45 protein-coding genes (1 of these 45 running past the window's edge) are annotated in these 57,671 nt (G+C 58.9%); 13 read left to right on the forward strand and 32 right to left on the reverse strand.

What is annotated here, in order from left to right:
- The first annotated feature begins 231 nt into the window (after window positions 1–231).
- From ACYQ11_RS06325 to ACYQ11_RS06350, 6 genes are all read left to right on the forward strand, one after another.
- Window positions 232–1,014: a substrate-binding periplasmic protein gene (locus ACYQ11_RS06325; protein WP_459922918.1), complete on the forward strand. Its 783-nt coding sequence runs from the start codon at window positions 232–234 to the stop codon at window positions 1,012–1,014.
- A gap of 25 nt (window positions 1,015–1,039) precedes the next feature.
- Window positions 1,040–2,416, forward strand: coding sequence for a sigma-54 interaction domain-containing protein (locus ACYQ11_RS06330; RefSeq protein WP_459922919.1), 1,377 nt, complete (start codon window positions 1,040–1,042; stop codon window positions 2,414–2,416).
- A gap of 181 nt (window positions 2,417–2,597) precedes the next feature.
- Complete coding sequence (locus ACYQ11_RS06335; protein ID WP_459922920.1) at window positions 2,598–3,143, forward strand: NifB/NifX family molybdenum-iron cluster-binding protein; 546 nt, start codon at window positions 2,598–2,600, stop codon at window positions 3,141–3,143.
- An 80-nt stretch (window positions 3,144–3,223) separates the two neighbouring features.
- Window positions 3,224–3,571, forward strand: a complete 348-nt coding sequence (locus tag ACYQ11_RS06340) for a DUF5320 domain-containing protein (RefSeq protein ID WP_459922921.1) — start codon at window positions 3,224–3,226, stop codon at window positions 3,569–3,571.
- Between the two features lie 209 nt (window positions 3,572–3,780).
- The gene (locus ACYQ11_RS06345; protein WP_459922922.1) at window positions 3,781–4,698 is read left to right on the forward strand and encodes a P-loop NTPase; all 918 of its coding nucleotides are present in this window, start codon (window positions 3,781–3,783) and stop codon (window positions 4,696–4,698) included.
- Window positions 4,695–5,531, forward strand: a complete 837-nt coding sequence (locus ACYQ11_RS06350; protein WP_459922923.1) for an MBL fold metallo-hydrolase — start codon at window positions 4,695–4,697, stop codon at window positions 5,529–5,531. Before ACYQ11_RS06345 ends, ACYQ11_RS06350 begins: the two co-directional genes overlap by 4 nt.
- 13 nt (window positions 5,532–5,544) lie before the next feature.
- On the opposite strand, the gene ACYQ11_RS06355 is transcribed toward ACYQ11_RS06350, so the two are convergent.
- A complete protein-coding gene (locus tag ACYQ11_RS06355; RefSeq protein WP_459922924.1) occupies window positions 5,545–7,296 on the reverse strand; it encodes a PAS domain-containing hybrid sensor histidine kinase/response regulator in 1,752 nt (583 codons plus the stop codon).
- Window positions 7,297–7,654: 358 nt separating this feature from the next.
- Here ACYQ11_RS06355 and ACYQ11_RS06360 point away from each other — a divergent pair, with 358 nt between their 5' ends.
- From ACYQ11_RS06360 to ACYQ11_RS06380, 5 genes are all read left to right on the forward strand, one after another.
- Window positions 7,655–9,025, forward strand: a complete 1,371-nt coding sequence (locus ACYQ11_RS06360) for a hypothetical protein (protein ID WP_459922925.1) — start codon at window positions 7,655–7,657, stop codon at window positions 9,023–9,025.
- 22 nt (window positions 9,026–9,047) lie between these two features.
- The gene (locus ACYQ11_RS06365) at window positions 9,048–10,205 is read left to right on the forward strand and encodes a PilZ domain-containing protein (RefSeq protein ID WP_459922926.1); all 1,158 of its coding nucleotides are present in this window, start codon (window positions 9,048–9,050) and stop codon (window positions 10,203–10,205) included.
- A gap of 13 nt (window positions 10,206–10,218) precedes the next feature.
- Window positions 10,219–12,819, forward strand: coding sequence for a response regulator (locus ACYQ11_RS06370; protein WP_459922927.1), 2,601 nt, complete (start codon window positions 10,219–10,221; stop codon window positions 12,817–12,819).
- On the forward strand, window positions 12,816–13,967 hold the full coding sequence (locus ACYQ11_RS06375; protein WP_459922928.1) for a response regulator: 1,152 nt from the start codon (window positions 12,816–12,818) through the stop codon (window positions 13,965–13,967). The genes ACYQ11_RS06370 and ACYQ11_RS06375 overlap by 4 nt, the downstream gene beginning before the upstream one ends.
- A 92-nt stretch (window positions 13,968–14,059) precedes the next feature.
- Entirely contained in the window at window positions 14,060–16,705 is a 2,646-nt protein-coding gene (locus ACYQ11_RS06380) for a methyl-accepting chemotaxis protein (protein WP_459922929.1), read from the forward strand.
- 79 nt (window positions 16,706–16,784) lie between these two features.
- On the opposite strand, the gene ppdK is transcribed toward ACYQ11_RS06380, so the two are convergent.
- From ppdK to ACYQ11_RS06410, 6 genes are all read right to left on the reverse strand, one after another.
- A complete protein-coding gene (gene ppdK / locus ACYQ11_RS06385; RefSeq protein WP_459922930.1) occupies window positions 16,785–19,514 on the reverse strand; it encodes a pyruvate, phosphate dikinase in 2,730 nt (909 codons plus the stop codon).
- Between the two features lie 90 nt (window positions 19,515–19,604).
- Window positions 19,605–21,446 (reverse strand): methyl-accepting chemotaxis protein, encoded by a 1,842-nt coding sequence (locus ACYQ11_RS06390; RefSeq protein ID WP_459922931.1) that lies wholly within the window; start codon window positions 21,444–21,446, stop codon window positions 19,605–19,607.
- Window positions 21,447–21,511: 65 nt separating this feature from the next.
- Window positions 21,512–22,024, reverse strand: a complete 513-nt coding sequence (locus ACYQ11_RS06395) for a chemotaxis protein CheW (protein WP_459922932.1) — start codon at window positions 22,022–22,024, stop codon at window positions 21,512–21,514.
- A 115-nt stretch (window positions 22,025–22,139) separates the two neighbouring features.
- Window positions 22,140–24,107 carry a methyl-accepting chemotaxis protein gene (locus ACYQ11_RS06400; protein ID WP_459922933.1) on the reverse strand — a complete coding sequence of 656 codons (1,968 nt, stop codon included), beginning with the start codon at window positions 24,105–24,107 and terminating at the stop codon, window positions 22,140–22,142.
- Window positions 24,108–24,594: 487 nt separating this feature from the next.
- On the reverse strand, window positions 24,595–27,468 hold the full coding sequence (locus tag ACYQ11_RS06405) for a DEAD/DEAH box helicase (RefSeq protein WP_459922934.1): 2,874 nt from the start codon (window positions 27,466–27,468) through the stop codon (window positions 24,595–24,597).
- 38 nt (window positions 27,469–27,506) lie between these two features.
- Window positions 27,507–27,812 carry a J domain-containing protein gene (locus ACYQ11_RS06410; protein WP_459922935.1) on the reverse strand — a complete coding sequence of 102 codons (306 nt, stop codon included), beginning with the start codon at window positions 27,810–27,812 and terminating at the stop codon, window positions 27,507–27,509.
- Between the two features lie 473 nt (window positions 27,813–28,285).
- Between ACYQ11_RS06410 and ACYQ11_RS06415 the strand changes: the two genes are divergently transcribed.
- Window positions 28,286–29,584 (forward strand): OmpP1/FadL family transporter, encoded by a 1,299-nt coding sequence (locus ACYQ11_RS06415; RefSeq protein WP_459922936.1) that lies wholly within the window; start codon window positions 28,286–28,288, stop codon window positions 29,582–29,584.
- Window positions 29,585–29,668: 84 nt separating this feature from the next.
- Here ACYQ11_RS06415 and ACYQ11_RS06420 read toward each other — a convergent pair whose 3' ends face one another.
- The gene (locus ACYQ11_RS06420; protein ID WP_459922937.1) at window positions 29,669–30,007 is read right to left on the reverse strand and encodes a P-II family nitrogen regulator; all 339 of its coding nucleotides are present in this window, start codon (window positions 30,005–30,007) and stop codon (window positions 29,669–29,671) included.
- A 66-nt stretch (window positions 30,008–30,073) separates the two neighbouring features.
- Complete coding sequence (locus tag ACYQ11_RS06425) at window positions 30,074–31,336, reverse strand: ammonium transporter (protein ID WP_459922938.1); 1,263 nt, start codon at window positions 31,334–31,336, stop codon at window positions 30,074–30,076.
- Window positions 31,337–32,122: 786 nt separating this feature from the next.
- Between ACYQ11_RS06425 and ACYQ11_RS06430 the strand changes: the two genes are divergently transcribed.
- Window positions 32,123–34,447: an acetate/propionate family kinase gene (locus tag ACYQ11_RS06430; RefSeq protein WP_459922939.1), complete on the forward strand. Its 2,325-nt coding sequence runs from the start codon at window positions 32,123–32,125 to the stop codon at window positions 34,445–34,447.
- Between the two features lie 670 nt (window positions 34,448–35,117).
- Here the strand turns inward: ACYQ11_RS06430 and ACYQ11_RS06435 are convergent.
- From ACYQ11_RS06435 to ACYQ11_RS06545, 23 genes are all read right to left on the reverse strand, one after another.
- Window positions 35,118–35,882 carry an ABC transporter ATP-binding protein gene (locus ACYQ11_RS06435; protein ID WP_459922940.1) on the reverse strand — a complete coding sequence of 255 codons (765 nt, stop codon included), beginning with the start codon at window positions 35,880–35,882 and terminating at the stop codon, window positions 35,118–35,120.
- Window positions 35,872–36,714 (reverse strand): ABC transporter permease, encoded by an 843-nt coding sequence (locus ACYQ11_RS06440; protein WP_459922941.1) that lies wholly within the window; start codon window positions 36,712–36,714, stop codon window positions 35,872–35,874. The genes ACYQ11_RS06435 and ACYQ11_RS06440 overlap by 11 nt, the downstream gene beginning before the upstream one ends.
- 62 nt (window positions 36,715–36,776) lie before the next feature.
- Window positions 36,777–37,910 carry an ABC transporter substrate-binding protein gene (locus tag ACYQ11_RS06445; protein WP_459922942.1) on the reverse strand — a complete coding sequence of 378 codons (1,134 nt, stop codon included), beginning with the start codon at window positions 37,908–37,910 and terminating at the stop codon, window positions 36,777–36,779.
- Between the two features lie 309 nt (window positions 37,911–38,219).
- Window positions 38,220–39,002: a Smr/MutS family protein gene (locus ACYQ11_RS06450; protein WP_459922943.1), complete on the reverse strand. Its 783-nt coding sequence runs from the start codon at window positions 39,000–39,002 to the stop codon at window positions 38,220–38,222.
- A 210-nt stretch (window positions 39,003–39,212) separates the two neighbouring features.
- Window positions 39,213–40,703 carry an OmpA family protein gene (locus ACYQ11_RS06455; RefSeq protein ID WP_459922944.1) on the reverse strand — a complete coding sequence of 497 codons (1,491 nt, stop codon included), beginning with the start codon at window positions 40,701–40,703 and terminating at the stop codon, window positions 39,213–39,215.
- A 114-nt stretch (window positions 40,704–40,817) separates the two neighbouring features.
- The gene (locus ACYQ11_RS06460) at window positions 40,818–42,248 is read right to left on the reverse strand and encodes an NADH-quinone oxidoreductase subunit N (protein WP_459922945.1); all 1,431 of its coding nucleotides are present in this window, start codon (window positions 42,246–42,248) and stop codon (window positions 40,818–40,820) included.
- A 75-nt stretch (window positions 42,249–42,323) separates the two neighbouring features.
- On the reverse strand, window positions 42,324–43,949 hold the full coding sequence (locus ACYQ11_RS06465) for a complex I subunit 4 family protein (protein WP_459922946.1): 1,626 nt from the start codon (window positions 43,947–43,949) through the stop codon (window positions 42,324–42,326).
- 50 nt (window positions 43,950–43,999) lie between these two features.
- Window positions 44,000–45,802 carry a Na(+)/H(+) antiporter subunit D gene (locus ACYQ11_RS06470; protein ID WP_459922947.1) on the reverse strand — a complete coding sequence of 601 codons (1,803 nt, stop codon included), beginning with the start codon at window positions 45,800–45,802 and terminating at the stop codon, window positions 44,000–44,002.
- Window positions 45,792–46,040: a hypothetical protein gene (locus ACYQ11_RS06475; RefSeq protein ID WP_459922948.1), complete on the reverse strand. Its 249-nt coding sequence runs from the start codon at window positions 46,038–46,040 to the stop codon at window positions 45,792–45,794. The genes ACYQ11_RS06470 and ACYQ11_RS06475 overlap by 11 nt, the downstream gene beginning before the upstream one ends.
- Entirely contained in the window at window positions 46,037–47,569 is a 1,533-nt protein-coding gene (locus ACYQ11_RS06480) for a monovalent cation/H+ antiporter subunit D family protein (protein ID WP_459922949.1), read from the reverse strand. Before ACYQ11_RS06480 ends, ACYQ11_RS06475 begins: the two co-directional genes overlap by 4 nt.
- A gap of 53 nt (window positions 47,570–47,622) precedes the next feature.
- A complete protein-coding gene (nuoK, locus tag ACYQ11_RS06485) occupies window positions 47,623–47,940 on the reverse strand; it encodes an NADH-quinone oxidoreductase subunit NuoK (RefSeq protein WP_459922950.1) in 318 nt (105 codons plus the stop codon).
- Window positions 47,940–48,467: an NADH-quinone oxidoreductase subunit J family protein gene (locus tag ACYQ11_RS06490; protein ID WP_459922951.1), complete on the reverse strand. Its 528-nt coding sequence runs from the start codon at window positions 48,465–48,467 to the stop codon at window positions 47,940–47,942. Before ACYQ11_RS06490 ends, nuoK begins: the two co-directional genes overlap by 1 nt.
- The gene (locus ACYQ11_RS06495) at window positions 48,464–48,913 is read right to left on the reverse strand and encodes a NuoI/complex I 23 kDa subunit family protein (RefSeq protein WP_459922952.1); all 450 of its coding nucleotides are present in this window, start codon (window positions 48,911–48,913) and stop codon (window positions 48,464–48,466) included. Before ACYQ11_RS06495 ends, ACYQ11_RS06490 begins: the two co-directional genes overlap by 4 nt.
- Window positions 48,910–49,914, reverse strand: coding sequence for an NADH-quinone oxidoreductase subunit NuoH (nuoH, locus tag ACYQ11_RS06500; RefSeq protein WP_459922953.1), 1,005 nt, complete (start codon window positions 49,912–49,914; stop codon window positions 48,910–48,912). Before nuoH ends, ACYQ11_RS06495 begins: the two co-directional genes overlap by 4 nt.
- 5 nt (window positions 49,915–49,919) lie before the next feature.
- Window positions 49,920–51,038: an NADH-quinone oxidoreductase subunit D gene (locus ACYQ11_RS06505; RefSeq protein WP_459922954.1), complete on the reverse strand. Its 1,119-nt coding sequence runs from the start codon at window positions 51,036–51,038 to the stop codon at window positions 49,920–49,922.
- Between the two features lie 4 nt (window positions 51,039–51,042).
- A complete protein-coding gene (locus ACYQ11_RS06510; protein ID WP_459922955.1) occupies window positions 51,043–51,549 on the reverse strand; it encodes an NADH-quinone oxidoreductase subunit C in 507 nt (168 codons plus the stop codon).
- Window positions 51,546–52,142: an NADH-quinone oxidoreductase subunit B gene (locus ACYQ11_RS06515; protein WP_459922956.1), complete on the reverse strand. Its 597-nt coding sequence runs from the start codon at window positions 52,140–52,142 to the stop codon at window positions 51,546–51,548. The genes ACYQ11_RS06510 and ACYQ11_RS06515 overlap by 4 nt, the downstream gene beginning before the upstream one ends.
- Window positions 52,118–52,516, reverse strand: coding sequence for an NADH-quinone oxidoreductase subunit A (locus ACYQ11_RS06520; protein ID WP_459922957.1), 399 nt, complete (start codon window positions 52,514–52,516; stop codon window positions 52,118–52,120). Before ACYQ11_RS06520 ends, ACYQ11_RS06515 begins: the two co-directional genes overlap by 25 nt.
- A gap of 416 nt (window positions 52,517–52,932) precedes the next feature.
- Entirely contained in the window at window positions 52,933–53,925 is a 993-nt protein-coding gene (locus ACYQ11_RS06525; protein ID WP_459923058.1) for an RluA family pseudouridine synthase, read from the reverse strand.
- Between the two features lie 12 nt (window positions 53,926–53,937).
- The gene (locus tag ACYQ11_RS06530; protein ID WP_459922958.1) at window positions 53,938–54,471 is read right to left on the reverse strand and encodes a CarD family transcriptional regulator; all 534 of its coding nucleotides are present in this window, start codon (window positions 54,469–54,471) and stop codon (window positions 53,938–53,940) included.
- A 252-nt stretch (window positions 54,472–54,723) separates the two neighbouring features.
- Window positions 54,724–56,745: a sodium-translocating pyrophosphatase gene (locus ACYQ11_RS06535; protein WP_459922959.1), complete on the reverse strand. Its 2,022-nt coding sequence runs from the start codon at window positions 56,743–56,745 to the stop codon at window positions 54,724–54,726.
- 48 nt (window positions 56,746–56,793) lie between these two features.
- A complete protein-coding gene (gene pth, locus ACYQ11_RS06540) occupies window positions 56,794–57,375 on the reverse strand; it encodes an aminoacyl-tRNA hydrolase (protein WP_459922960.1) in 582 nt (193 codons plus the stop codon).
- Between the two features lie 76 nt (window positions 57,376–57,451).
- Window positions 57,452–57,671: the 3' end of a 50S ribosomal protein L25 gene (locus tag ACYQ11_RS06545; protein ID WP_459922961.1), read on the reverse strand. Its footprint extends 398 nt past the window's final position; the window shows 220 of its 618 coding nt (coding positions 399–618); the start codon falls outside the window, past its right edge; its stop codon occupies window positions 57,452–57,454.

Genomic DNA, 57,671 nt, shown 5'->3' on the forward strand with positions numbered 1-57,671 from the left:
CTCCAACTTTAGGGGAATGCATAACCAGATAATAGTTTATCCCATACATAATCATGTCAACGCCATTTTTGATGAACTCGTAAAAACTCGGTTTGTCTGTCCTTTTTGGAGGGGCTTGCCGGCGGGGAGGGAGGCGTGATAAGGTTGGGTTTATTTTTAAAGGAACAGGGACTGCCGCGTTTTTCGATGCCGCCAGGGGTCAGAAGTGCGCTGCATGGAGGAGAGCGTGTCATGAAATGCGGAAAAGAGCGTGTCGCAAAGGGGTTGGTGATGATGTGGGCCTGCCTGGTCCTGGGCCTCGCCGCGACAGCCCCGGCTGACACGATCACGATTGTCGCCGATGAATGGTCGCCCTATAACGGCAACCCCGCTTCGAACAAACCGGGCTACGGCATTGACATCGCCAAACGGGTGTTCGAAACCGAAGGACACACGGTTGTCTATACCGTCATTCCCTGGAGCCGGGCGATTCTGGACACCCGGGAAGGAAAATACAACGCCGTCATCGGCGCTCTCAGGGAGGATGCCCCCGATTTCATTTTTCCGGATGAGGCGTTCGGTCTTTACCGGAACGCCTTTTTCGTGAAAAAAGGGCATCCCTTTCGGTATCGCGGCCCCGAGTCCCTGCTGACGGTCAGGGTCGGCCTGATCAAGGATTATTCCTATGGCGAACCCCTCGATGCTTTTTTCTCGGCCAACAGGCACCTTGTCCAGTATTCCTATGGCGAGGACCCCCTTGAGATAAACATCAACAAGCTGCTCCTTGACCGCTTCGATGTGCTTGTCGAAGACATGAATGTCTTTCGTGAAAAAGCACGCGTCATGGGCGTCTCCGATCAGATCGTCACGGCGGGCATTGCCGGGAAAGGCCATTTTGTGTACATTGCCTTTTCTCCCCGTATCGAAAAATCGTCACGCTATGCCGGCATGCTCAGCGCCGGAATCAGGCGATTGAAGGCCTCAGGCGAACTGGACAGTATCCTTGGCGCATACGGCTTGTCTTATTGGAAGTAAAAAAACGGCAGACCTTAGGGCGATCATGGCCGACGACAACAAAAAGAATGACCGGCATCCCACCGAATCCATCCTCGAAAGTATTTCGGACGGGGTCTTTACCGTCGACGCCGAATGGCGCATCACCTCCTTCAACCGGGCCGCCGAAGAGATCACCGGAATCTGCCGCAGCGAGGCCATCGGCAGGCGCTGCTCGGACGTGTTCCGGTCAAGCATGTGCGGGGCCGATTGCGCATTGCAGCAAACCCTTGCAACCGGTCGGCCCATCATCGGCAAATCGGGTTTTTTCATCGACGCCGGGGGGAACCGGGTCCCGATCAGCGTCTCCACGGCGGTACTCAAAGACAGCGGAGGCCGGGTCATCGGCGGGGCCGAAACCTTTCGGGACCTCTCCGAGGTCGAGGCCCTGCGTTTGGAACTGGAAGGACGGGTCCGCCTGGGGGACCTGACCAGCCGAAGCCCCCTGATGCAGCGTCTGTTCGAGGTCCTTCCCGCCATTGCCGCCAGCCCGAGCACCGTCCTGATTTCCGGCGAAACCGGAACCGGCAAGGAACTGATGGCCCGGACCATCCACAGCCTCAGCCGGGTGAACAAAGGACCCTTCATTGCGGTCAACTGCGGTGCCCTGCCCGATTCCCTGCTTGAATCGGAACTGTTCGGCTACAAGGCAGGCGCCTTCACCGGGGCGACCAAAGACAAACCCGGACGTTTCGCCCTGGCCCGGGGCGGAACCCTTTTGCTCGACGAAATCGGAGAAATCAGCCCGGCTCTGCAGGTCAAACTGCTGCGGGTGCTTCAGGAGAAGGTCTACGACCCCCTGGGCGCGACCCGGCCGGAGACCGCCGACGCCCGGATCATCGTGGCCACCAACAAGGATCTGGCCGATCAGGTCCGCCGGGGCCTGTTCCGGGAAGACCTCTACTACCGGGTCAATGTGGTCCGGGTGGAACTGCCGCCCTTGAGGCGGCGCAAGGAGGATATTCCCCTCCTGGCCGAACAGTTCACGGCCCGTTTCAACCGCCTGCACGGCAAAGCCGTCGAAGGATTCGACGCCGAAGCCCTGTCCCTCCTGATGGCCCACCACTGGCCGGGCAACATCCGGGAGCTTGAAAACATCATCGAACGATCGTTCATCCTCTGCAACGCCGGCCTGATCGGCATCGCCCACCTTCCCGGCGAACTGACGGCCCATGGCGCTTCATCAAACGGCGGGTCCACCATGAAAAAGGCCCACGATATCCTGGATGCCCAGGCCATCCGATCGGCCCTTGATCGCAACCGCGGCAACCGCCTGGCCGCCGCCCGTGATCTGGGTATTCACAAGACCACCCTCTTTCGCCGCATGAAGAAGCTGGGCCTGCCCCTGCCCGACAAGGACGGCCGCAGCGCCCGAAGACAGTAGCATTTGTGAACCAGTGCGCCACCCATACAGTAGCGCATATGCAACTATTTGGCCATCAAACATCCTGTCGATAATTCATTTTATTCATCAATAACAATATCTTGAAATAAAATATCCCATCCGGGCCGCTCTGGCATCCCCCTTGCTCTATAAAAGGGTAACGCAAGGAAAGGACAGGGTCGTGAAAACAGCTTTCGCCTATTGGGACAACCGAATCGCACCGGTCTTCGATACCGCCCGTCAGATTCATATCGTCGAATCCGAGGGAAGGCGTGTTGTCCGCGAATCCCACAGCCCTCTGCCCGACGAATCGCCTTGGGCCAAGGTCGGCAAACTCGCTGAGCTGGGCGTTGACACCCTGGTCTGCGGAGCGATTTCACGATCCCTGGCCGAGTTGGTCGAGGCCAACGGCATCGCGATCGTTTCCTTCGTGACCGGAAGCCTGGATGCGGTCATCGGAGCCTCTCTCCGGGGGGGGCTCAGGCGCAAGATGTTTGCAATGCCGGGCTGTCCGGACCGGGGGCGTCGCACCCGGGGGGGACACCCTTTCCGGCAGACCTCGGAAAAAGCCGTGGGACGGCGGCAGGGCCGGGGCCGCCCCCCGGCATCGGGACCGTCGGGCCGATGCGTCTGCCCGACATGCGGGCATACCGAAACCCATATTCCGGGTATGCCCTGCGTGGAACGAACCTGCCCGGCATGCAAAGCGGTCATGCGACGGCAATGACCCTTAACGGATAGAAGCCCCCCCGTCGGAAAACGGGGGCCGTTTAAAATCAAACAAACAACACACAAGGAGGACATATCATGCCACGAGGAGATCGCACAGGACCCAACGGAATGGGATCCATGACAGGACGCGGTGCAGGTTACTGCGCCGGAACGGGCGCCCCCGGATTCGCAAACGGGGCTCCCGGACGGGGTCTGGGCCGGGGCGTTGGCGCCGCCGGTCGTAACGCCGGATACGGCCGACGCTACGGCGGTTTTGGGCCGGGCAGGGGACGGGGTTTCGGCGGGTTCACCGGCGGGGGCGTCCAGGCAAACCCGGCTGCGGACACGCTGAATCTGAAACAGCAGGCCCGGGAGTTGAAATCCAGGCTTCGCACCATTGAGCAGCAGCTGGCGGCCATGGGGACCGAACCGGATGAATCCTGACCCAACGTCGTGACGGCGTCGACCACACCGGCGCCGTCATCCCCCCGACCGGACACGACAACACCGTGAGCCGTTCAAACAGAGGAAACGATGCATCGCGCCATCGTTTTTTCTGTTTGAATGGAATCCCGGGGTCACGGGCCTTGAAAATCAAGGAACGCGCCCTGAGCAATCAGATGGACCGCAATTCACACGGAGGCACGACAACCATGAGTCAGGCGGATGTCACAAAAAACGAAAGCAAAAAGACCACCTGCCGCAGCTGCACCAGCAAAACCTGCCCGGCACAGACCCAGCGTCATGACGAAAGCGACGAGGAGTTCGCCGATCGGCAGAAACTCCAGTCCCGGCTTTGCCGCATCAAACACAAAATCGTCGTTCTCTCGGGAAAGGGCGGGGTCGGCAAAAGCACCGTGTCGGTCAACCTGGCCACGGCCCTTTCCATGGCGGGTTATCGGGTGGGCCTTCTGGACATCGATATTCACGGCCCCAGCATTCCGACCATGCTGGGCATCGCCTCCCGGTCCGTCGAAGCGGACCATGAAGGGCTTTTGCCCATCGAGGTCAACGGGCTCAAGGTCATGTCCATCGGTTTTCTGCTCGAAAACCAGGATGAGGCCGTGATCTGGAGGGGCCCCCGGAAAATGGGCGTGATCCGTCAGTTCCTGAGGGATGTGTCCTGGGGCGATCTGGACTATCTGATCGTGGACTCTCCCCCCGGCACCGGTGACGAGCCCCTGTCCATCTGCCAGATATTAGACACCCTGGACGGAGCGGTCATTGTGACCACCCCCCAGAAGGTCGCCTCGGTGGATGTCCGAAAATCCGTCACCTTCTGCAACACCCTTAACGTTCCGGTTCTGGGCGTGGTCGAAAACATGAGCGGGTTTGTCTGCCCCGCCTGCGGGACCGTCACCCATATCCTGCCGTCCGGGGGAGGACGGGCCCTGGCCGAAAGCATGCACGTGCCTTTTCTGGGCGCCATTCCCATGGATCCCGCTGTGGCCCTGAGCGGCGACACCGGTCAGGCCTTTGTCGCAGGCCATGCCGAAAGCCCCACGACGTCCGCCATGCAGGACATCGTCAGGCCCCTGATCGAGGCGGGCGGGCGGAAGGCGGCGTCATGACATCTGCCTCCGTCACCCTCACCCTCCTTGTCGACAACCACTCGGAAAACGGCTGCCGGGCCGAACACGGATTTTCCATGTGGATTGAAGCCGACGGCCGAAACATCCTGTTCGACACCGGCCAGACCCACGCCTTTTACGCCAACGCCAAACGCCTTGGGATCGATGCCGACCGCGCCGATCTGGTGGTGCTCAGCCACGGTCACTACGACCATACCGGCGGCCTGCCCCACGCCGTCCATCAGGATCATCCCGTCCATCTTTACGGCCATCCGGGCATCGTCCGGCCCCGGTACAGCATCAGGGAGGGCGTCGCCGCGCCCATTCACATGCCCCGCCCCTCCATGGTGACGATCGACCGGCTGCCCCGGGAATACCTTCACTGGGTCCACCGGCCCATGACCCTCACGGACCGTATCGGACTCACCGGCCCCATTCCCCGGCTCACCGGGTTCGAGGACACCGGCGGGCCCTTCTTTCTCGATCCCGCGGGCCACAGGCCGGACCCCATTGACGACGATCTGGCTTTGTGGATCAACACCGACCTGGGACTGGTGGTCTGTTGCGGATGCTGCCACAGCGGACTGATCAACACGCTGAACCGGGTGAGGGCGCTTACGGACGAGCCAAGGATCCGGGCGGTCATCGGCGGTTTTCACCTGGTGAACGCCGACGAAGGGCGTCTGGAACAGACCGCCGCCGCTCTGAACGATCCGGCCGTCGCCGCCGTCATCCCCTGTCACTGCACGGGAGATGCGGCGACAGCGTACCTTGAGAGGGCCCTGGGGCCCAAGGTCCTAACCGGCGGCGCGGGAAAGGTTTTCACGTTCTGAGACCGGCTGCCCCTTATTCGTGAGGTTCGCCTGTTCCGAGCAGCCGGGCCGCGGCGGCCAGAAGGGCGTGAAGATCAAGGGGTTTGCTCAGAAACGCCGAGGCTCCGGCGGCCTCGGCGGCCTCGCGGTCTGCGGCCATGGCCCGGGCGCTGATGACGATCACCGGAAGGCCCGACAGACGAGGATGTCCGCGAATCTGTCCAAGCACGGAAAGGCCGTCGCATTCGGGCATGGCGATGTCCAGAATCAGAAGGTCGACATGTCTCCGTTCGTCCAGGCGTTTGAGGCACTTCGCCCCGTCACCGGCCACGATGATCTCGGGGCCAAAGGGCTGGAGGTGCTGAATCAGGGCATACACGGTGCGCATGTCGTCATCGGCGAGGACCAGGACCTTTCCCCGGAGGAACCGTCCCGTATCCGCCGAGGGGACACCGGCCGGAACCCCGGGCGGTGCCGGCGCATCGACCGGCTGCTTTGAGGACTTGTCAAACGAATGATCGGGAAGGTAAAGCGTGAAGACGCTTCCCCGCCCCGGACTGCTTTCGACCAGGATATCCCCGCCCAGCAGCTGGGCCAGAACCCGGGACACCGGCAGGCCCAGCCCCGTCCCGCCGTACTGCGACGCGGTATGGGGTTCGGCCTGGCGGTACTGCTCAAAAATCATGCCCCATTTTGCCCGATCGATGCCGATACCGCTGTCTTCCACCACAAAGGCCAGGGTCTTTTCGTGCGCAAGTCCGGCCAGGCCGATCATCGACAGGTCCTCCGACGGATCGGGACGCCTGATGTGCAGACGCACATAGCCGCGGTGGGTGAACTTGACGGCATTGGCCACCAGGTTCCGCACAATCTGTTCGAGTTTCTGGATATCGGTCACAAAGGTTCCCGTCAGGCCCGTCTGGGGCCGGATATCGAAGGCGAGTCCCTTGACTTCGGCCATTTCACGAAAATACCCGCTGATTTTACGACAGAAATACTCGATGCTCACCCGGGTCAGGTGGACCTCCATGCGACCGGCTTCGAGCCGTGACAGATCGAGCAGATCGTTGATCAGTTCAAGAAGGTCCCGTCCGGCGTCCCGGATAACGGCCGCGTATTCCGCTTCCTTGTCCGACAGACGGCCGGAGCTGTTCCGGGCCAGAAGCTCGGACAGAAGGATGATGCTGTTCAGGGGCGTCCGGAGTTCGTGGCTCATGCCGGCGAGAAATTCGGATTTGTGCCGGCTGGACTCCTCGACCAGCCGGGCCTCCTGTTCGATGCGTTTCTTGGCCGCTTCGAGTTCCCGGCTTTTTTTCTCGATGATATCCTTCTGGCGCCCCTGTTCGGCATAGGCCGCCTGAAGGGCCTGTTCGGCCTGCTTGCGTTCGGTGAAGTCGCTGCCCACGGCCAGGACGCAAAGCTCATCGTCGATCATCAGGGCATCCATGGAAAACATCGCATAGCGCGTTTCCCCGGCCTTGTTCTTCACGATCAGTTCAACATTCTCGATGTGGCCGGTGTCGCGGATCAGGGTCTGGATTTTTTTCCGCTGGGACCTTTCGGGATACAGATCGAGGTCGATGATGGTGCTGCCGATCAGCTCATGGGCCCCATAGCCGGTCAGGCGGCAGGCCGATTCATTGGCATCGATGATGCGGCCCTCAAGCACGGTAAACAGCACCATGATCACCGAACTGGAATGGAAGGCCTTGTAGAATTTCTCCTCGGAATCGCGCAGCATGGGCTCTTCGCCGTCACGTCCGGGGTCGTCGGCAGATCGTTGCATGGGGCCTGAATCCTTTCCTTGTCGCGGGGTGTCTGTCCTTAACGGCACATCTTCTTCATGTTTAACAGGTCACGCCCCGTCCGTCAAACAAAAGGATCACGTTTAAGGGAACGAGAAGGCCCGCCTCACCGATTCCGCGTTCGTCCCCCGCCCGTCGTTCAAAATAGGGGTTTACATTTATCCGGCCCATTGATAATATATTCAAATATTTTCAGGCCATTCCATCCGTTTGACCCCAGGCGTCAAGGCGGGCCGCAGAAGGAGGCATGGGCCGGATGCCTCTCCCCGCCGCCTGTTTTTCGATGATTTTCCGGTGACAGCCCGGGCATCGTCTGTTCACCGTCGCAAGGAGCCCGATATGAGCATGCACCCCGACAATCGCCCCTCCCTGTCCCTGGCCGCCGTCCGGCCGTCGCGGCAGACCCTGTTTATCGCCAACAGTTTTTTCCTGATTGTTCTGGCCTTCGTGTCCGGTTACAACTTCAAGGGCTACACGATAAGACGGGACATGGAGGCGTCCATGGCCGAATCGGCACGGTATCTCGAACGTATCCGGGCCAATTACGAGGAAGCCAACGCCATTTTAAGCGATCTGGACCGGACCTACCGGACCCGATTCGAAACCCGGATCGACCCGGCCCTGATTCCCCCGCCGTCGGCGCCTGTCATGGCGATGCCGCAGGCGGCGGTCCCGGCGGACAGTCCGGCCCCGGGCCTTCCCGCAGCCGCCGGCGCGGATCAGGCGGAGAAAAAACCCGACGTCCTTGCCGTTTCTCCCCCTGCGGCCCCCGCGGCGCCTCCTGCCGTCATTCCCCAACAACCGGACCCCTCCCAGCCCCACGTCCACGTCCGCCACATGGTCATGCACGGCGATATGCTCTCGGCTCTGGTTCCCAAACGGGAGATGCCTTTTTTCCTCTATGAAAACCCGACGATCACCGATCCCGACCGGATCTTCCCCGGCCAGACCATCCTGCTCCGGGTGCCCGAGGTTCATGTCCGCCGGGGGACCTACATGAACCGGTATTTCATCCGACCCGCCGAGGGCGCCTCAGGGAAAAAGGATCTCCGCCTGGTCCGGCATCTGACGATTCCCGAGCATACCGGCGTCCTGGGCTTTCTGATCCGGGAAAACCCACAGACGGTCAGGCCGGACACGGTGCCCTTCATCGATCTGTCCCGCACCGCCCCCGTCCTGATGGACCGACGGCTTGGCGGCAACCGGGGTGCCGCCAATATTCTGTCCCGGGCAAGAAGGATCGGCGCCGACCACGGGCCCATGCTTTTCATAACCGACACCATCCCCCACACGGCATTGAAAAAAACCTACCGGGGCATCCGGGAATCGGGATGGACGGAGCCGGCCGCCCACGACCGGGCGATCCTTGAAATCCTGTCGGCGTATTACGAGGCGCAGACGAACCGTCCGCCCGACCGGGAGCCGATCCACTTTTTCATTTTCGGAGACACCGTGGTCCAGGCCGCCTGCCTGGTCCCCGAACATTTTGAAGACAGACCGGACAAACCCCGTATCCGGATCGCCGTGGCCTACGCCGGCGTCCGAACGCCCCGGGCCCTGTCCACCCTTCAGCAGGCCCTGGGCATCTGCCGGGTTCAGCCGGGAGAGATGACCCTGGTCCGGTCGGGAACCCTGTCCGGCTTTCTGCCGAAGGCCCGCGAATCTCAAAAAAAAGTCAAGCAAGGACCCGGATCAACCGATAAACCATAAAATGCAAATCAAGGCGGAATGGATGAACGACTTACGCGAAACGCCACGAATCGACGCCGGCCAGATGATTGTCATCCGTCCCGAAGGCAGCCTATCCGGCCCTCCCGTCCAGGCGATGGTTCTGAACATGAGTCTGGACGGTGCCCTGATCGAGACCCGTGACCCTGTCTCCTGGGACGCCATGGCCCTGACCAATGAGTACAAGCATCAGCGCATGACCGTCCGGGCCAAGGTGGTGCATCAGGACGATTTCAGCGGCGGGGCCTTTCTGTTCGGACCCCATCGCACCGGCCTGCGGTTTCTGGACGGCCATGACATGACCCGGGAATTCATTTTCTCCGTCGTCAAGTGTATGGAAAAAGCCGCCGGCGGATTCCAGGCCGACGGCAGCGATCTGCCGTCCGACTGGATGGATACCAACCAGATCAACGCCGAACTGTTTTCACTGGACGCCCCCGACGACGAGGAGATGCCCGCACCGTCGCGGGAAGCGGTCAGGGCTCCCACCATCCGGGAGCAGAAACCTGAGGCCCCGGCGCCCGTCGCCGATGCACCGGCCCCTGCCGCCGTGCAGCACCGGCAGGCGATAAGGCCGGTCGAGACACGGCCCAGGCCCGCCGAACCCAAACGGAGGAGGTTCCCGACGATCCCGGTTTTTCTGGGCCTCGCCCTTCTGGTCCTGGGGGCATCGTTGATGGTTTTTCGCCATCCCGCGCCCCAGACCTCAAGCGAGCCGACCTGGATGGAACGGCTGGGCCTGGACCTTCCCTTCGTCACGCATCGGTCTCCGTCGTCCGAAACGCCCCCGGCCGCTCCGCCTCCGGCCGCCCTGGTCCGTGAGACCATCTCGGGCACCGCGGTGACCGGTGACAGCCTGGGAACGATGTTCGTGATTCGCGGCATGCTGACGATACGAAAAGCCTATCCGCCCGAGGGAATCCGAATCCGGGCCGCCCTGCTCGATGCATCGCGCAAGCCCGTGGCCGACGTCGAGGTGATGCCCGGCCACCGGGCCGATGACCGGCAGGTCGCCCGATTCGGCAAGGGCGATCTTGATCGCATCGCGCAGGTGCTGCCCGAGGTCCGAACGGGGGACCCGGTCCCCTTTCTGGTTATTTTTCCAAACGTTTCAGGAAGCATCGAATCGTATACCGTCGAACTCACGTTCAAAGACCCATGACCCTGTGAGGCCCATGCACATCAGACGTTTTGCCGAAAAAATCATCGGCCTCCCGGCCGGCCTTCCCGACGACGATGCGTCGCTTCGTGACGAGGATCTTGCGGCCGTCAACCGGCTGCGGTCCGTGACGGTGCTGACGCTGTTTTTCTGTCTGTCCCAGCCGGTTTTCGTCCTCGTGTACCTGGTTTTGGGCAACCCTGTTCTCTCCGGATTTTCGGCCCTCTGCGGTGTGGCGGCCCTGGCCTGCCTGATCTTTCTCAAAACGACCCGGCGGTCCGTCGCGGCCGCCCACATGCTGGCCCTGGTGTTTACCGCATCGATCCTGGTCACGGCCGCCGGAACCGGGGGCGGAAAGAGCCCCGTCCTCATCTGGCTGATTCTTCTTCCGGTGGGGGCGGGCTTTGCCGTCCATGCCCGTGCCTGCCTGGTTTACGGCCTTTTGGCCGCACTGATCGTCTTTTTTTTTCATGGATTTCATCGTCCCGCCGACGCAGCGGCGCCGTTTTTCGACCACCGGTTCTTCGCCCTTCACCTGTTGTCCCTTCTGACCGTGACCGTGGGCCTGGTCTTTGCCTTCCAGAAACGCCAGACCGATCTTCTGGCCCGGGTGTCGGACTCGGAAAAAACCTTCCGTGACCTGTCGTTCAAGGCGGAGAAAGCCAGTGAATTCAAAAGCGAATTCCTGGCCAACATGAGCCACGAAATCCGGACCCCCATGAACGGAATCATCGGAATGATGCATCTGCTTCTGGAAACCCGCCTCGACCAAAACCAGGAGCACTACGCCCGCATCGTGTTCAACAGCGCCCAGGGCCTTCTGACCATTCTCAACGACATTCTGGATTTTTCCAAAATCGAGGCGGGCAAACTCGACCTCGAAATCCTCGATTTCGATCTTACCGTGGCCCTGTCGGACATGAACGCCATGTTCACCATACAGGCAGAGCAAAAGGGCATCGGTTACACTTTCACCGTGGAGGCCGGGACCCCGACCCTGCTCCGGGGCGATCCGGGGCGGGTGCGCCAGATCCTGACCAATCTCACGTCAAACGCCGTCAAATTCACCGATATCGGCACGGTGTCGGTGTCCGTGTCCTCCGTCTCCGATGATCCGGAGAAGCCGGTGCTCCGCTTCCGGGTGTCCGATACGGGCATCGGTATTCCCCCTGAAAAAATCGACGGGTTGTTCGACACCTTCACCCAGGCCGACACCTCCACCACCCGCATGTACGGCGGCACCGGCCTGGGGCTGTCCATCTGCCGCCTGCTGGTCCAGATGATGAACGGCTCTATCCGGGTCGAAAGCGAGGAATTTATCGGCAGCACCTTCGAGGTCACCCTGCCCTTTGAGCCCCGGCAGCCCGACAGCCGGGCCGATCTTTCCATCGGCGGCTCGCTGCGGGGGCGGCGCATTCTGATCGTCAGCGAAAACCGGACGGTGATCGAAAGCCTGACCCGTCAACTGGACGGCTTGGGGCTTTTTATCGAATCCGCCGACGCCCTGAACAAGGTGCCCGGAAGGCTCGAACAGGCGGCGGCCGAAAACCGGCCCTTCCACGCCGCCCTCCTGGACCTTCAGAAACAGGGAGCCTGTATCGAGCGCATGGGTCTGGCCGTCAAACAGCAGGCCGCCATCCGGGAAACCGACCTGGTACTGATCACCGCCAACGGGGAAAAAGGCGACGCCCGACGGTTCGAGGAGGCCGGTTTTTCCGCCTACCTGAGCAAACCCGTCCACGCCGCCCTGCTCATCGACTGCCTGAGGGCCCTGACCACCCGGAAGGACCGGGACGGGTCCGCCGCCTTCTCGCTGATCACCCGGCACAGTCTGGCGGAAAGCCGAAAACGGAATCTTTCCCTGCTGATCGTGGAAGACAACGACACCAACCTGATCGTGGCCCGGGAACTTCTGGCCCGCATGGGATACCGGGCGGACAGCGCCCGCAACGGCAGGGAGGCGGTCGAGGCCTGCGGGACCAGACCCTACGACCTGATCCTGATGGACTGCCAGATGCCCGTCATGGACGGGTTCGAAGCCACCCGGGCCATCCGGGCCGCCTCCGGATACGAAAACCGGCCCGTCATCGTCGCCATGACGGCCAACGCCCTGTCGGGGGTCCGGGATCAGTGCATCGAAGCGGGTATGGACGATTACATCACCAAGCCGGTCAACCCCGACGACCTGAGACGGGTGCTCAGCCGCCACACCCGGCCGGACCTGGCCGGCGCCGCCCGCGACACCGATGATATCCCTAACGAGCCGCCGAAAGAACCTGCGGCGGTCGGCGAGGCGGTCTTCGACAGAGACGCCATGCTCAGTCGCTTCGGCCAGGACCGGGAACTGGTTCGCGTGGTGCTCGAATCCTTTCTTGAGGAATCGAAGGGCCTGATGAACGGCATCGAAGACGCCGTCGAGGCCCGGGACACCGACGCCATGGAATCGTTGGCCCACGCCCTCAAAGGATCAGCGGCCAACGTCAACGCCGCGGCCCTGACCCGGACGGCCCGTCGCTTCGAAACGGCGGCACGGCAGAACGCCTTCGACATCCTGCCCTCCCTGCTTGAGGAGCTAAAGCGACACTACGCGCGATTTACAAAGGAGATCTCACCATGATGCAACTGGAATCCTTGTCGATTATGATCGTCGACGATATGGAAAGCATGCGGAAATCCATCCGGGGCATGCTCAAAATGCTCAACATCGGAAAAACCGTCCGCCTGGCCGAAAACGGACGGGAGGGCTGGCGATTGCTCAACGACGTTCCGGTGGACATGGCCATCATCGACTGGAACATGCCGGTCATGAAAGGCATCGAGCTTCTCGAACTCATCCGGGGCAGCAAGGAGCACCGGGACATGCCGGTGATCATGATCACGGCGGAGGCGGAAAAGGAAATCGTGGCCGAAGCCGCCGAATCCGATATCGACGGGTACCTTCTCAAGCCCTTGACCACCCAGTCCCTGGACGAAAAAATCCGGAGCGTCATCGCCCTGGCCAACCAGCCGGCCCCGGCCACGGTTCACATGCTCAAAGCCCGGGATTTCGAAGAAGCCGGGGACCTTTCTTCCGCCATCGCCGAGGCCAAGGAAGCTCTCAAGGGGCGACCGACCTCCTCGCGCATTTTACGGAAACTCGGCCAGCTGTATTCGGCCATGGGCAACGACGACGTGGCCGAAAAATGCCTTCAGAAAGCCGTCTCCGTCAACAGCCATGACGCCGTCAGCCGATATATTTTAGGTGAACTCTGCCTGAAAAAGAACGATCTGGCCGGAGCCATCAAATACTACGACCAGGCCATCACCATCAGTCCCCGGAACATCTCCAAGGGGGTGGACCTGGGCGAGGTCCTGCTCAAACAGGGCATGGGCACCGAGGCCATGGCAATCTTCGAAAAGGTGATCCGCTATTCGGGCAAAAGCCTGATGCAGACGGAAAAGGTCGTGGAATGCTGCATTGCGACAGGCGAATACCGCTACGCCATGGGTCTGATCGAAGGAATTCTCAAGGACAACCCCACCCGCTTCGATCTGCTGTTCACCCTGGCCGGCCTTCACGAACGCTGCGGCGACACCGCCTCGGCCCTGGCCTGCTACAAGGAAGTGGACGAGGGCTCGCCCGACCACGTGGGAGCCAAGCTGGCCATCGCCAAAATTTATTTCTACCAGAAAAAAACCTTCGTGGTCGAAGATTACCTCAAGCAGGTGCTCACCCTGGAGCCGGACAACGTCGAAGCCAGGACCCTGTTGAAAAACAACCTCTGAGCCGGTCGTTCATGGCCGGATGAATAAATAATGCGGCCGAAAAGACCCGCATACAAACGTTCTTCCTACCCGTACACAAGGAGACAAGCATCATGATCAAGAACCTGAGAATCGGCGTTCGTCTGTTTGTCGGTATCGGCTGCGTTTTAGCCGTCATGGTCGTCGCTCTGGGCCTTTATGCCCTGACCCTTTCCCGGACCGTGGACCGCTTCGATCACATGATGGCCACGGAAATCACCATCCGGCAGAAAGCGGGAGAGATTCAGCAGTTCATGCTCCAGGCCAGGCGGTCTGAAAAGGATTTCCTGCTGCGCAAAGACATCACATACAAAGCGGATGTGGAAAAAGAGATCGCCGCCCTGCTTGCCGCCAACCAGACCGTCATGGACACGGCCACATCCGCGGGCATTTCCGAAGCCCTTGCGCACGGAACGAAAATCCAGGGTTTCGCCAGGGAGTATCTCGAGCATTTCACGGACCTGACCGCCGCCCATGAAACCATGGGGCTCGATCACACGGCCGGTCTCCAGGGCCGTTTCAGAGCAGCCGTCCACGACCTCGAAGCCAGGCTCAAACACTACGAGGTCGAAACCCTTTTCGTGGACCTGCTCCAGATCCGGCGTTTCGAAAAAAATTACGTCATGAAACCCAATGCGGCGGATCTGAACCAATTGAGGCAGGCCCTTGACCGGTTCGTTCAGGAACTGCCGGCATCCGGCCTCGCGCCCGAGGTGAAGACGTCCTTTTCAGAGGCCCTCCGGACCTACACAAACGCCCTGGACCGTCTTGCGGGTGGCGCGGCCGCAGCCTATGGCGACATGCAGGCCGCCGCCCGGACCATCGAAACCGGCCTCAACGAATACTATGTTCCCGGCATCAGGGCGGACCTTCTGATGATCAGGCGTCATGAGAAAGACTACCTGCTGCGGGGTGAGAAAAAATACGTCGACCAGACCCGGGGCGCCGTCAAGGCCCTGGTCCAAAGCCTGAACGGCTCCGGCATAGCGGATGACAGTAAGGCGGACCTGGTCCGGCAGCTCGACCGGTACACCGAGGCCTTCGATGCCCTGGTCGCCGAACAGCAGACGGTCGACGCCCTGATGCAAACCATGCGCAGCGCCGTCCACAACATCGAGCCGGAAGTGGCCGAACTTGCCGCGGACGCCGCCCGGCGGGCCGAAAAAACCGCCGCGGAAGCAAAAGATGCCGTTGCCTTTGACGGCGCCCTGGCCAAAATTATCGGGGTCATCGCCGTCATCATCGGCATGCTGGTCGCATGGTTCATGACCCGAAGCATCTCGCTGCCGGTCCAAAAAATCGTGGGCATCGCCCGGGACATCGCCGGCGGCGATCTGACCAAATCCATCGACATCGACCAGAAGGACGAAATCGGCATGCTGGCCCTGGCCTTCCGGGACATGCAGGAAAAAATCAACACCCTGGCCTCTGAAATCAAAGACCTCACCGCCGGCATCCTGAACGGAAAGCTGGATACCCGGGCAGACGGGAAAGGGCTGGACAGAGGGTGGCTGGACCTGATCACCGGCCTCAACGGCCTCATCGAGGCCTTTGTCAAGCCCATGAACCTGTCCGTCCGTTACATGACCGATCTGTCCGTCGGCGTGATTCCCGATAGAATCACCGACGATTACAAGGGGGATTTCGACAAGATCAAGATGAGCATGAACCGCCTGATCGACTCCATGCATGAAATCACCCAGGTGGCCATCCGCATGTCCGAAGGCGATCTGATGGTCGACGTGAAGGAACGCTCCGACAACGACACCCTGATGGCGGCCTTAAACGGCATGATCCACAGCCTGAAACAGGTGATGACCGAAGTGAACCAGGCCTCCGGTTACGTGGCCGCGGGCAGCCAGCAGATGAGCAGCACCTCGGGGCAGATCGCCGCCGGCGCCTCGGAGCAGGCCTCATCCATCGAGGAGGTATCCTCGTCCATGGAGGAAATGAGCGCCAACATCCGGCAGAACGCCGAAAACGCCCAGCAGACCGAAGCCATCGCCGTCCAGACCTCCAAGGACGCCCAGAAGGGCGGCGAGGCCGTGGCCCGGACCGTGGCGGCCATGAAACAGATCGCCGAAAAAATCAGCATCATCGAGGAGATCTCCCGCCAGACCAACATGCTGGCCTTGAACGCCGCCATCGAGGCGGCCCGGGCCGGGGAACACGGCAAGGGCTTCGCCGTGGTGGCCGGGGCCGTCCGCAAACTGGCCGAACGAAGCCAGACCGCGGCCGGAGAGATCAGCCAGCTGTCGATGACGAGCGTGGGCATTGCCGAGGAAGCCGGTCAGATGCTGACGAAGATCGTGCCCGACATCGCCCGCACCGCCGAACTGGTTCAGGAAATCAACGCCGCCTCCAGCGAACAGGATTCGGGGGCAAGCCAGATCAACAGCGCCATCGACCAGCTGAACAGCGTCATTCAGCAGAATTCCTCGGCCTCCGAGGAAATGTCGTCCACGGCCGAAGAACTGTCGGCCCAGGCCGAGCAGCTGCGCAACATCATCTCGTTCTTTAAACTCGACGACGACCGGCCGGAACAGACCGGAAAACGGCGTGCCGTCGGCATGAAGCCCAAGGCCGAATCAAGCGGCAGAAAAAAAATACCCGCCCCACGGGACGACCAACCGGAAAAAAAACACATCCGCGGGATCGCCCTGAGCCTGGATGAACATAAGGCCATGGATCTGAACGACGAGGATTTCGAACAGTACTGATCATCGAAATCGAACGGACAAAAAAGGCTGCGGCGTTTCGAACACGCCGCAGCCTGAAACCGTCAGACAGGACCGTGCATCACAAGGAAAGGTCCGACTTCTCCGAATCGATATAGGCATGGGCCGCAGCAAGGCGGGCGATGGGAATCCGGTAGGGGGAGCAGCTCACGTAATCCAGGCCGCACTCGAAGCAGAAACGAACCGATGCGGGATCGCCGCCCTGTTCGCCGCAGATGCCGATTTTCAGGTCGGCCCGGCTTTCCCGTCCTTTGGTCACGGCGGTCTGGATCAGAAATCCCACCCCCTCCCGGTCGATGGTCTGAAAGGGATCATGGCCGAAAATCTGCCGGTCGATGTAATGGCTGAGAAAACCGCTGAAATCATCCCGGCTGATCCCGTAGGTCATCTGGGTCAGATCGTTGGTGCCGAAGGAAAAAAATTCGGCGACCCGGGCCATTTTCCCGGCCTGGATGGCCGCCCGGGGCGTTTCGATCATGGTGCCGAATTTGTAGACGATGCCTTCGACCTTGTACCGGGCCACCACCTCCTCGTACACGGCGTGAACCCGTTTTCGGACAAAGCCCAGCTCGTTGACCTCGCTGGTCACCGGAATCATGATTTCCGGCTGGGGCCGCCGTCCTTCCCGCGCCAGTTCGGCGGCGGCTTCGAACACGGCCCTAATCTGCATGTCCGTCACCTCGGGATAGCTGATGCCCAGACGGACCCCCCGGTGACCCATCATCGGATTGGATTCCATCAGTTCATCACAGCGTCTGCGGACCTCATTCTGGTCGATATCCAGAGCCTTGGCCAGCTCCAGCTGCTGACCCCGGGTGTGTGGGACAAATTCATGCAGGGGCGGGTCAAGGGTGCGGATGGTCACGGGCAGGCCGTCCATCACCTCCAGAGTTTTCCGGATCTCGCGCTTGACAAAGGGAAAGAGTTCGGCCAGGGACCGCCGACGTTCCCGCCCCGAGGCGCTTAAAATCATCTTGCGCAGCAAAAACAACGGTTCATCGGAATTGGCCCCGTAAAACATGTGTTCGGTCCGAAACAGGCCGATGCCCTCGGCCCCGTGCTGAAGAGCCAGACGGGCGTCTTCGGGCGTGTCGGCGTTGGCCCTGACCCCCATGGTCCGGTACCGGTCCACACGCCTCATGAAATCCTTGAACCGGGGATTTTCCGTGGCGTCTTTCATGGAAAGTTTGTCTTCGTACACCAGTCCCCGGGTGCCGTTCAGGGTAAGGATGTCCCCCTCGCCGAAGACCTTCTCTCCGATTTTCATCTTGCGGGTCACGGCATTGATATCAAGGTCACCGGCCCCGACCACGCAGCATTTCCCCCAGCCCCGGGCCACCAGGGCCGCATGGCTGGTCATGCCCCCCCGGGCCGTCAGAATCCCCTGGGCCGACCGCATGCCCTCGATGTCCTCGGGACTGGTTTCCTCCCGCACCAGAATCACGGGTTTTCCCGCGGCGGCCCACCTTATGGCGTCATCGGGGGTAAACACGATATGGCCGTACGCGCCGCCGGGTCCGGCGGGCAGTCCCCGGGCCAGCACCTCGGCGGTTTTTTCATCCTCGGGGTCCACCACCGGGTGCAGCAGTTCGTTCAGCTGGTGGGGCTTGACCCGGGTGATGGCGGTCACCTCGTTGATCAGCCCCTCCTGAAGCATGTCCATGGCCATGTTCAGAGCCGCGGTTCCGGTGCGTTTGCCCACCCGGCACTGAAGCATGTAAAGGCGCCCCTTTTCGATGGTGAACTCGATGTCCTGCATGTCATGGAAATGGACTTCGAGCTTGCGCCGGATGTCCGTCAGTTCCCGGTACACCTCGGGCATCAGGCTCTCCAGCGACGGCAGGTCCTTGTTCTGATGGGTTTTGGTGGCTTCGTTGATCGGATAGGGGGTCCGTATGCCGGCCACCACGTCCTCACCCTGGGCGTTGACCAGCCATTCCCCGAAAAACTCGTTCTCACCCGTGGCGGGATTCCGGGTGAAGGCCACCCCCGTGGCCGAATCGTCGCCCATGTTGCCGAAGACCATGGCCTGGACCGTCAGGCCCGTGCCCCAGTCGTCGGGAATGTTCTCGATGCGCCGGTAGGCCAGGGCCCGTTTGCCGTTCCAGCTCTTGAACACGGCCCCGATGGCCCCCATCAGCTGCAGGCGCGCCGAATCGGGAAACTCCGTCTTCAGGGTCTCACGCACACAGGCCTTGAACGCCTCGCAGATCTGTTTGAGGTCTTCGGCCGGAATGTCCGTATCGACGGCGTAGCCCCTGTCTCTTTTCCATTCGGACAAGATGGCCTCCAGGCGATCGCGGATGCCGTGTCCCTCGTCCGGGTCCAGGCCCTCGGCCTTTTCCATCACCACATCGGCGTACATCATGATCAGACGGCGGTAGGAATCGTAGACAAAGCGCTCGTTGCCGGTCTGGCGGATCAGGCCGTCGATGGTCCGGCTGCACAGCCCCACATTGAGGACCGTCTCCATCATGCCGGGCATGGATTGCCGCGCGCCGGACCGGCAGGACACCAGCAGGGGGTTTTCCGGATCATCGAACAGGTGGCCCATGGCCGTCTCGACACCGGCCAGGGCCTGGTCCAGCTCTTTGTCAAACCCGTTGGGAAACAGGCCGCCGGACTGCAGATAGTGGTTGCAGCACTCGGTGGTGATGGTGAATCCCGGCGGGACGGGAATCCCAAGAATCGCCATTTCCGACAGATTTGCGCCCTTGCCGCCCAAAAGTTTCATCTGGGAGGCGCCCCCTTCGGATTCACCGCATCCAAAACTGTAGATATATTTTTTCATGGGAAACGATCTCCTTTACAACGAAACATCAGATGACGGCCGGCCGGGACGGCCCGAAGCCCCCCCGATTGGCTGTTTTTGCGATCGGGATCAGTCGTCCGGACGGGTTTTTGACCGACCCTCGACCAGGGCCACAAGGCGGTCGGCCACCTGTTTCATGGCCTGGGCCTGGGCGTTCATCTGCTCGGCGGCACCGGCGGACTCTTCCGCATGGGCCGCGTTGGCCTGGATAACGGTATCCATGGACGCCATGGACGAGGAAAGCTCAACAATCCCTTCTGCCTGACGTCCCGAGGCGGCAGCGATGTCGTTGACCAGGCCGGCCACGGTGCTGACGGAGCGCGCCACCTCCGCGAACTCCCCATTGGTATCCGCAACCAGACGACGTCCCTGGTTGATCTTCGTCACGGTGTCCTCGATGAGCCCGGCCGTGGTTTTGGCGGCATCGGCCGCCCGCACGGCAAGATTCCGGACTTCTCCGGCCACCACGGCGAACCCGGCCCCGGCCTCCCCGGCCCGGGCCGCCTCCACCGCAGCGTTCAAGGCCAGCAGGTTGGTCTGAAAAGCGATCTGGTCGATGGTTTTGACGATGTTCGAGATTTCCCTGCCGACCTCGGCCAGATCGTTCATGGACGCGGTCAGCCCGGCCATGGATTGTCCGGCCCGCTCGGCCAGGCTGTGGGACTCCCGCATCAGACGATCCGCCTTGCCGGCATGATCGGCATTCTGCCTTATGGTCATCGACATGTCTTCGATAAACGAGGCGGTCTGTTCCATGGACGCCGCCTGTTCGGCCGTGCCTTCGGCCAGGGCCTGACCCGCCCTTTCCACCTCACCCGATGCGGCGGTCACCTGCCCGGCGCCTTCGTCCAGACGGCCGCTGATGTCCCTCAGAACGGTCAGCATCTCCCGTGAAATACCGTAGGCCAGAAACAGACCGAAGACAAAGGCCGCAAGCCCCAGTACCGTCACGATGCGCCGGGTAAAAAGCGCCCGGTCCAGCATGGCCTGATCGGTCATGATACGGCGACGCGCTTCACCCCGGAGATCCGCCAGAAGGGCCTGGACCCGGGACAGGGCCGGAAGGGTTTGAGACGAATAAACGGCCGCGGCCTCGGTCATGCCCCGAAGCCGTTTTTCCGATTCGACCTTGAGTACGGTCATCAGATCCAGGGTGGCGGTCAGAATGGGCAGGGTGGCGTCAGAGTAAACGTTCCGGGCAAGCAGGCGACCCGTCTGGGTATTCTCGGCAAGCGCCGCTTCGATCTGCGCCGCGCTCTCATGGAGGGCCGTGTGGACATCGATCAGGGAAAGCCAGTTTTCCTTATACGCCGTACTCCCCTGCTCCAGGGCGATCTGCGCCTCCGGCGAGGTCATCCACCGTCCCAGGCCGCAGCGGGCCGGGTCCGTTTCCACCCCCAGGGACGGTTTGCCGGCGCTGACGGCTTCCTGCACCGTGAGAGCCCATCCCAGATGATCGATGATGCGGTCGGCCAGCACCACAGGCAGGGTGTGATCAGCCTGCTGAAACACCGTTTCGATGGCGACCGCACTGTCGTGGAGATCCTTGTGGGGTTTTTCGACGGCGCTGAACAGAGGGGCCAGGGAGGGCACCAGGGCCTCGGCCCGGGCCCTGCCCTCACCGAAAAGGAAAAGGCCAAAGGCGCAATGATGGTCGTCGGTGGTGACCGTGAGACGGGTCACCGTATCATCGGTCAGAAGGGCGTTGAGCCGGGCCGCCCAGTTCAGGTGATCGACCTCCATCCGGGCCAGATCTCCATCCAGGCGATTGCCGCGAATCACCTGGTCTGCGTCACGAACCATGCCGCGGATGCCCTGGATACTCGCAAGGGCCAGGGCCGAAAGCAGAACGAGCACCGTTCCGTAGCCCACGGCGGTCTTTTTTCCGAAGGACAGGTCGCGCCAGCCCATGGTCACCCCCTGCTCCCGGACGGCCGAGGGGCGTTACGCCCTGGGAGCATTGTCCTGTTCAGTTATCAGGCCACCTGCTCGATGGCTGAAATCTCCTCGGCGTTCAGGACCCTGTCGATGTCCAGAAGAATCTTGACACCGCCGTCGAGTTTGGCCATCCCCATGATGTAATCCGTGTCCAGCCGGGTTCCGAAGGCCGGGGTGTCCTCGATGTCGTCACCCTTGACGTTGAGCACCTCGGACACGGAATCGACCACGATGCCGATCTGGACCGTTGCGGCCCGTCCGGCGATCTCCACCACGATGATGCAGGTCCGCTCGGTGTACTCGATGCCTTGCATGCCGAACCGCAGCCTAAGATCGATCACGGGAATCACCTTGCCCCGAAGGTTGATCACCCCCTTGACGAAATCCGGGGTCTGGGGAACGGTGGTGATGGGAAGCATCCCGATGATTTCCTTGATCTTCAAAATTCCGATGCCGTATTCCTCGTTGGCCAGAGAAAAGGTCAGGTATTTGCCTTCGCGCCTGTTCATGGCCTGTATGGCCTGTCCCATGACCGTTGCGTCATTGTCCATGGTTGTACCTCCGTAAGATCTGTGTTTCCGTGATCAGCCGTGACCCCGTCATTAAAGGGGGGAGGGCCCCGGACGACCTGTCCCGGGCCCCTCCCCTTTCACTTTCCCTGAGCAATCAGAAATCCGTGAAATCATCGTCCATGGGAATCACCTGAGACGGATGGGGATCCTTGGCCGCCGTCTTGGTCTTGGTTTTTTCCGGAAGGGCAAGGGCCTTGTTCCGACCGGTCCGTTTGACGGAAAGGGCCGGCGCTTTTCGCCTGGAATGGCTTTCGGTTCCGCCGACCATGGCCACCAGTTCGCCCACGTATTCCATCAGCTGGTTGGCCTGGGCGCTCATTTCTTCGGAAGCCGAGGCCGATTCTTCGGCGTTGGCGGCATTCTGCTGAATAACCTTGTCCATTTCCACCGTGGCCTTGTTGATCTGCTCGATGCCCTCGGCCTGCTCGTTGGAAGCCGCCGCGATTTCGCTGACCAGTTCGCCCACCTTCCTCGCGCTGACGGCCACTTCGGCAAAGGCTTCGTTGGTGGAATTGACCAGAGTCGAGCCCTCGTTGATCTTCTTCACGGTGCCCTCGATCAGCGCCGCCGTGTTTTTCGCCGCTTCGGCGGCCCGCAGGGCCAGGTTCCTTACCTCGTCGGCCACCACGGCGAACCCGGCACCCGCCTCACCGGCCCGGGCCGCCTCCACCGCCGCGTTCAGGGCCAGCAGGTTGGTCTGGAAGGCGATTTCATCGATGGTCTTGATGATCTTGGACGTTTCCTCACTGGCCCGGGTGATCTCGGCCATGGACCCGGTCAGTTCGGTCATGGAGCCGTTGGCCTTGTCCACGGTCTCGTTGGCGTTCTTCATCAGATTGTTGGCTTCTGACGCGTTGTCCGCGTTCTGCTTGGTCATGGAGGACATTTCTTCCAATGACGAGGAGGTTTCCTCGATGGAGGCCGCCTGTTCGGAGGCCCCTTCGGCCAGGGTCTGGCTGGCCATGGACACCTGGCCCGACGCCGAGGCCACCTGGTCGGAGGCTTCGGACAGACCGGCGATCACCCGGTTGATGGGTCCCGTGATGCTTCGGGTGATAAAAAAGGCCACCAGGATGCCGACGATGACGGCGATGATGAGCCCTGCGATCATCATGGTGGTGGCGGCTGACAGGGCACTGACGGCATCGGCGGCGATGGTGTCGGTGGCCTTCATGCCGGCATCGGCCGTTTCACGGGTGCTGGCGATCAGATCACCGCCCGTGATGGTCCGCTGGCTGTTGAGATCCTGCAGTGCCTGCCAGTTGGCCAGAAAATCGGTCATGGCGGCCTTGTACTGCATGGCAGCCTCCCGGGTCCGGTCGATCTGCTTGAGGTTGACGTCCCGATGGGTGATTTTTTTGAGATCGTCGAATTTGCGGTCCATTTCCTCGAAATTCCGCTGGGCCCGGTTGATCAGGGCCGGGTCCCGCAGGGCCATGGATTTGAAGACGGCGATCCGTGTTGCGTTGCCCAGGTCGATGATGTCGTTGACCAGGGTGATCTTGTCGTGGCGTTCACTGAGACTCTGGGATTTCTGGTTCTGCAGATCGGCCATCTCCCGCTTGAGGCTGGCGTTCTGCTCGGCCAGGAAGTCCTCGCACTGCTTCATGTAATCGGCGGCCGCCTCGTCGAGCTGGGTCCTGTTTTTCGCCATGGCCTCGGTGACGGTCTGGGTCCGTGTGGACTGGGCCATATAATCATTGAAGAGTTTGGTCGCCTCGTCGAGCTGACCCTTGAGCTTGACCAGATGGGCGGCCCGGTTTTCAAGCTCGCGACCGGATTTGATGATGGCCTCGATCTCGGCGGCCTCCTTGAGGGCCTTGTCGTAGAAATGCTTCTCCTCGGTCATGCCGTAACCGCGCATTTCGTACATCAGCCGGTTGACGGCCCCCCGCAGCTCATTGGCCACGGCCACTTCCGGCACGTATTCCCGGGAAAGAATCGTCGAATTCCTCTCCACGGTGGTCATGTTCCAGACCGCCACGGCGCCCAGGACAATGGCGATGAGAATTAAGATTCCGAATCCAAGCGCGATTTTCATTCCCAACTTCATGTTTTTCATCGTGGTCCTCCTGGTTTTCTGAGTCTTGGTCGATCATGAGGCTGACGCCCATGATCCGTTTAGGGGCATTTCATACAACGATTCAGACTGGTTCTTCGGCGATCAAGGCATCGCAGCAGATCCTTTTCAGCGCAACATCCGCACACCGGACGGATCGTGCGGACGAGCGGGACACGTCCCGCTCCATCATGGATGGTCGGGCCGTGATCCGACGACCGGCCCACGGGCAGCGACGCAACGCGAAACACGGATGATCTGTGACAAGAAACAGTCCATGGTAACCGATAAGCGATACGATGGATAAAAGCACACTTCCGGGCTCCGGCAGAATCGTCTGACCGGAACGGGCGACAGGCCGCAACGGATGGCCGGAATCAGAAACGAGCCCGGTTTGTTAGAAAAGTAGTTATTTATATCATAGCCCTGTTTGGCTTGACAACCCCAATGTTGACGGCGTCGTAAAAAACAAAAACGGCGCGTGCGCCCCCTACCAGGCCACCGGCACCCGGACTTTCATGCCGGCCTTGTTTTTGAACAGAAGATACCCCTTGTCGCGACCGAACAGGTAAAGGTCCCGGGTCACGCGGACGTCCTGGCGACAGTAATCGACGATTTCGCGAATTTTGCCTTCCTTCCACCAGGCCAGGGCCATCAGACCGTCGGCGCTCTTGCGGACACCCAGGGTGTTTTCGCCCAGATGGTCCAACGACAGGCGGTAGCCCAGCCGTTTATGCACCTCGGTCAGCATGTCCAGGGTGGGCAGGCCGTGAAAATCAAAAGGACTGCCGCCCCGGAGAACGGCATAGTCGAACCGGCTGATGTTGAACCCCACGACAAGATCCAGGGTTTTCAGATGCTCGACGAGCCTGGGAAGATCCTCGCCCAGGTATTCCTCGAAACGATCGGTCTTCGAATCGTAGACCACCACGCAGCTGATGCCCATGCGGGCCGCGTTGCCCCAGCCCCCCACCTCCTGGGCCGAACGCCGGGTTTCAAGGTCCAGCACACCGAAGCGGCCGGGCGATCTGACGACGGCCGGAGCGGCGTTGACCGGGGGGATGGGCGTCGTCGCCGGCATCGCCTCCGTGAACAAAAACGCCTCCCCGCCCTCTTTGATCGCCGACAGGATATGGACGGCGGCCGCCTTGTCGATGGGGCGGTTGCCGGAGCCGCATTTGGGGGAATGGACGCAGGCGGGGCATCCGGTGTCGCAGGCGCAGGACGTGATCACCTGAAGGGTTCGCTCGAGCAGGGCCTCGCCCCGGTCAAAGGCCTGGCGGGACAACCCCACCCCTCCGGGAAACCCGTCGTAGACGAACACAGCCCCGGTACCCGCCTGGGGGTGGAAGGGAATGGAAATCCCGCCCAGATCGTTGCGATCGGTCATCACCATCAGGGGCAGGATGCCGATGGCCGCATGCTCCACGGCGTGAATCCCTCCCATGAAATGCATCTCGCGCGTTTCGCAGTCTTTCCGGACGGCATTGGGAATGCCGATGACGATGCCCTCGGTTTCCATGACGAGGGGGGGCAGGGACAGGGGAAAGACGCCCAGCAGACGCTGCCCCTTGATCAGTTTTTTCTCGTAACCCGTCACCGTTTCCGTGACCTTGAGCCGGCACAGGGCCATGCGGGTTCCCCAGACATTTCGTGAGGCAAGGGTTTCCAGAATCTCCGTGACCTTGCCCGACCGGGCCCGGGTGAAATAATGCACCGACTTCTTTTCGGCATAGGCCGTGTTCTTGTCAAGGTCCAGATCCTCGATCAGGTAATGGGTGCCCCGGTGGATGTAAACCGCCCCCGGATAGGCCTCGTGAAAGGCGCGGTAACGGTCCACGCTGCCGATGATGTCGCCGGAGATTCGGTCCACGATGTCCATGGCCTCGCCGGTGCCCCGGAGCGACACCGTGCGCTGGGGATATTTCCCCGGCGAAAACAACAGGTCGCCGTCTTCGCTCCGCAGCAGGCCGCCGTTTCGTTCCAGGTCGGAAACGGCCCGCGTGACCGCCGGATCACTCACAAAGGGTTCACCGTCCGACAGGGGCAGGTCGGCGGCGGCGCAGACCAGATGGCGTTTCATGATCACCGGATTTTCCGGATTGATCACGGCGGTTTCCGGGGCCATCGTGAAGAATTCATCGGGATGGTTCATCATGTACTGGTCCAGGGCGTCTTCGTGACCGATCAGCACCACGGCCGAGTCCCGCCCGGACCGCCCCACCCGTCCGGCCCGCTGCCAGGTGGCCATGACGGTGCCCGGATAACCGACCAGAATGCACAGGTCCAGGCTGCCGATATCGATGCCCATTTCAAGGGCGCTGGTGGTAATCACCGCCAGAAGGCTCCCGTCCGACAGCCCGGCTTCGATGTCCCGCCGTTCCTCGGGAAGAAATCCGGCCCGGTAAGCGGAAATCCTGTCCTTGAAGGCGCCGGCCCGCTGGGCGGCCCACAGGGCGATCAACTCGGTCATTTTTCGGGACTGACAATACACGATGGTCCGGAAATCCCGGGACAGGGCCGCATGAAGCAGGGCGATGGCGGTCTGGGCCGCCCCTTCCGGCGTGTTGAGCATCAGAAAATGCTTGCCCGAGGACGGGGCGCTGCTTTCCTTCACCGCGACGACATCAAGACCGGTCAGGGCCGAGGCCAGACGGCCGGGATTGCCGATGGTGGCCGAACAGAAGACAAAGACGGGGCGGGCGCCGTAGGCCGCGCAGATCCGAAGCAGACGCCGGAGCACCCAGGCCATGTGGGAGCCCATGACGCCCCGGCAGGTATGGACCTCGTCGATGACCACATAGGCCAGGTTTTTGATGAATTCGGCCCAGCGGGCGTGAAAAGGCAGAATGGACAGATGCAGCATCTCGGGGTTGCTGAGGACCACGTTGGGCGGCCTGTTACGGATTTTCGTCCGCTGGTGGGACGTCGTGTCCCCGTCGTAGACCGCAGCCCGCATGGGCAAGGGACTGTCGACGGCATCAAAAAGGGCCTGCAAGCCCTTGAGCTGGTCCCGGGCCAGAGCCTTGAGGGGAAACAGATAAAGGGCCCTGGCCTCCGGGTTGTCAAGAACGGTTTCAATGACCGGCAGATTGTAGATCAGCGTCTTGCCGCTGGCCGTGGGGGTGGCCACCACCGTGTGACGGCCCTGCCGGATCAGGTCCACGGCCCGGACCTGATGGGCGTACAAACGGGAGATCCCAAGGGTTTCAAGCAGCCGGACGATCTTCTCCGGAAAAGGCGGCGAGGGCTCGGCATAAACCGCCTCCCGCCCGGGAATTTCCCGATGGTCGACCACAAACGGCGCAAGCACCTCGTATCGTTTAAGGGCCTTGATATAGTCCCCGACGGTTCCCTGCATCATCTGCCCTGCCTTTCTCACTCCGGCCGACGTAAGAACCGTCAGGGTTTGCCCCACAGCGGGTCCCGGCCGAACCGGTCGGCCCACCACTCTTCGGGAGAAAGATGACGCCTGACCGCCTCTTCGGAAAAGGAATAGGCGTAGCTGTCGCAGTATGCCGTGATAAGCTCGTAGGCCGCCGTGATCCGCACGGTCATCTCGTGGCGGTCCGCCTGATTGTCGGCCCCCTTGTCCGGATGCCATGTTTCAAGAAGCCGAAGGTAATGGGCGCGAATGGTCTGCCGTGTGGCCGATTCGGGAAGTTCCAGAAGACGCCGGGCTTCGGTGATCTGTTCATAGGTGCTCATATCGAAAACTCACGTCATGGGTTCATGGAGGCCGAGGCGATATCCCCGACCGTTCGCCCACCATGCCACGGACCGATGGTCGTGTCAAATCCGCTTTGAGCCGGTGATCGATATTATCGGCCGACGGACACAAGCACGCGCCGTGAACCGTCTCACACATAAAAAACCGGCGTTAACCCGGGGTTTCCCTGTTTGACACAATAACCAAAAGACTTTTTATTTATCATTCTTTCCAATTACTTATACCTTTTCAACTGTCCAATAATCACAAAAGGTTCCAAAAACGGCATTTTTTTGTTGACGGTGCAAAGACCCCTGACATAGGGTCCCCCTTTTTTTGACGGACAGGGGGATTGTTGCAATGCGGCATTATCGCCGCCGACGGCGCCCTGCCCGCCTGGTCTCACACCATCATGACAACCCGCCAGGGAATCATATCCCGGGCATTTCAATCAGAACGGGGGGGTTCGACATTGAAAAAAATTCTATTGATCGTCGCGGGGATCACCGTCGCGGCATCGACGGCGCATGCAGGACTTGTTCAGACCTTTGGAATCGGAGCCGGGGCATCGGCTCAGGGAGAAGCGGTGGCCGCCTATGCGGACGACCCGTTTGCGGTGTATTACAACCCCGCAGGACTGACACTGATCAAAAAAACCACCGTGTCATCGGGGATCACGGTCTTTGACGCCAAGGTCAAGGTCACGGATTTCAGCATCACATCCGCGGCGGCGCCCGGCAGCGAACTGAACCCATGGCCCAAAAACGTTCAGTCCAACGGGGAGCCGGTACTCAATCCCGCCATCGGCTTCGCCGTCCCCTTGACGGACAGGCTCGGTTTCGGCATGTCCGCCTACATTCCCTACGGCCTGAACATCGAATGGGATTCCGACTACACCCGTAACCCCGGCGCCCTTTATGCCTGGCAATCCACCTATTATCGTGAAGTGATCACACCGGGCTTCGGATACCGACTGACCGACAACCTCTCGGCGGGGTTCAGTCTCAGCCTGGGCCGGTCGGTGTCGGAAGCCGGGAAAACCTACCCGACCACACCGGCGACAAAGCTTGAGCTTCAGGCCGACGATTCGTTCAACTACTCGTTCAATGTGGGACTGATGTACCGTCCCGTTGACGCACTGTCCCTGGGACTGACCTACAGAAGCCGGACCGACGCCGATTTCAAGGGGGATGTGATCATCAACGGCGCCGCGGCCGGGCCGGTCACCATGGAGTATGACCATCCGGAATGCATCCAGGCCGGCGCCCGCGTCTTCGTCGGCAGGCGCCTGTCGATCGAATGCGACCTGCTGTGGACCCGCTGGAGCATCAACGATGTACAGGTGGAAACATCGCCCCTGGCCCCGGGCGGCGCCTTTCGCCACAACCGTAACTGGACCGATGAATGCCAGTATAAAATCGGCGTAAGCTGGCAGGTCGTTGACAGCCTTGTTTTTCGCTCAGGCTACACCTACGACCCGACCCCCGTCCCCGATTCCACCTTTGACATGGGCTGGCCCGACACGGACCGCAACGTGTTCAACATCGGTTTTGGCTGGGCCCTTTCAGACCATTGGAGCCTGGACGGCGTCGTCCAGCATGTCCGAAGCACCTCCGTCCGGAAAATCAGCGGCACCAGCGAGGAAATGAACGCCGTATACGGCGAAATCATTCATGGAGCCACCGGCCTTCCCGCCGACACGGTGTCTGTGTCCCTGGGCGATGAAGGGATTCTCTGGGGGTACGGGCTGAACTTGAATTACACCTTCTGACCCATGGGAAACACGCCTGCGGGGCCCTGTTAAAAAACCGGTGAAGCCGTCCGGCAGGACGGCTTCACCGGGAATCATCGCGCGTCAGACCGCATCGCGGCCGCGTTCTCCGGTTCTGATTCGAACGGCCTGTTCCACGGGAAGAACGAAGATTTTCCCGTCACCGATGTTGCCCGTACCCGCGGCATCGACGATGGCGGTGATGAGGGAATCCACCAGGGCGTCATCGACCACGATGTCGATGCGGACCTTGGGAATGAAGTCCACCACATATTCCGCACCCCGGTATATTTCCTTGTGGCCTTTCTGACGGCCGAAGCCTTTGACTTCACAGATGGTCATGCCCTGGATCCCCTGGGCGTTCAGCGCTTCCTTGACGGCGTCAAGTTTAAACGGCTTGATGATCGCTTCAATTTTTTTCATGATGCCCTTTCCTTTCGGGACGCAGGCGCCGTCGCCGTCGCCCCGGTCACGTTGTTCTTGCCGTAATCAGAGAATTTCAAAGGCCCGCTCGCCGTGAATGGCGTTGTCCAGACCCATGACCTCGGCTTCTTTTTCCACCCGGATACCGGAGGTGATCAGTCGGGTCACACCGATGACGATCAGGGTGCCCACCGCCGAATAGAGCGCCGTGGCCACGATGGACACGAACTGGATCCACAGCTGCTTGGGGTTGCCGTAAAACAGGCCGGTGGCGCCGGCGGTAATGGCCGGACAGGCGAACAGACCGGTGGCCAGGGCGCCCCAGATGCCGCAGATGCCGTGAACACCAAAGGCGTCCAGCGAATCGTCGTAACCGATTTTATGTTTGAGCACCGCCACGCTGAAAAAACCGACGGCGCCGGCCACCAGGCCGATAATCAGAGACGCGGGCAGGGTCACATAGCCCGACGCCGGGGTAATGGCAACCAGACCGGCCACAGCGCCCGACGCGATACCCAAAACGGTGGGTTTCCCGCTGTAGATCCATTCGGCCACCATCCAGGACAGGGCGGCCATGGCGGCGGAGCTGTTGGTCACCATGAAGGCGGAGGCGGCCACGCCGTCGGCGGCCAGCTGACTGCCCGCGTTGAAGCCGAACCAGCCGAACCACAACAGGGCCGCGCCCAGGGCCGTCAGCGTCACGCTGGACGGGAACATGGCTTCACGACCGAAACCCTCGCGTTTTCCCAGCACCAGACAGAGTACCAGGCCGGCAACACCGGCATTGATGTGAACCACGTTGCCTCCGGCGAAATCCAGGGCACCGTCGGCCTGCATCCATCCCCCGCCCCAGACCCAGTGGCAGATCGGCACATACACCACGGTGATCCACAGGAGGGTAAAGACGATCCAGGACGAAAACTTCATCCGGTCGACCACCGACCCCAGCACCAGGGCGACGGTGATACAGGCGAAGGTCATCTGGAACATCACGAACACCAGTTCGGGAATGGTGCCCCGGACGGCGTCGATGCCGATGCCCGCCAGAAAGACCTTGTCGAGATTACCGATAAAACCCGCGGTATCCGGACCGAAGGCCAGGGAGTATCCCCAGACCACCCAGACCACGCTCACCAGACAATAGGCGATAAAGGTCATGGCAAAGGTATTCAAAAGGTTCTTGTAACGGGACATGCCCCCGTAAAACAGGGCCAGGCCGGCCGGAGTCATCATCATGACCAGCGCCGTGGCCACGAGAATCCAGGCCGTATCGCCGGTACTGATCGCCGTCTCGTCGGCCAGGGCCTGTGAAACGGGTAACAGGGTCATTATCCCGGTTGTCGTCAACGTTCTAAGCCTCATTTCGTCCTCCCAATCGCTAAAGGTTCAAAAGGGTCAAACACCCACCGTCATGTTGCCCTCATAATATTGCAACGCACATGCCATCGGGTTTTTTTAAAATTTATCATTTAAAATCAAAATGATATGCCATAAATCGAATTGTATCCAAAATGCTTTTGATGACAAAAATGTTATTTTTAAAATTTAAAAAAACACTTTTGTTGAAAACGGCCTTCGCGAGAATCTCAACGGATTGAGCCTGTCGACTTATGGGCCTCATCCGTGCCGGCAAGAAATACAACGCGTGAGCGCACGACACCCTCTTTGTGCCTCCGTGTCTTTGTGAGAGATCACACGAACCTTCCCCTTCAGAGACGAAGGTTTAATCACTCTCACAGAGACACAAAGGCGGAGAAAAGCCGAACAGGTCTTCGCGTGTCACACGGTGCCGTTCACGTTTACGAGCACGAGCACGTTCACGATGGTTGCCGGCAACACGTGAACGCAACCGTCAGATGCATCAACCGGCGTGGGCTGAGACGGTCGAGCCGGTCTCGGCCTGCCGTGCTCGTGCTCGTGAACGTGAACATGCACGTGAACGAACAGTACATGCGATTGCCCCGAAGGCCCGCACCGAATGGCTTGTCTTTCCGCCGGGCACCTGCTATTATGGCGGGACCAGTATCCTTGAATCATCCATCGCGTTTCCGATCAGCGTCATCATGACCCTAAGAGCATGTGTCGCGGCCTCAACCCCGACAGGAGACAGGACCCATGAACCAGACCGCCCTCAACGATTTTCTCAGACAAAAAACGGAATTGTTTTCACAGTTTCCCGACGCCCGCCTGGCAGACGTCCTCAAGGATTCCTTTGAAAAAACCTTCGAAGAGAAAGAAGCCATCGTGGAATTCGGCGAAGAGGCCGATTTTCTCGGCGTCATCCTGGACGGCCGGGCCGTGGCGTCTGTGACCGACAACATGGGCGAGCAGAACGCCCTCTTGAACATGGGGCCCGGCGACATCATCGGCCTCATCCCCATGATGACCGGAGAGCTGAATCCCTCGGACATCATCGGCGAGACCCGATGCCGCGTGCTTGTCATCCCCCAGGCCGTGTTCGCCGAGCTGATTCTCACCGATCTGCCCACGGTCCGCGTGATCACGCGGATGATGAGCAAGCTTCTCCACACCTTCACCATCGATGAGGAAGGCCGCGAAAAAGCGGCCAAAGCCTGGGGTAAACGAAAAGACCGTTACGGGTTCAAGCTCCAGTCCAACGAACCCATCAAGATCATGGTCATCAACTGCGGGGCCACCTCCCTCAAATACAACCTGTACAACACCGCGGACGAGTCGCTCAACGTGGTCGGCAAGATCCTTCACCTGGGATCGGGCAGGGCCCGCCATCTCTACACCTACCATGGGGGTGAAACGAGCGCTGACCTGGGCGACATGGATCACGAAGGCGCCTTCGACCTGATGTTCAAACAGCTGACCGACAAGAAGACCGGTGCCATCGGTTCCCCCTACGACGTGGCCCTGGTCGGCCACCGGGTGGTGCACGGCGGCAGCGAATTCGACACCCCCGCCGTGATCAATCCCGGGGTCATCGAAACAATCGAGGCGCTTTCGTCTCTGGCCCCCCAGCACAACCCCTTCAACCTGATGGGGATCAGAAAGGGCATGAATTATTTCATCGACGCCCTTCATGTGGCGGTGTTCGACACGGCCTTCCACCACACCATGCCGCCCTACGCTTATCTGTACGGGATTCCCTACGAATTCTACGAGCAGGACAAGATCAGGCGTTACGGATTCCACGGCATGTCTCATGCCTATGCGTCCCTCAAGGCGGCAGAGGTCCTCAAGCGGCCCTACAACACCCTTGAGATCGTCACCTGCCATCTGGAAAACACCGCCTCGCTCTGTGCCGTGGACCACGGCCGATCGGTGGACACCACCATGGGCCTGTCCCCCACCGAGGGGCTGATGATGGGCACCCGCTGCGGCGACATCGACCCGTCGGTCATTCTGAAAATCTTGAGGGATCGGGGCCTCACCGTGGACCAGCTGGACACGCTGCTCAACCGTGAAAGCGGGCTCAAGGGGCTGTCGGGCATTTCCAACAGCATCCCGCTGATCATGGAAGCGGCCGAGCAGGGAGACCACCGGGCGATTCTGGCCTTCAAGGCCTTCTGCTACCGGATCCGCAAATACATCGGATCCTACGTGGCGGCCATGAAGGGCATCGACACCCTGGTGTTCACCGGCTGGCTGGGGGAGAGCGACCACAACATCCGGAGCCAGGCCTGCGAGGGTCTCGAATGCATGGGCATCGTCCTTGACCAGGACAAGAACCGAAAGGCCGTCGAACCCACCGAACCCATGATCATCTCGGCCGATGATTCACGGATTTCGGTGATGGTGATCCCCACCGACGAGGAACGCATGATCGCCCGGGATTCGCTCAAGGCCATGAAATACCACAGCCTGACCCACGTGCTCAAACGCAAGCACGCCCCCATCACCGTCGAGGTGTCCGCCCACCATCTCCACCTCAGCCAGGAGCATGTGGAGGCCCTGTTCGGCAAAGGACACACCCTCACCCCCAAATCCGAGTTGTCTCAGCCGGGCCAGTTTGCCTGCGAGGAGCAGGTGAACCTCATCGGACCCAAGGGCCGGGTGGAGCGGGTGCGGGTGCTGGGGCCGGTCCGCGATGAAACCCAGGTGGAAATATCCATGACCGAGCAATTTCTGCTGGGCATCCAGCCCCCGATAAGGGCCTCTGGAAATCTGGTGAACACCCCGGGTCTGACCCTCGAAGGGCCTGCCGGTCAGGTCACCATCGACAAGGGTGTGATCTGCGCCCTGCGCCACATCCACATGACCCCCGAGGACGCCATGGCCTATGGCCTCCACGACCGGGACGTGGTCCGGGTCCAGATCCACGGCGACCGAGAGCTGATCTTCGGCGACGTCCTGGTCCGGGTCAGCCCCAAATTCAAGCTGGCCATGCACATCGACACCGATGAAGCCAACGCCGCACACATCCGGACCGGCACCACGGCCCATATCACGGATATCCAGATGCGGATTTAAAGGTGATGGTCTCGTAAAAAGTCGAATTTCAGACGGTTTCGTAAAATGTTCGAGATCAAGGCTTGCGAATCCCGTAGAATGAGGCGTAACGCAGATATCGGACTCCTAAGGAAGCGTCAGGGTAAAACATAAATTATCATACTGAATTTACAATATAATTATTTGGTTATGCACGTCCATCAAGTTGAGGTGATCATCCTATTGTTAAACCACCCGTTCGCGTTGCTCACTGAAGGACGCGAAGAGCACGAAGAAGACCTTAAATAGTGGGTTTTTCTTCGTGGTTCTTCGTGTTCTTCAGTGAGCGAAGCGAACGGGTGGTTAATAGACCTGTGGATAGCCCATCACCTTATAGACACATCGACAAAACCAAAGCAATAACCAACCCATCGCATGAATGGTCTATAAAACACATGGGCCTCTCCTGCCTGACGGATTCATGCCGTTCACGTTTACGGTCACGAGCACGCGCACGTTCACGATGGCGGTCGAACAGGTCTCGGCCTACCGTGCACGTGAACGAATGCGACATGCAGTTGCCTTGGTCCCATACCCCGGGAGCTTGGCAACAAAGAGATTTAACACTCTTCCTTTCGAATATGTGGCCGTTCGAGGCCTGCGAAGCTTTTTAAGAAGCCGTCAAAGGTGGAGAAACCCGACAGGACCTCCGTCAGGGACTGCACAACTCCTTGAAAATCGAATCGACCAGGACTCCAAAGCCCTGGTCGGCCCGATGCCGGGGACGGGGGGTGGGGACGTCGATGATGCGACGGATTCGACCGGGCCTGCCGGCCATGATCACGATGTCATCGGCAAGATACACGGCTTCATCCACACTGTGGGTGACCAGAACGATGGTTTTTCCTGTGCGCTGCCATACCCTCAAAAGCTCCTGCTGCTGAATCATGCGCGTATGGGCATCCAGGGCGCCAAAGGGCTCATCCATCAGAAGAACGTCGGGCTCATTGGCAAGCGCCCGGGCGATGGCCACCCGCTGCCGCATGCCGCCCGACAGTTCATGGGGGTAAGCCCCTTTGAAATCGAGCATATCGACCATGTCAAGGTACTTCAACGCCCGGACATTTCGTTTCTGCCTGGAAATCCCGGCGAACGACGGACCGATGCCGACATTATCGAGCACCGTCATCCAGGGAAACAGGGAATAGTCCTGAAACACCAAACCGATTTCACCGCAGGGTTTTGTCACTGGTGTCGACCGGTAGAAAACCGTTCCCTCCGTGGGCTTCTCAAGCCCCGCCGTCATGCGTAGAAGCGTGGATTTCCCGCAGCCCGATGCTCCCACAATGCAGGTAAACGCGTTTTCAGGAATGCTCAGATCGATCGCATCCACGGCATGGACCACCTCTCCGCCTTTGCTTAAAAAGGTTTTGGAGAGGTGTCGTATCCCGATAATTTCCTTGACCTCAGGAACCATGAACGTGTCTTTTCCACGTAAATCGCCGTGATTCAACCCAACGGAACACCATGTCCATCGACGCCCCGACCAGTCCGATGGAAATCATACCGGCAATGACGATATCCGTGGACGCCAGTGTGAACGCATGGGTAATCAGATAGCCCACACCGGCCAGGGAACCGGGCAGCATTTCAGCGGAAACCAGACACATCCACGCAATTCCAAGGCCGATTCGCATACCGGTCAGAATCGAAGGCATGGCGGCCGGTATGAGAACATGACGAAAAATCTGCCTCTCTCCGGCCCCAAGAACCCGGGCCGAATCGATCAGGACCGCGGGGACACTGCGAACCCCGTGAATGGTAGAGGTCAAGACGGGGTAGAAGGCACCGATAAAAATGATGAACAGCATTGAAAATTTGATGTTGTTGAAAAAAATATAGGGCCTGCCGGCCTCGATGCCCATCAGGGTGGCCAGGCTGGAAACACCGAACCAGGCCATCACCAGAGGGACCCAGGCCAGGGGAGGAATGGGCCTGAACAGATTCAAACATCCGTTGAACAAACGGTGCACAAGGCCCACGTGCCCCATCAGCACCCCGAGGGGAACGGCAACCAGCACGGCAAGACCATAGCCCAGCATGACGCGTATCAGGCTGACCGTCACGTTATCCAGAAGCGACCCCATACCGATCAGGCCCTGGGTCGGGCGGACCAGAATGTCCCCGATCTGTTCAAGGCTTGGCATGATGACCTGATTGGCAATCCGATTCGCAATGATCATCCAGACCAAAGCAAGGCCGATCGGCGCGACAAACGGCAAGGTCATGGACAGACTGCGCTGTTTCACGAGCATACCTCCGTCGAATTAAACCACCCGTTCACGGTCAATCCCTCCCGGCATGAAAAGGATCACTTGCCATTGGGCGTTGTGATAAATGAAAAATCAAACAGCAGGGGTGAGGCGCTTTCGATGGTCGCCCCCTTGAGCGCGCCGTTGAGTTTGCCCATGCTGTTGAGCATGGCAAGAAACGCGCCCTCCCCTTTCAGCCAGTTCGCCGTCGGTGCCGTCGTATAGACAATACTGGATTTCTCCACCGCTTCCGGAGCGATACCGATCCATTGCGAGGCGATCGTCGCCGTTTCGGCCTTGTGTTCATTGCACCAGGCCGCAGCCCAGGCCATCAATCCGGTCACGGCTTTGGCGACGGACGGATGGTTGGCGATCACGTCGTCACTGGCTCCAAGGACGCAGCAGGGAAAATCACACCAGTGACCGGCCGGAGGGAGATCCCTTGAATCCAGCGCGATGTGCCCGACCTTCTTTGATTCGGCCACCTCCGGATGGGGCGACGGGCCGACCCAGCAATCGACCTGTTTACTGAGCAGGGCAGGGATGAGGTTGGCCGTGGTTTTAAGATCAACCATCAGGATATCGGCGGACGCATCGTTGGGGTTGTCCGTGATCTTGAACCCCGCAGCATGAAGGGCGCCCTCAAAGACGATCCGGGGAGCGCTGGTGGGCGAGTGGTAGCCAATGGTAAACGGGGTGTTCGATGCCTTGACGGCGGCGGCCACCGCATCAAAACCCTGAACCTGACTGCCGTAAGGAAAGACCATACCCATGCCGTCAACATGAAGGGGACATAGGATTTTAATCCCGATGCCCTTGTCGATGGCGCTCATGAACGCCGTCGACGATGACAGCGCCAGATCCACCCGTTTCATGGCAAACAATGTGGTCGTTTCGGAACCGCTTTTGGACACAAGCAGATTGATGACGGCCAGTGGGCGGCCGTCCCGGTCCATCAGCCGGTATTTTTCCCGGGGGACCACGGGAGCCAGGTAGTACCCTGATGCTTTCGCGGCCTCTCCCGTTATCGCAGCGGCGAACAGGGGATTATGGTGGGTCGTGAACACATAGGCCATTGAAAAGGCGGGAAGACTTTTTTCAGACGCGTAAACGTCCGTGACAGCCAGACAAACAAGCAGCGCCATCAGAAATACGCTGATCCGGGTTGGTCGTTTTTTAACATGGAACGTCATCGTTCAAATCCTTTTTTCATCATTGGTTGTGAATGCGGTCTTTCCCTGATGCCCCGGAAAGAAAGGAATAACCATCTGAAATCAAACTCTATGCCCCTAATATCATTAGGGCGGGCACGACACCCTTGATACCAGAACTCATCCGTTTGAGTAAAATTCATAATGATGATCAAAAAAAACCGTTTCATCGGATATCCCGATCCAAAGCCGGACCATGACGCCCTTTATCACACGGCGGCCTCCTGCCGTTGTGTCGTCACGGCAATGAGGGCGCCTTCCGGGGCAATGTGTTTTTTTTCAAGACCCTGTTCAGTCAAACCGCAGGTTGTCGAGGTAGACGGTGACGGCGCCGCTTTTCGATTTTTTCTTGTTGTCCCACTCGTAGGCCAGGATCAGTTTTTCCTTTTTCAGATCGAAAAGTTTCTGTTCGACCACATCGGGCAGAACGGCCCCCTCTTCCGAATGAAGGCCTTTGCCGACGATGATGATCACCGTGTGGGTATTGCCGTGGTAGGCGCTTTTCAGGTAGGATTCGGTGCGCAGGCCGGCCTTGAGGGCGGTGTAGCCGTGCAGGTCCAGTTGACTCTGGGGCAAGGGGTAGGCTTTGAGCTTTTTCTTGAGACTGACGGGCCGGGGAGGCCGGACGTCGTCTTTCTTTTCACGCAGAAGGACCTCGACGCTTTTGTTTCCCAATGACTCATTGAGCAGTTCTTCGAAGGACTCCTCCGGCCGGGCGTCATCCCTGAACAGACGGTCGCCGGGCTTCAAAACGGGAATGCCGTGGCGGTCACGACGCAAAGAGGAGGGGGTCGGCGGCGGTTCAGCCGATGAACGGCGGCTCCCCTCTTCCCCGTCATGGGAGTCGGCCCGCTGCATCAACAGGGCCTCCACATCGGCATCGTCCAGAACGGGAAAACCCTGCCGGGTCATTCGCATGGGTTTGGGCGGCGTTCTCGTTTGACGTGGAGAGGGAGCTTCGGAGCGGTCGGCGTCTTTTTTTTCGAAGGCATCCCGGTCAGACGGATCATCGGCTCCAAACAGAGAAGCCAGATCCTGGTCCGGGGAGAAAACCGGCAGGCCCTGCCGGTTCAAACGTCCGGCCTGAGGTGCAGATGGGGCAGGCCGGGGTTCAGGGGGGGACGGCGGCGGCGTTTCGCAAGGCGCCGTTTCCGGCTCGCCCGATTTGTCGGAGTCGGTTTTACGGTTTTTCAGAAGGTGTTTCAGCCTGGAAAACATCGAAGGGCCCCGAAACGACAAGAAGGCCCCCGGCCCGACCACGGGTCCGGGGGCCCAAAGGGTTTCCTATTCATCCGATGGTATGATCACCACGTCGATACGACGGTTCATGGCCTGACCGGCTTCGGTCTCGTTGGTGGCCACCGGTCTGGTTTCGCCGTAGCCGATGGCGTTCAGACGGCTCTCGGCAATGCCGGTGTTGGCCAGGAAATAATGCTTGACCGCTTCGGCCCGCTCTTCGGAAAGCCTCTGGTTGACGGCGTCGCTGCCCAAAGAATCCGTATGGCCTTCAATGACCACCTCGCAGTCCTTGAACATGGAAAAGGTCTTCTTGACCTTGGTCAGAAGGCCGAAATACTTGGGTTCGATCTCGGATTTTCCGCTGGGAAAATTCAGGCCGTAAAGACGGATGATGATGTTGTTCCCGTCCATCAGCACCTTGCCTTCGTCACGCCCAAAGGCCGAACGGATACTCTGAATTTTCTTTTCCTTGAGGGCCTGTTTCATCTTCTGCTTTTTCAGGGCATCCTCGGCCAGTTTTCGCTGGCGTTTGAGTTCCTCCTCGTCATTCATCATGCGGGTGATCCGCTCTTCCAGATCCGCAATTTTTGCCTGGAGGGCCTGGGTGTTCTTTTCATGGTGAACAATCTTGAATTTCAGTTTCTTGACCTCATCGACAATCACCCGGTCGACCTCGTCCAGACCCTTGTCGAAACGTGGCGTGACACCCAGCTCGTCACAAATCCGGGTCAGAGACCGCTCTCCGTCGAGAATCACGTCCTCAAAGCTATAGTCGGCCTCCTTCATCTTGCGGACCCGCTGATGGACATACCGGGCGTGACGGATCTCATAGTCGGCCTGGTCTGCCAGCGTCTGCGCATTTTCGTTGCCGTAACGCTGCCGGTCCAGCTCCTTCTCGGCCTTCTCCACCAGTTTTTTGGCCAATGCGGTGATTTTCAGGGCATGGTTGCTGTTGCCAAGATCCGTCAGGGCCTCCACGCCTTTGCGTGCACCGTCCAGAACACTGATCTTGATGGTTTCCAGTTCGGTTTTCCGGAAAAGGGTTTCGGCGGCATCGGCGTCCCGGCGGGCCCTCTCCAGATCGCCGTCCTCATAGCGGGCGACGGCTTTCTTGAAGGTGTCATCGGCATCTTTCCAGGTCTCGTAATCGAACTTGAGGGCGTTGACCCGTTCCGCGTCGTCCCGGGCCGTTTTGGCTTTTTCGAAAAACACGGCCGCATGCCCGGCGGTTTCCGCGGCCTTGGTGAACAGTTCCACGGCGCGGGAAAGCTTGTTTTCGATGCCGGCCAGATCCTTGCCTTTGGCAAAGGCCTTGTCCGCATCCTGATAATACTCCATGCCCTCGGCATAGGCCTCCGGCGCGTAAAGATCGGCCTTGGCCTCTTCCGCAGTCTTAAGCGCGTTATCCGCGGCTTTAAACAGCGTGGTCCGGGCCGTTTCCCGTGCATCGGCCCAGGCATGACCGGATCCGGCGAAAAGAACGGCCGTGATCAGCAGCCCGCAGCAACTTCCTAAAAACGAAACGTGTTTCATCATGTTTTTGCACCCTTGTCAGCGTTGGTATCCGATCGTCTGATGTGATCGTTCAAGAGCCCGGACAAGAAACGGGGGACACCGGCGTGCCCCCCGTCTTCATCAGGTTCACGGCGGCTAAAGAATCGTTCCCACGGCCAGTTCGGCGACATGCATGAAGGTCCGGGGAAACAGACCGATACCCAAAATGGCCGTGATCAGAATCAGGCCAAGCACGTAGGTCGGCAGATCCAGGCGGATCAGCGCGGTGTCTTCCTCGCTGGTCAAAAAGGCGGCCCGGACCATTTTCAGATAGTAAAAGGCGGAAATGCCCGCGTTAATCACCGTCAGGATCACAATGGCGTAAAGGGATTTTTCGATGGCCGCCGTAAAAATGAAGAACTTGCCGAAAAAACCCACCGTCGGCGGGATGCCGGCCATGCCGAAGGCGCCGATGACCAGGGTCAGCGCCAGCATGGGCGAATTTTTGTAAAGCCCGTTCAGATCGGCGAAGGTCACGTTTTCACCCGTGCGGGACACGTTGTAAATCACGTAGAAACAGGCCAGATTCATCACCAGGTAGCCGCCGATGTAGTAGACGGCGGAGGCGAATCCCAAGGTGTTCACACACAAAATGCCCACCATGACGTACCCGGCGTGGGCGATACTCGAATAGGCCAGAAGACGTTTCAGATCCTCCTGAACCAGCGCGGACAGATTACCCACCACCATGGACAGAACGGCGAAAACAGCCAGGATTCCGGTAACCTGGTTGAGATCCACCCCGGAAAGGGCGACAAAGCGGACGAGAAGGGCCACCGCACCGATCTTGGGCAAGGTGGCGATGAAGCCGGATGTTTCGTTGGCTGAGCCCTCATACACGTCCGGCGCCCAGAAATGCATGGGAAACATTGCCAGTTTGTAGAAGAAGCTGCCCATCATCAGAATAAGGCCGATGATCACCACCGGCTCGGTTTTGATCAATCCGGGAAGGACCTGGACCAACTTGTCCAGATAGGTGGTGTGGGCCATACCGAAAATGTAGCTGATCCCGTACAGGGAAAGTCCGGAGGCGAGAGCGCCGAAGAGCACGTACTTGATGCCGGCTTCCATCTGCTTGCGATACCCCGGCTGAAACCGGAAAGGAATTATCACGTAAAGGGCGAAGGAGGAAATTTCAAGGCTGAGGACGATGGTCAGAAGCTCCACCGCCGAAGTCAAAAAAACCAGACCCAGAACACTCAGGGTCAGAAACAGGTAGTACTCGGCATGGAGATTCTCGGCGATGCCCCGAAGGCCCCTGCCCAGATAAATCACGAGAAACAGACCAACGGTCAGCATGATCTTGAACACCTGGGAGAAGACATCGACGCGATAGGTATCGAAAAAAAGAGTCTGCCCGGGCTGGTCGACGACGGAGCCGAACACGAACAGGGTGATGAACACGATAACCCCCGAAAGGAGCAGCGCCATCCTCTGAAGGTACAAGGTCTGGGGTTTTCCAAGAGACATGAAAAAGAAAACCAGGGCCGTCACAATCAATGCCAACTCGGGTAGAAATAGAGACATGGTCATATTATCCTTCGATCATTTCTATGAAATCGTGGAAAAAGCATTTTTCCAAAACCGCCTTGTCGTTGTCGGTCATCGGACCGCGAAAAATTGCCGGATCTGCTGCCCCCATTCGATCCATGCGGCGTGATGGCCGTCGCCGTGCCCCCCTGCGGGCATGTGCTTCGCCCCTTCGGCGACCTGTTCGATCAGGTGGGTGACGCTGACATCCATCACATCGAGCAGGGGCTTGGGATTCAATCCGATCCAGAACACGAAGCAGAGCAGAAAGACGAGGGTGCCGGCCTCCCGAAGGTTCAGGTCGAACAGGGCGTGATGCCCGCCGTGGGCATCGGTGTGATCGCCCTCGTGGCCATGATGGGCGTGGCCGTCGGAATCGGCCCAGACCATTTTCTGAACCAGCCGCAGCATGTAGGCCGCCGCCAGGATCGCTCCGACGATGGCGAAGGCCCCGGCCGCCTTGTGGGTTTCGAAGGTGGCCAGAAGGACAAGAAATTCCCCGACAAACCCGTTGGTTCCGGGAAAGCCGAACGATGCCAGGGAGAACAGCACCAGAAAGGTCACATAGACCGGCATCACCATGCCAAGGGCCGAATTGTCGGCGATCTCCCGGCTGTGGGTCCGCTCGTAGATGATCCCCACCAGGATGAACAGGGCGCCGGTGGTGACGCCGTGGTTGATCATCTGCATCATGGCGCCCTTGAGGCCCGCGTCGCTGAGCAAAAAGATCCCCAGGGTGACAAAACCCATGTGCCCCACGCTGGAATAGGCGATCAGTTTCTTGATGTCCGACTGGCCCAGGGCCAGGTAGCCGCCCACCACGATGGACAACACGGAAAAGAAAATCAGATAGGGCACGCAATACATGGTGGCCGCAGGTGCCATGGGCAGGCAGAACCGGAGGAACCCGTATCCGCCCATTTTCAGAAGGATGCTGGCCAGGATCACGCTGCCCGCCACCGGGGCTTCCACGTGGGCCGCCGGCAACCAGGTATGAAAGGGGAACATCGGCACCTTGATGGCGAAGGCCAGGGTAAAGGCCAGGAAAATCCACATCTGGAAACCGAAACCGTAATGATGGGTCATCAGCTCGGGAATAAAGAAGGTCCCGGTCTTGACGTACAGCGCCACGATGGAAACCAGAAGAAAGATGCTGCCCAGGAGGGTGTACAGGAAGAACTTGATGGAGGCGTAGTCTTTCCGCTCACCGCCCCAGACGGCGATCAGGAGATACATGGGAACCAGCATGGCTTCCCAGAACACAAAGAACAGCACCGTGTTCAGGCTGATGAAGACGCCGATCATCGAGGCTTCCATCAACAGGGTGACCAGAACGAATTCCTTGAACCGGGTCGTGATGTAAGTCCAGGAACACAGAATGCAAAGGGGCATGACCAGGGTGGTCAGAAGGACCAGAAGCACGCTGATGCCGTCCACGCCCACCACGTAATCCAGGTGGATCACCGGAATCCAGTCCCGGGAAAGCTCTGCGAACTGGTATCGGGCGGTCTGGAAATTCCAGTTGAAAAACAAGGGCAGGGACAGCGCGGCCGTGAGCACGGTGACGATCAGTCCCCAGGCCTTGATGATCCTGTCGCTTTTCAGGAAAAAGGTGACCCCCGCCCCGATGAGAGGTACAATGACCAGTACCGACAAGATGGGATAACTCAGCGCATTTTCAATTAAATATCGTTCCATACCTTCCCATTCTTCCTCTGTGATGATCGAAAAATCCGGATCACATCCATTTATACGTTAAGGACAACGGCAATCAGGATGACGAACATGATCACGACCGCCCCCCCGATATACTGCTGAATCTTTCCGGTTTCCATCTGACGGAGCTGGTTGCCGCCTTCGACCACGGACCGGGCCGATCCGTCGATCACCCAGTCGATTCCCTCCCTGTCGAACCAGGAGGTGAACCGGGCCACCGCCATGGTGAAGGCAAGGCCCACGTTCTTCCAGACGTTGTCGACAAACTCGTTTGCGGCATGGATCGGCCTGGACGCCACCCACATGAACACCCGGGCGCCTTTCCGGTAGAACCAGTCCAGATCCAGGGCGATGTAGGGTTTGGGTTTCAAAAAGGTGACCAGCAGGTAGAAGCCGAAGCCGGTAAAGCCCAGTATCTGAAAGGTCTCAGACAGATGATAGGTGCTGTAGGGATCCCAGTTTACGGCGGTGGGCAGCATGTCGTACAGCCAGTTGAACCCGAAAAACTGTCCGGGAAAGCCCAGGGCGATGCAGAAGAAGGCCGCCATGGCCATACCAAGGTTCATGTTCCAGGGGGCGTCCTTGGCCTCGATGTCGCTGTCTTTCTTGCCGCCGAACCAGATAAAATACGGCAGCTTGATGCCCACGGACAAAAAGGTGCCCACCGAGGCCAGAAGAAGCATGATCATGATGCCCACCTGATGGTTCTCCCCGGCGGCGGCGATGATCATGGACTTGCTGATAAAGCCGCTGGTCAGGGGGAAGCCCGAGATCGAGATCCCGCCGATGACCGTAAAGATCAGGGCCAGGGGCATCTTGGCGTAGAGTCCGCCCAGGTCGGTGAGTTTGGATCGTCCGGTCATTTCGAGGACCGCGCCGACACCCATGAACAAAAGGGCCTTGTACAGAATATGGGCATAGGCGTGGGCACAGGACCCGTTGATGGCCATGGCCGTGCCGATGCCCACGCCGCAGACCATGTAGCCGACCTGACTGACGATGTGGTAAGCCAGAATCCGCCGGGCATCGTTTTCTATGATCGCGTAGCCGACCCCGTAAAGGGTCATGATCGCCCCCATGATCGCAAGCACCTCAAAGCCGGGGAAGGCCCGGGCCAGGACATAGACGGCGGTTTTGGTGGTGAAGGCACACATGAACACCGCGCCGGTGACCGTGGCTTCGGGATAGGCGTCGGGAAGCCAGGCATGAATGGGCGGAACGGCCGCGTTCAGCATGAAGCCGATCATGATCAGGTAATCGGCCAGGGTGGCACCCTCGGCCAGAATTTGTTCGAACTGAAGGCCTTCCATGCCCACGTTCTGGTAACGCAGAAAAATCCCCGCCAGAAGAACAAGCCCGCCGGCCATGTGAACCAGAAGATACCGGAACCCGGCCTCGATGGATTTTTTCTTCTTGCGGTACCAGACCAGGAAGGTCGAGGCCACGGCCATCAGCTCCCAGAAGATAAACAGGGTCAGGTAGTCCCCGCAGAGGGTCACGCCAAGGGAACCGGCCACGTACAGCCAGCCCGCCACATGCTGTCCGCTTTCACGGACATGAAGACCGTAGACGGTGCCGATGAGGGCCATGATGGTGAACACGTTCAGGAACACCCGGGTCAGCTGATCCACCCGGCCGAAGATCAGATCGAACCCCATGTAACCGACATGGCCGAAACTGTCGGGCAGATGATAGATTTGAATGATGGCCAGGACGGGAACGGCCACCAGAATCACTTTCTGGGCGCTGATGTGAATGCGCGACAGGATCGGCAACAACAGGGCCCCCACAATGAACAACGAAGCCGGATGCAAAAAAATACCGCTACTTATCATAATAATCCTCATCCTGGTGCAGCCAGTTGTTATACAGCCCCTTGCAGACGACCGCCATGCCCAGGCACCCGAAGGCGCCGAAAACGGACCAGAATCCGATGATCGTATCACCGAAGAAATGCGGTTCATGCCGTTCGGCGAAATAGTCAAAGACAATCGTGAAAACCAGATAGGCAAAGAACACGTATTTCAATGCCCCGGCGCGATCCCGAAGATATGTGATCAGTTTTCCCATCATGATCCCGCTATTCCTTTCATGATATGTCCAAAGAAGTTTGCGTCCACCGCCCCGATGATCCGGATGAAGGCGTCCGGATAAAACCCGAACAGCACGGAAAACACCGCCGTGATCATCAGGGGCACCACCATGAACATGATCAGGGGACGTTTTTCGAGGCTGCCTTTCACCCCTTCGTCTTCGGGAAGGGGCTTGCCGTAAAAGGCCTGGATGACGATGGGCACGAAGTAACCGGCGTTTAAAAGACTGCTGACCATCAGGACCGTCAAAAGAATCCAGTTGTGTATATCCATGGTGCCCAGGGCCAGGTACCACTTGGTCACGAAACCGCTGACCGGCGGGATGCCGATCATGCTCAGAGACGCCAGGGCAAAGGCCGCCAGGGTAAAGGGCATGCGGTAGCCCAGACCGCCCATTTCCGTGATGTCTTTTTTACCCGACGCCACGAAAATACACCCGGCGCAGAAGAACAGGGTGATTTTGGCAAAAGCGTGGTTGGTGATATGGATCAGACCGCCGGTGACGCTGTTGGGGCTGAGCATGGCCACGCCCAGAAGGATATACGACAACTGGCTGACCGTCGAGTAGGCCAGCCGGGCTTTCAGGTTGGTTTTGGTCAGGGCGATCACCGAGGCCGTGACGATGGTGATCGAGACGAAATAGGCGGTGAACAGGCCCAGCCCCGTATCGGCCAGCAGCTGGGTCCCGAAAATGGACAGCATCACCCGGGCGGTGGAGAAGACACCGACCTTGACCACCACCACCGCATGGAGCAGGGCGCTGACCGGTGTGGGGGCCACCATGGCCGAGGGCAGCCAGTTGTGCAGGGGCATGATCCCCGATTTGGCGAAGCCGAACAGAAACATCAGGTAGGTGACGGTGACCAGGGTCCGGTTGGCCCCTTCGGGCAGAATACCGCTGACGATGCCCGTGGCGTCGAAGTCCAGGGTATGGCACTGGAGGTACAACAGCACCATGCCGGTCAGCAGGAAGGCCTTGGAGGTGAAAAACAGGTAGACGATGTATTTTTTGCCCCCTTCGTACCCTTCGGCGTCCTGGTGATGCATGACCAGCGGGTAGGTTGCGATGGAAACGATTTCATAGAACAGATACAGGGTAAAAAGGTTGCCCGAGAAGGCCGCACCCATGGCCCCGCCGACGGAAATGGCGTAACACACGTAAAACCGTGTCTGGGCATGTTCGTCAAGGCCGCGCATGTAGCCCACGCAGTAGAAGGCGGCAAGGATCCAGAGAAAGGAGGAGGTGCCCGCAAAAAGAAGCCCCATGCCGTCGATACGGAATTTCACGCAGACACCGGGATAAATCGTGAAAAAGGTGTGCTCGAGGGTCATGCCCGACAGGACGTGCGGCAGAAGATTCACGACGGACAGGAAGGTCAGCACGGCGCCGATCACTGACCAGGATTCACGGACATTGGGCCGTTTCCCGGACACCATCAACAGCAGCGAGGTGATCATGGGAATGGCCGTCGTCACAAAAATCAAGCTGGGTGTGTTTGAAATATCCATAAAATAATCAACCTTCTCAATAGAAACCCAATAAGTACGTTAACCTTTTAGTATCAGCCCTGAAGCCCGTCGACGTGTTCGGGATCACTCGTCCGGTACCGTCGGTACACGGCGAGAATAAAACTCACGGCAATGGCCGCTTCCGCGGCGGCAATACCCATGATGAACAAGGTGAAGACCTGCCCCACGGCCGGATCGGGGGCTGTAAATTTGTTGAACGCCATAAAATTCAGGCCGGCCCCGTTGAGAACCAGTTCGGTGGAGACCAGCATCCCGATAAAGGTCTTGTGGCGGATCATCCCGTAGATTCCGATCACCAGGAGAAACACCGCGAGAATGAGATAGGTATTCAAACTTTGGCTGAGCATCATCAGACTTCCTCCTCCCTTCCGCCGCGCGCCAGAATGATCGATCCGACGATGGCGATCAGAAGCACCACGGAAATCAGTTCAAAGGCCAGGCAGTAATCCAGAAGAAGACTTTTGCCCAGCCATTCGATGGAAAAATCACCGGTGGTTTGAACGGCCCGGGTCCAGTGTGCCCGGCCAATGGCGACGGCGATCAGGGCAAAGGCGACGATGCCCGAGGCGGAAAATCCCAGGAGCATGTTCCGGCTGAGTTCATGCTTGTCGGCGCTTTCTTTGGGGGTGTAACCCACCATGATGCCAAACACGATGACGATGCAGACCGCGCCCATGTAAATCAGGATCTGCATCAGGGTCAGGAACATGCTGCCCAGATAGAAGTACATCCCGGCCACGCCCAGCAGGGAGACCGCCAGGCCGAGAACGCAATGCATCAGCACCCGCGCGTTCACCGCCAGCCAGCTTCCCATCAGCGTCAGCAGAATAAAGGCCACAAAAAAGATTTCCGCGACAACCTGGTAATACGCATTCATTGTTTGTCCTCAAGCCGCTTGATCAGATCAAAAATGAACTCGTCCCGGGTAAACCCGGCGAGTTCGTATTCATTGGAAAATCCCAGGGCCGAGCGGCTGCATGTTTCCACGCACAATCCGCAGAGGCTGCATTTGGTGAAATCCACGAGAAAAGACGTCAGCACCTTGCCTTTGACCCCCTCCCGCTTCTCGCCGACCAGGGAGATGCACTGACAGGGGCAGTTTTTGGCGCACATGCCGCAGACCCGGCAGTCATGCTTGGCGCCGGTTTCAGGATCCACGCGGGGTATCAGCTCGATGTGCCCCCGGATGTTCGGGGTCACGTCAAGCTTTTCCCTGGGGTACTGGACGGTCACAACGGGCCGGATCATCGCCTTGAAGGTGACGCCCAGACCGATGAGAAGGCTCTTCGTGCCGGTATAGAGTTCGCTGAAATATCCGTTCATAGTATCTTCACTACCAATGCTGTGATTAAAAGATTGACCAACGAAAAGGGGATCAGGTATTTCCACGCCAGATTCATCAGCTGGTCGAAGCGAACCCGGGGAAAGGTCCACCTGACCCAGATCATGACCAGCATGAGGACAAACACTTTCAGGAGAAACCAGACGGCCCCCGTCAACGGGCCGTTCAACAACCCGAAGGGGCCGTTCCAGCCGCCCAGAAACATGATCGTGGCCATGGACGCCATGATAAACAGGTTGCCGTATTCCGCGACGGCAAAAAGACCGAAGCCGAAGCCGCTGTACTCGGTATGGAACCCGGCGGTCAGCTCGCTCTCCGCCTCGGGCAGGTCAAAGGGCGCCCGGTTGGTTTCGGCGCATCCGGCCACCAGGTAGATGACAAAGGCGACAAACAGGTTGGGGTAGACGACAAACCAGAGCCAGCCGCTCTGGGCTTCGACAATCTTCTGAAGATCAAAGGTCGCGGTGGTCAGAACCACGGCCAGAAGGGACAAAAGGATGGGGATCTCATAGGAGACGTTCTGGGCCACCGAGCGCATGGCGCCGAACAGGGAGTACTTGTTGTTGGAACTCCACCCGGCGATCAGGATGGCGAACACGTTGATCGAACCCATGGCGATGATGTAGATCAGGCCGAGGTTCAGGTTGATGCCGTACAGGGACCGGCTGAACGGCAGGGCGGCGAAGATCATGGCCACCGGCGTGAAGCAGAGAAGCGGCGCCAGCCTGAAAAGGAAGCGATCGGCGTCCTTGGGGACAATCAGCTGTTTGCTGAGCATTTTCACACCGTCGAGAATCATCTGGAGCCAGCCCTGAACACCGATTTCCATCGGTCCCCAGCGGCGTTGAATCCGGGCGGCGATTTTCCGTTCCAGATACCCCATGACAATGGCGTTCGCAAAGATGATTCCGATCAGGCAGACAAAGGCGAGAAGCATCCGAAGGAGACTGTATGTGGTGATGTATTCGATTATCTGTTCCATATAACCTACCTGTCGATTTCGGGAATGACCAGGTCCAGACTACCCATGGCCGAAACAAGATCCGCGATGAGCATGCCCTCGCACATTTCTTCCAAAAGGCTCAGGTTGCTGAACGATGGAACCCTGATTTTCAGTTTGTAGGGCGTGTCGCTGCCGTCGCCCACCAGATAGTAGGTCAGGGCGCCCCGGGCCGATTCCACGGTGAAGCTGCAATCCCCCGGCTGGAGTTTGACTTTCTTGGGTTTTTCGTAGAAGGGTCCCTCGGGCAGGGTGTCCAGGGCCTGTTCGATGATGCGCAGACTCTGCTCCATCTCACGCATCCTGACCAGATAACGGTCCAGGCTGTCGCCCCGGGTCCCGGTGGGAATATCGAAATCAAACCGCGGGTAGACCGAATAGGGCTCGCTCTTGCGGATGTCGTAGGCAATGCCCGACCCGCGGATCACCGGACCGGTGGCGCCGTAACGACGGGCCATGTCCGCCGTGATGATGCCGATATCCCGGGTTCGTTTGATGAAGATGATGTTGTTGGTCACCAGATCCTCGTACATGGGCAGACGGGTCCTGAAATGCTCGATGAAGGCTCGGGTCCGACGAATGAACGTCTCGTCGATGTCCCTGGACACGCCGCCCACCCGGTAGTAGCAGTAGGTCAGTCGCGATCCGGTGATATCCTCCAGGGCGTCCAGGATGTCCTCGCGGTCATCGAAGGCGTAGAGAATGGGCGTGAAGGCCCCAAGATCGAGGACATAGGCGCCGATACCCAGAAGATGGCTGGCGATGCGGTTCATCTCCGAGGTGATGACCCGGATGTACTCGGCCCGTTCGGGAACCGTGACCCCGGCCATGCGCTCGATCAGGGCCACATACCCGTGGTTGAAGGGCATGGCCCCCACATAGTCCATGCGGCCGGTGTTCGGGTAGAAGCCCGGCCAGGTTTTGGATTCGGCCATTTTTTCCTGCATCCGGTGGCCGTACCCGAGCACGGGATCGATGCCCATGGCATTCTCGCCGTCCATCTCGAGGATGACGCGGAGGACGCCGTGGGTCGCCGGATGCTGGGGACCCATGTTCAACAGAAAACGATGCTTATCCTGAGTATCCAAGTTCGTTAGTATGGCCATCGATCTACTCCGGGGTGGTGGTAACGTTCGGTTCGCTTTTCGGGGCAGCCGTGCGCGTGATGCCCTCGATATCTTTCAGCTTTTCGTCGGATTTAAGCAGGGGTTTGAGATCGTGGTCCTCATCACACAAAAGAAGGGTTCTCAAATCCGGATTCCCCGTGAAGACCAGACCATAGAAATCATGGGTTTCACGTTCATGCCAGCCCGCGCCCTGGTAGATGTCGGATATGGAGGGGATGGTGCCGTCTTCCAGGGTCTGCGCCTTGACGTTGACCCGGCAGGCCCCTTCGGCATGGGCGAACTGGTAGACGGCCTGAAGGCGGGGCCGGACATGGACCGCCGTGACAAAGACCAGATAAAATCCCTGATCGAGAAGGGTCTGGGCCATGGACCGGACCTGCTCCGGACGGAGCGAAGCTTCCACATGGCAGCCCAGCTCCCGGTAATCGGTTTCCCGGGCATCGAGGCCCTTGGCCTGCACTGCAGAGAGAAGATCGTTCGACAGACTCATAACTTGATCACCTCCGGTTTCTCGGGCATCTTGCGCTGGGGCCAGGGATAGCGTCCGCCCGTGATTTTTTCCTGGAGTTTCAGGATCCCTTCGATAAGGGCCTCGGGGCGCGGCGGGCAGCCGGGGATGTATACATCGACGGGAATCAGCTTGTCGACGCCCTCGATCACATTGTAGTTTTCCTCGACGGCGAACGGCCCACCGGAAATGGCGCAATTGCCCATGGCAATGACCCATTTGGGGGCGGGCATCTGTTCGTAGAGGGTGATCACGGCCGGGGCCATTTTCTTGTTGACCGTTCCGGACACGATCAGAAGGTCACACTGACGGGCCGACGGGCGAAACACCTCCGCACCGTAACGGGCCATGTCGATGCGGGCCATACCCGTGGCCATCATTTCAATGGCACAGCAGGCCAGACCGAAGGTCATGGGCCACAGGGAGTTGGCCTGGCACACTTTGAGTACCTTGTCCGTCAGGAGCAGCCGGCTGAGCAAGGCTCCCTCATGCTCGACGGCACCCGCCTCATACTCGCCGCGAAGCTTGCATGCGAAGGTATCCACCCGATTTAAGATCTTGTTTTCCTCTCCCACTTGAACACTCCTTTGACCCAGGCATAGATAATGGCCAGCGACAGAATGCCGATGAAAATAAACAGCTCGGTGATACCCCGGACCGCGCCGACAACATCCGTATTGAAAACCGTCGCAACCGGGAACAGGTACAGGACGTCCACATCGAAGGCCATGAAAATCAGTGCATAAAGGTAATAGGAAATACCGAAACGATAATCCCACATCTGCTTGAACGGCTCAACGCCGCATTCATAGGCCTGAAAGGACTTGACATATTCCGTGGTTTTCGGACGGATATAATAGGCTATAATAAAAGGCAAAAAGACAACAAGACACCCTCCCGCCATAAACAAAAGGATGTACATGTAATCCGTAAGGCAACTTACAGTCATCGGATGACCCCCTCTTCACACGGTCGAATAAAGCAGGTGCCTTAGAGCGACAAAAAATGGTTGTTATGATTTGACGGCTTCGTAAAACGTCCGATCTCTGCGTTACGCTTCATCCCTCGTCACTGCGGCGTACCCTAAGTACGCCTCATTCCTTACGGATTCGCAAGCCTTGACCTCGAACGTTTTCCGAAGCCGTCTGAAACGTAACTTTTTACGAGTTCGTTATGATTTAGGGAAGCGGACCACCTGCCCTGCGAGACAGAACAGATTTCGAGTCACTATTATAAACATAAAACGATAAGTCAAGGGGTTTTTGACGGTTTCGGGATGGACAACGCGTTAAACGCCTCATATTCTTTTAGATGACTCCTCCCCCAAAAGGGAGGGGTCTTGAGACCTTTCCCGGATGCCTCGCCTCAGATGCCGCCGTTTATGTTTTCCAGCCGCTCGAGGAGCTCCTGCATGTCGCCGGGCAGGGGGGCTGTAAAGGTCACGGTCCGGCCGTCACGGGGATGGTCGAAACGAAGAAATGCGGCATGGAGCATCTGGCGTTTTGCAGAGCAAAGCAGGGCGTCTTCCCGAGAGGTTCCGGCCGATCGGTTGCGATTTGGGGAGGGTCCGTAAACCGGATCACCGACAATGGGATGCCGGATCGCCTTGCAATGAACACGGATCTGATGGGTCCTGCCGGTTTTGATATCGCACAGCAGGCGTGTGGCGCAGACATAACGGCTCTCGACGGTGTAATGGGTCTCGGCCCGTCGTCCCCGGGGACTGTGCGTGCACATTTTTTTTCGATCGACGGGGTGACGCCCCACGGGAAGATCAATGACGCCCGAATCATCAGGCACCACGCCGTGAACAATGGCCACGTATCGTTTGACCACTTTCCGGTCATGGAACATGGCGGAAAGGGTGGCATGGGTTTCCTGATTTTTCGCGACCACCATCACCCCGGACGTATCCCGATCGAGCCTGTGAACGATCCCGGGGCGGATGTCCTCTTCCGCACTCTCAAGATCCGGGTAATGATGCAACAGACCGTTAACCAGCGTACCTGTCCAGTTCCCCGGAGCGGGATGCACCACCAGACCGGGCGGCTTGTTGATCACCACGATGTCCGGGTCGTCGTACAGGATATCCAGGGAAATTTTCTCGGCTTCGAAACGAAGGGGCTCACGGGGCGGGATCTCGCCACAGACCTGATCGCCTGCTTTGACTTTATACGAAGGTTTGCGATCGATGCCGTTGACCTGAACGGCATGCCGGCGGATCAGTTCAGCCATGCGGCTTCTCTGGCCCTTGCCGACGGCATCGGCCACAAACAAGTCAAGGCGCTTTCCATGATCGTCGGGGGTTGCGACAATCGTGAAAGCGCCCTGAGACTCAGATGGTCTTACGCTCAGAATCGCCCCGCCTTATCAGTTGGCCCGGGCCTCGGTTTGTCCGGATTTTTCGAACAGGGACTCGATTTCAGCCATCATATCTTTTTCATTCATGTCCTTGGCCGTGCACAATTCCTTGAGCAGGAGGCTCTGGGCCGTATCGAGAAGCTTTCGTTCCCCGAAGGAGAGATCTTTGGTCAGCCGGAGAAGGAAAAGATCCCGAAAGACCTCGGCCACATCGAACAGTGAGCCGGTCTTGATTTTATCCATGTATTCGCGGTATCGCCGGTTCCAGGTCTGATTGTCCAGTGAGCAGTCTTTCTTCTTGGTAATGATTTCGTAGACTTTGGGTATGTCGCTTTCGCCGATCAGGCATCTCAGGCCGACGGATTCGACATTGTTGGTCGGAATCATGATAACCATGCCGTTTTCAAGGACTTTCATGATATAGAAGTTCATGTCTTCGCCGCCGATTTCCCGCGATTCGATGGACTCGATCCGACCGACACCATGGGCGGGGTAAACCGCAAGGTCACCAACCTGAAATTCTCTCCTAACTTCCTGTGCCATTTTCACCACCTGTGAGGGCCCGACAGACACACCAATCCATGTGAATTAGCGTTGACCCCGGAAAACCGACATCCCGTTACGATAATGACGTCGTTTTCGTATCGCGCCGTCGTGCTGAACTCATTTTAATGTAATAACCAGACAAAATCAAATATAGACTTTATACCACAGTCTAGGTTCTGATTCAATAAAAAAAGGGGGTGGCTCAAAGCCACCCCCTCGGCATTCATATTCTACGGGTTCCTTGACGGATTATCCGATAAAGGGAACCAGAAGAAGAGCAACCACGTTGAGGATCTTGATCATCGGGTTGATGGCGGGACCGGCGGTGTCTTTGTAGGGGTCGCCTACGGTGTCACCGGTAACGGCGGCTTTGTGAGCATCGCTGCCCTTTCCACCGTAGTTTCCGCTTTCAATGTATTTCTTCGCGTTGTCCCAGGCAGCACCACCGGTGGTCATGGAGATACCCACGAAAATACCGGTTACGATACTACCGATCAGGAGACCGCCCAGAGCTTCGGCACCCAGAACGAAACCCACGATTACGGGAACGATAACGGGGAGAAGCGCGGGGATCATCATTTCGGAAAGGGCGAACTTGGTGACGATGTCAACACAGGCTGCATAGTCGGGTTTCGCGGTTCCTTCCATGATACCGGGGATTTCCTTGAACTGACGACGAACTTCCTTAACAACGGCATGACCGGCTTTACCAACCGCTTTCATGGCCATGGCGCCGAACAGGTAGGGCAGCAGACCACCGATGAACAGACCGATCAGAACTTCAACCTGAGACAAATCAAAGGTGAGGTTGGCACCCATGTGAACGAATTCCTGGGTGTAGGCTGAGAACAGAACCATGGCGGCCAGAGCGGCGGAACCAATGGCGTAACCTTTGGTAACGGCTTTGGTGGTGTTACCAACGGCATCCAGGGGATCGGTCACGGCGCGAACGGCTTCATCCATTTCAGCCATTTCGGCAATACCACCGGCGTTGTCGGTGATGGGGCCGTAAGCGTCGATGGCGATAACCATACCGGTCATGGACAGCATGGAAACGGCGGCAATGGCGATACCGTAGAGGCCTGCATAGTGATGAGCGGTGTAGATAGAAGCACAGATAGCCAGAACCGGAGCGGCGGTGGAAACCATGGAAACGGCCAGACCGGCGATCATGTTGGTGCCGTGACCGGTGGTAGACGCTTCGGCAATGCCTTTAACCGGAGAGTAGATACCGGTGTAAAACTCGGTGATGACAACGATCACGACGGTCAGGATAAGACCGACGAGGGCGCTGGCGTAAAGCTGGGCCACGGTGTAGTCACCGATGGCGCCGATTTTTTTGAAGGCGAAAAAGAAAGCACCGGCGGCGATGATGGCAGCACCGAACTGACCTTTGTACAGGGCGCCCATGATGTAATCGTCGTTTTCACCCAGGCGAACAAAGAAGGTCGCGATGGCGGAAGCGATGATGGAAATGGCGCCAAGAATAAGGGGCAGAACCACAGCCATGTTTTCTTTGGGGAAAAGGATCTGGCCGAGAACCATGGCGGCAACGGTCGTTACGGCGTAGGTTTCGAACAGGTCGGCGGCCATACCGGCGCAGTCACCGACGTTGTCACCGACGTTGTCGGCGATGGTTGCGGGGTTTCTGGGATCGTCTTCGGGAATACCGGCTTCGACTTTACCCACAAGGTCGGCACCAACGTCTGCGCCTTTGGTGAAGATACCGCCGCCAAGACGGGCGAAGATGGAGATGAGGCTACCACCAAAACCCAGGGCGACGAGGGCGACGTTGATCTCTTTGGCATCAATGCCTTTGGCAACGAGGAAGGTGTAAAGGCCGGCGCAGACGGTCAGCGCGAGACCGGCAACGATCATACCGGTTACGGTACCGCCTTTGAACGCCATACGAAGACCGGCGTTGAGGCCGTTACGGGCGGCTTCGGCCGTACGTACGTTAGCGATAACGGAAACGCGCATGCCGATGTAACCGGCAAGGAAAGAAGCAACGGCACCAATCACGAAACCGGCGGTGGCATAAAGGCCGTAACCGGGAGCGAAATAAATGATGGCTGCGAGAACGATACCCGCAGCGCCCATGCTTTTAGCCTGACGGTTCAGATAGGCGATGGCACCGGCTTTGACCGCGTCGGCGATCATGTTCATTTTCTCGTTTCCGGCAGGAGCGGCCTTAACGACGATTGCCATGGCAATCGCGAAAGCAACACCGGCAAGACCCGCGTAGGTACACAACAACGGTAAATTTTCCATTCTTACCTCCATCAAAAAAGTTAAAAAGTTGAAAACGTTCACACTCTACTATCGCAAACAATTAAAATTGTTCATAGCCACTGTAAGGCCGTCCCTCAGGACAGCAACAACGGCCTTTCCGGCCTCGTCCACCATTCTGGTAAAGATTTCCGCTTCTTCTACAGAGAATCTGCCCAGCACATGTCCGGTGACATCGGCAGACGTTCCGGGACGTCCAATGCCTAAACGGAGACGGGGGAAGTCATTGGTCCCGAAGGCATCAATCAGGGACCGTAACCCGTTGTGACCCCCATGTCCCCCTTTTTCCTTAAGTTTCAACCGTTCAAAGGCAAGATCGATATCATCGTAAATGACAATCAGATCCTGACTGGGTATTCCGAAATAATCCGCAAGCTTTTTCAGGGGGGGGCCGCTTCGGTTCATAAAGGCCATGGGTTTGGCCAGAATCACGTCGGTCCCTTCGATGGTTCCCCGACCGAACACCAGGTCGAACTTGGTTTTCGATAACGGGATAGAAAATTCCCGGGAAAGGATGTCGACAACCTGAAACCCTGCATTGTGTCGTGTTTTTTCGTACTTCTCGCCGGGATTGCCCAGTCCGGCGATCAGAACAATGCGCTTGTCGTCCATAAGGTCCCCCGCCTTGCTGCGTCAATTGTCAAAGAACGCTCACCGCTCCGGCCGTCAGGCCGCAGCCTCGGACGCGCTATTCAGCCGCTTCCGCCTCTTCACCCTCTTCGGACTCAACGGTTCCGGATTTGGGCGCCACGAGGGTGATGACGGTAAAATTCACTTCGGCGGGGATTTCGATGCCGTCCACCGTGATTTCTTCCACATGGATAGAGTCGCCCACATTCAGTTCGGAGACGTCCACCTGGATGCTTTCGGGAATCTCAAGGGGCATGCACAGGACCTCCAGTTCACGG

This window comes from Desulfatiferula olefinivorans, from assembly GCF_054657895.1.

Coding starts and splice junctions, on each gene's coding strand:
- ACYQ11_RS06325 (WP_459922918.1), top strand. CDS start 232: ATGAAATGCGGAAAAGAGCGTGTCGCAAAGGGGTTGGTGATGATGTGG.
- ACYQ11_RS06330 (WP_459922919.1), top strand. CDS start 1,040: ATGGCCGACGACAACAAAAAGAATGACCGGCATCCCACCGAATCCATC.
- ACYQ11_RS06340 (WP_459922921.1), top strand. CDS start 3,224: ATGCCACGAGGAGATCGCACAGGACCCAACGGAATGGGATCCATGACA.
- ACYQ11_RS06345 (WP_459922922.1), top strand. CDS start 3,781: ATGAGTCAGGCGGATGTCACAAAAAACGAAAGCAAAAAGACCACCTGC.
- ACYQ11_RS06350 (WP_459922923.1), top strand. CDS start 4,695: ATGACATCTGCCTCCGTCACCCTCACCCTCCTTGTCGACAACCACTCG.
- ACYQ11_RS06355 (WP_459922924.1), bottom strand. CDS start 7,296: ATGCAACGATCTGCCGACGACCCCGGACGTGACGGCGAAGAGCCCATG.
- ACYQ11_RS06360 (WP_459922925.1), top strand. CDS start 7,655: ATGAGCATGCACCCCGACAATCGCCCCTCCCTGTCCCTGGCCGCCGTC.
- ACYQ11_RS06365 (WP_459922926.1), top strand. CDS start 9,048: ATGAACGACTTACGCGAAACGCCACGAATCGACGCCGGCCAGATGATT.
- ACYQ11_RS06370 (WP_459922927.1), top strand. CDS start 10,219: ATGCACATCAGACGTTTTGCCGAAAAAATCATCGGCCTCCCGGCCGGC.
- ACYQ11_RS06375 (WP_459922928.1), top strand. CDS start 12,816: ATGATGCAACTGGAATCCTTGTCGATTATGATCGTCGACGATATGGAA.
- ACYQ11_RS06380 (WP_459922929.1), top strand. CDS start 14,060: ATGATCAAGAACCTGAGAATCGGCGTTCGTCTGTTTGTCGGTATCGGC.
- ppdK (WP_459922930.1), bottom strand. CDS start 19,514: ATGAAAAAATATATCTACAGTTTTGGATGCGGTGAATCCGAAGGGGGC.
- ACYQ11_RS06390 (WP_459922931.1), bottom strand. CDS start 21,446: ATGGGCTGGCGCGACCTGTCCTTCGGAAAAAAGACCGCCGTGGGCTAC.
- ACYQ11_RS06395 (WP_459922932.1), bottom strand. CDS start 22,024: ATGGACAATGACGCAACGGTCATGGGACAGGCCATACAGGCCATGAAC.
- ACYQ11_RS06400 (WP_459922933.1), bottom strand. CDS start 24,107: ATGAAAAACATGAAGTTGGGAATGAAAATCGCGCTTGGATTCGGAATC.
- ACYQ11_RS06405 (WP_459922934.1), bottom strand. CDS start 27,468: ATGATGCAGGGAACCGTCGGGGACTATATCAAGGCCCTTAAACGATAC.
- ACYQ11_RS06410 (WP_459922935.1), bottom strand. CDS start 27,812: ATGAGCACCTATGAACAGATCACCGAAGCCCGGCGTCTTCTGGAACTT.
- ACYQ11_RS06420 (WP_459922937.1), bottom strand. CDS start 30,007: ATGAAAAAAATTGAAGCGATCATCAAGCCGTTTAAACTTGACGCCGTC.
- ACYQ11_RS06425 (WP_459922938.1), bottom strand. CDS start 31,336: ATGACCCTGTTACCCGTTTCACAGGCCCTGGCCGACGAGACGGCGATC.
- ACYQ11_RS06430 (WP_459922939.1), top strand. CDS start 32,123: ATGAACCAGACCGCCCTCAACGATTTTCTCAGACAAAAAACGGAATTG.
- ACYQ11_RS06435 (WP_459922940.1), bottom strand. CDS start 35,882: ATGGTTCCTGAGGTCAAGGAAATTATCGGGATACGACACCTCTCCAAA.
- ACYQ11_RS06445 (WP_459922942.1), bottom strand. CDS start 37,910: ATGACGTTCCATGTTAAAAAACGACCAACCCGGATCAGCGTATTTCTG.
- ACYQ11_RS06455 (WP_459922944.1), bottom strand. CDS start 40,703: ATGATGAAACACGTTTCGTTTTTAGGAAGTTGCTGCGGGCTGCTGATC.
- ACYQ11_RS06460 (WP_459922945.1), bottom strand. CDS start 42,248: ATGTCTCTATTTCTACCCGAGTTGGCATTGATTGTGACGGCCCTGGTT.
- ACYQ11_RS06465 (WP_459922946.1), bottom strand. CDS start 43,949: ATGGAACGATATTTAATTGAAAATGCGCTGAGTTATCCCATCTTGTCG.
- ACYQ11_RS06470 (WP_459922947.1), bottom strand. CDS start 45,802: ATGATAAGTAGCGGTATTTTTTTGCATCCGGCTTCGTTGTTCATTGTG.
- ACYQ11_RS06475 (WP_459922948.1), bottom strand. CDS start 46,040: ATGATGGGAAAACTGATCACATATCTTCGGGATCGCGCCGGGGCATTG.
- ACYQ11_RS06480 (WP_459922949.1), bottom strand. CDS start 47,569: ATGGATATTTCAAACACACCCAGCTTGATTTTTGTGACGACGGCCATT.
- nuoK (WP_459922950.1), bottom strand. CDS start 47,940: ATGATGCTCAGCCAAAGTTTGAATACCTATCTCATTCTCGCGGTGTTT.
- ACYQ11_RS06490 (WP_459922951.1), bottom strand. CDS start 48,467: ATGAATGCGTATTACCAGGTTGTCGCGGAAATCTTTTTTGTGGCCTTT.
- ACYQ11_RS06495 (WP_459922952.1), bottom strand. CDS start 48,913: ATGAACGGATATTTCAGCGAACTCTATACCGGCACGAAGAGCCTTCTC.
- nuoH (WP_459922953.1), bottom strand. CDS start 49,914: ATGGAACAGATAATCGAATACATCACCACATACAGTCTCCTTCGGATG.
- ACYQ11_RS06505 (WP_459922954.1), bottom strand. CDS start 51,038: ATGGCCATACTAACGAACTTGGATACTCAGGATAAGCATCGTTTTCTG.
- ACYQ11_RS06510 (WP_459922955.1), bottom strand. CDS start 51,549: ATGAGTCTGTCGAACGATCTTCTCTCTGCAGTGCAGGCCAAGGGCCTC.
- ACYQ11_RS06520 (WP_459922957.1), bottom strand. CDS start 52,516: ATGACTGTAAGTTGCCTTACGGATTACATGTACATCCTTTTGTTTATG.
- ACYQ11_RS06530 (WP_459922958.1), bottom strand. CDS start 54,471: ATGGCACAGGAAGTTAGGAGAGAATTTCAGGTTGGTGACCTTGCGGTT.
- ACYQ11_RS06535 (WP_459922959.1), bottom strand. CDS start 56,745: ATGGAAAATTTACCGTTGTTGTGTACCTACGCGGGTCTTGCCGGTGTT.
- pth (WP_459922960.1), bottom strand. CDS start 57,375: ATGGACGACAAGCGCATTGTTCTGATCGCCGGACTGGGCAATCCCGGC.